We start from the raw sequence: 57022 nt of genomic DNA, 5'->3' as shown, positions 1-57022 counted from the left end.
CGCTCGACCTCGGCACGGACAGCGGGTGCGGCGGCGCCGACGGTCCGGTCGCCGACCGGCACGTTGATCAGCACCTGGGGCAGCTTGGTGACCACCGAGGCCAACTCGGCGAGCGACTGGCCGGTGGCGGCCATCCGGGCCATCAGGTGCAGGCCGGTGAGCACCCCGTCGCCGGTGGTGGCGTGCGCGGGCATGACGATGTGGCCGCTCTGCTCCCCGCCGAGCGCCAGCCCGGAGGCGCGCAGGGCCTCCAGGACGTACCGGTCGCCGACCTTGGTCTCGATCAGCCGGATGCCCTGCGCGGACATGGCCAGTCGCAGGCCGAGGTTGCTCATCACCGTCGCGACCAGGGTGTCCTGGGTCAGCGTGCCGGCATCGCGCATGGCCAGCGCGAGGATCGCCATCACCTGGTCGCCGTCGACCTCGTCGCCGTCGGCGCTGACCGCCACGATCCGGTCGGCGTCACCGTCGTGGGCGATGCCCAGGTGGGCGCCGTGCTGGACCACTGCCTCACGCAGCGCCTCGATGTGATTGGAGCCGCACTCGTCGTTGATGTTGAGCCCGTTCGGCTCGGCGTGGATCGCCACGACCTCCGCGCCGGCTTCCCGGTAGGCGACCGGGGCGACCTCGGCGGCGGCACCGTTGGCGCAGTCGACCACGACCTTGATCCCGTCCAGCCGGTGCGGCACGGCGCCGACCAGGTGTTGGACGTAGTGGTCGGCACCGTCGAGCAGGTCGTGCACCCGGCCGATGCCGGCACCTGTCGGCCGGTCCCAGGCGGTGGTGGCGTTGGCCTCCACGGCGGCCTCGATCTTCATCTCGATCTCGTCGGGCAGCTTGTGCCCGCCGGCGGCGAAGAGCTTGATGCCGTTGTCCGGCATCGGGTTGTGCGACGCGGAGAGCACCACGCCGAGGTCGGCCTTGGCCTCGGCGGTGAGGAACGCCACCGCGGGGGTGGGCAGCACGCCGACCCGCACCACGTTGGCACCGGCGCTGGTCAGGCCGGCGACCACGGCGGCCTCCAGCATCTCGCCACTGGCCCGGGTGTCGCGGCCCACGACGGCCAGCGGCGGATGGCTGCGGTCCGTCTCGGCGAGCGTGTGCGCGGCGGCCACCGCGAGCGCCAGCGCCAACTCCGGGGTGAGATCCGCGTTTGCCCGCCCGCGTACGCCGTCCGTGCCGAACAACCGACCCATACCCGCCAACCTCCGTGGTGCGCTGCCGAAGTGGAGAAAGCGAAACGGCCGGCTGCCTCCCCCGAATCGGGGGGAGGCGAACCGGCCGTCCGTCAGAAGTACAACGCGCTGGAAAAGATCAGCGCTTCGAGTACTGGGGAGCCTTACGGGCCTTCTTGAGGCCGTACTTCTTGCTCTCCTTGACCCGGGCGTCCCGGGTGAGGAAGCCGGCCTTCTTCAGGGCCGGGCGGTCATCGGGCTCGTTGACGATCAGCGCGCGGGCGATGCCCAGCCGCAACGCACCGGCCTGGCCGGTGGTGCCGCCGCCCCGCAGGTTGGCGATGATGTCGAACTGCTCGAGCTTCTCGGCGGTGACCAGCGGGTCCTTGATGAGCTGCTGGTGCACCTTGCTCGGGAAGTACGCCTCGAGGTCCTGGCCGTTGCAGGTGATCTTGCCGGTGCCCGGGACGATACGGACCCGGACGATGGCCTCCTTGCGGCGGCCCACGGTCTGGATCGGCCGGTCACCACGAGGCGCGCGGGCGACGGGCGCGGGCGCCTCGGTGGCCTCAGGGGCCTCAGGGGCTTCCTGGGCAACCTCGGGCTCGGTGGTGATGTCGGTCATGCTGCTTCCTTCGCCCGCGCTCACTGCGCGATCTGCTTGATCTCGAACGGCACCGGCTGCTGCGCGAGGTGCGGGTGCTCGGCACCGGCGTACACCTTCAGCTTCTTGATCAGCTGACGGCCGAGCTTGTTGTGCGGGAGCATCCCCTTCACAGCCAGCTCGATGGCCCGCTCGGGGCGCTTGGTCAGCAGCTCGTCGTAGCCGATCTGCTTCAGACCACCCGGGTAACCGGAGTGGCGGTAAGCAACCTTGGTCTGGCGCTTGTTGCCGGTCAACGCAACCTTGCCCGCGTTCACGATGACGACAAAGTCGCCCGTGTCGACGTGCGGCGCGAAAGTCGGCTTGTGCTTACCACGCAGCAACGTGGCGGCGTGGGTGGCCAGGCGGCCCAGCACGACATCAGAGGCGTCGATGACGTGCCACTGACGCTCGATCTCACCCGGCTTCGGGCTGTACGTACGCACAGGTCTACCTTGTCTCGTCGTCGGTCTGGGGTCGCGCGCCGAGGTGACCAGATCTTGCAGGCCGGACCAGCGCGCACGAACGACCAAGCGTACCTGATAGGGCACGCCTCTGGATGTCGTACAACAGCAGGCAACGATACCCGGCGCGGTGTCCGCAGGTCAAAACGGGGGTGCGGTGCCGCCCGGCGACTCGCCGAGGGTGGCCCAGCTCACACGCTGGCGAGCCGGTCGGCACCCGGACGACGGTAGACGACCCAGGTGACCGCGAAGCACAGCGCGTACCAGCCGATGAAGGCCACGTAGGCGGCGTCGGCGTTGCCGGAGCCGAGGAACGACTGGCGGAACGCGATGTTGACGAGCACCCCACCGGAGGCGCCGATCGCACCCGCGATGCCGATCAACGCGCCGGTCATCCGCCGCGCCCAACGAGCGGCGTCCTCCGGATCGCGCCGGCCGTCGGCCACCGACTCCGCCGCCCGGGCCCGGAAGATCGCCGGGATCATCTTGTAGGTGGAGCCGTTGCCGATGCCGGAGAAGACGAAGAGGGCGAGGAACCCGGCCAGGTAGAGCCCGAACGACTGCTCCCGGGCCGCGTACAGGACGGTGCCCGCGCCGGCGGCCATCGCCACGAAGTTCCAGAAGGTCACCCGGGAGCCGCCCAACCGGTCGGCGAGGTGCCCGCCCAGCGGCCGGATCAGCGAGCCGATCAGCGGGCCGAGAAAGGTCAGCCAGGCCGCGTCGACCGGGGTGGGGAACCGCTCGGCGAACTGGAGTTGGAGCACCTGACCGAAGGCGAACCCGAACCCGATGAACGAGCCGAAGGTGCCGATGTAGAGCAGCGACATGACCCAGGTGTGCGGGTCGCGGGCCGCCTCGCGCAGCGCGCCCGGCTCGTTGCGCGCCCCGGGCACGGTGTCCAACCAGCGGGTCGCGGCCAGCGCGGCCAGCACGATCAGCGGCAGGTAGACCGCCGGGACCAACCGGGGGTACGCGGCACCGGCGGTGGCGAGGACCGCCAGCCCGACCAACTGCACCGCGGGTACGCCGAGGTTGCCACCCCCGGCGTTGAGCCCGAGGGCCCGGCCCTTGAGTCGCTGCGGGTAGAACAGGTTGATGTTCGCCATCGAGGAGGCGAAGTTGCCGCCACCGACGCCGGTGAGGCAGGCGAGCACCATCAGGGTGGTGTAGGACACCCCGGGCTCCAGCAACACCGTCATCGGCACCGTGGGCACCAGCAGCAGCAGGGCGCTGATGGTCGTCCAACGCCGCCCGCCGAACCGGGCCACCGCCAGCGTGTAGGGCAGCCGCAACACCGCCCCCAGTGCCGCCGGGATGGCGGTGAGCAGGAACTTCCCGGCCGGGTCGATGCCGTACGCGGGGCCGAGGAAGAGCACCGTCACCGACCAGAGGCTCCACACCGAGAAGCCGACGTGCTCGGCGAAGATCGAGACCCAGAGGTTGCGCCGGGCGATCGGCGCGCCGGTCGTCTGCCAGAAGTCGGGGTCCTCGGGACGCCAGTCGTCGAGCCGCCGCCCGCGCGCGGTGGCGGCCGGCGGCGCGGCGGTGACTGCGGTGCTGGTGAGCGTGCTCACGGCGGCTCCTTCTCGTCGATGTGACGAGGAGAAACGCTAGGAACGCCTGATTACCTGGCAGTGCCCGTCCTGGGTCGGCCCGGAAACAGGGACCGCACGACGGGCCGGTGGCGATGGTGAGCGCGTGCCGCCCGGGCGCGCGGTCAGAGTTGTTGGAGGATGCGCAGCGCGCGGCCGACCCGGAGCATGGTGTCGGTGTCGGCGACGTCCACGCAGTCGGTGAACCACTTCTTCATCGGCGATGATATGCGGTCGGGCATCACCACGTACCGGCCCATCGCCACGGCGAGCGGCGAGTCGCGCAGCAGCGACTCCTCGACCACCTCGACCACGATCACGATGGGCACGTCTGTGGAGTTGTAGACGTCCGAGCTGATCACGAGGCCGAGGCGTTCCCGGGCGCCCTCGATGCGCCAGACCTCTCCCCTACGCAGCACGCGGTCGTCCGCCGGAGAGCAGGTCGTTGACCATGCCCACCTCGCGGGCGTCGGCGAGTGCGGCGGACTCCAGGTCCAGGCCGGCGCGGCCCACGGCGGCGGCGTGCGCGGTGAAGACCTCGCGCAGCGCCTTCTCGCGGGCGGCCTGGTCCATCCAGGCGGAGAGCGACAGCCCCTCGCGCTTGGCGAACCGCCGCGCCTCCTCGATCGTCTCGTCGGTAAACGACAGAGTCACCTTGGCAGTCATGCCGCTGAGACTACCCAGCGGTATGACCGTCAGTCATCCCCGTGGGGCACACACCCACCTTCGGCGTCGAAACGCCCATTCCGGCTCAGGTCACCGGGCCCGACCGCCGAACACCGCGAAGCGCCACTCCTTGAAGTAACAGTCGACGTCGACCAGGCCGGCCTCGGCGAGCCACCGGCACTGGTCGGTGACGGTCGCCGGCAGGTCGTGCCGCATCCGCCCCCGGGAGCCGGCGATCTCCTCGGGGGACGCGCCCAGCTCGGCGATCCGTTCCATCCACACCTCGTCGTAGCGCCGCTCCAGCTCCGGGGTCGGCCCGGCGACCTGCTCGGCGTTGACGAACACCCCGCCCGGTGCCAGCGCGTTGGCGGCCCGCCGGTAGAGCGCCTGCTTGCCGGCGTCGTCCAGGTGGTGGATCGCCAGCGCGCTGACCACCGCGTCGTACCGGCCCGGCGGCAGCTCGCCGGACAGGTCGGCCAGCACGGACCGGTGCGGCACGTCCCGGTCGCGCAGCTGCTCGGTGGCGCGCGCGAGCATCGCCGGCGCTCCGTCCACCAGGGTCAGCCGGACTCCGGGCACCGCCGCGGCGAGCAGCAGCGAGAGCAGGCCGGTGCCGGCGCCCAGATCCAACACCTCCGGGGTACGCCCGGCGGCGAGCGCGGCGCGCAGCGGTGGAGCGGCCACCTGGACGGCGGTGCCGTAGAAGGCGTCGAAGCAGGGAATCAGTCGCCGGCGCTCCTCGTCGTAGGTGCCGGCCACCGCGTCGAAGACGTCCACCACACCCATCGCACACTCCCATTTAATGAGACGATTTTCCCACATGGTAAGCGAGACGAGCGGGACAAGCACCGCACTGCCCGCTGCGTGGGACGTGGGCGGCTCGGGCCACGGATGGCGAACGGCAGGTCGGCCGACACCACCCATCCGCCACGCCCGCTGCCCCGGTGCGGTGTGAGCCCCACTTGACAGGACCGAAACAGAAGGGACCCGGACTGGAAACGGCCTGGCGGCACGCTTTGCCGACATGACAGACGGTGCACGGTCGGCAACTCGACCGGGGTCCACACCCCGGCAGGTGGCGACGCACTGTCCGTACTGCGCGCTTCAGTGCGGGATGGTGCTACGCGAGGACGACACCGGGGTGACGGTCCATCCCCGCCAGTTCCCCACCAACCGGGGCGGGCTCTGCCAGAAGGGCTGGACCTCCGCCGAGTTGCTCGACCACCCGGAGCGGCTGACCACCCCCCTGGTGCGCGACCCCGCCACCGGTGCGCTGCACCCGGCAAGCTGGGACGTCGCCCTCGATCGGGTCGTCGCGGGCATCCGCGCGGTGCAGGACAATGCCGGCCGGGACGCGGTCGCCGTCTTCGGCGGCGGCGGCCTGACCAACGAGAAGGCGTACGCGTTGGGGAAGTTCGCCCGGATCGGGCTCCGCACCCGGCACATCGACTACAACGGACGGTTCTGCATGTCCTCGGCGGCAGCCGCCGGGATGCGCGCCTTCGGCATCGACCGAGGGCTGCCGTTCCCGCTCTCCGACCTGGGCCGGGCCGACACCTTGCTGCTGGTCGGCGCGAACCCGGCGGAGACCATGCCGCCGCTCGTGCGCTGGCTCACCGAGCAGCGCGGCAACGGGGGTCAACTGATCGTCGTCGACCCCCGGGTCACCGCCACCGCCCGCCAGGCCGACCTGCACCTGCAACCACTGCCCGGCACCGATCTCGCGGTGGCCAACGCACTGCTGCACATCGCCCTCACCGAGGGTTGGATCGACCGGGAGTACGTGGCCGAACGCACCTCCGGGTTCGAGGCGGTCCGCCGCAGCGTCGCCGCCTGGTGGCCGGCCCGCGCCGAACAACTCTCCGGGGTGCCGGTGGCCGACCTGGAGGCGACCGCCCGGGCGCTGGGCACCGGCGGTCGAGTGATCATCCTGACCGCCCGTGGTGCCGAGCAGCACGCCAAGGGCGTGGACACCGTCAGCGCGTACGTCAATCTCGCCCTCGCCCTCGGTCTGCCCGGTCGCGACGGCTCGGGTTATGGCTGTCTCACCGGCCAGGGCAACGGCCAGGGTGGGCGGGAGCACGGGCAGAAGGCCGACCAACTCCCCGGCTACCGGAAGATCGACGACCCGGTGGCCCGCGAGCACGTGGCGGGCGTCTGGGGAGTGCCGGCCGACGAGCTGCCCGGTCCTGGTGTGCCGGCCTACCAACTGCTCGACTCACTCGGCACACCGGCCGGCCCCCGGGCGTTGCTGGTGTTCGGCTCGAACCCGGTGATCTCCGCCCCCCGGGCGGCACGGATCGAGAGCCGGCTGCGCGACCTCGACCTGCTGGTCGTCGCGGACCTGCTGCTCTCCGAGACGGCCGCGCTCGCGGACGTGGTGCTGCCCACGGCGCAGTGGGCCGAGGAGGACGGCACCATGACCAACCTGGAGGGTCGGGTGCTGCGTCGGCGCGCGCTCCGCCCGCCCCCGCCGGACGTCCGGACCGACCTGGCCATCATCTCCGACCTCGCGGCCCGGCTGGCGTCCGCCGAAGCAACGGACACCGACGTCGCGGCGACGCGGTTCCCCGCCGATCCGGCCGCCGTCTTCGCCGAGTTGCGCCGCGCCTCGGCCGGCGGGGCCGCCGACTACGCCGGCATCAGCTGGGCCCGGATCGACGCCGACGACGGCGTCTACTGGCCCTGCCCGACCGAGGACGGGCCGGACACGCCGCGGCTCTTCGCCGACCGGTTCGCCACCCCGGACGGCCGAGCCCGGTTCCACCCCGTCGACCACCGGCCCGCCGCCGAGGAGGTCAGCGCCGCGTACCCACTGCACTTCACCACCGGCCGCGTGCTGGCGCAGTACCAGTCCGGCACCCAGACCCGCCGGGTGGCCGCGCTACGCCGCGCTGCCGGTGAGGCATTCGTCGAGCTGCACCCCGACCTGGCCGCCCGGTTGGGCGTCGACGACGGAGACCCGGTGCGGGTCACCTCGCGCCGAGGCGAGTTGTGCGCCCCGGCCCGACTCAGCGCCGGGATCCGACCGGACACGGTGTTCGCCCCGTTCCACTACGCGGGGGCCGGGCGAGCCAACTCGGTGACCAACGACGCGGTCGACCCGATCTCCGGGATGCCCGAGTTCAAGATCTGCGCGGTCCGGGTGGAGAAGGCATGACCGCCCGGGTGGTGATCGTCGGCAACGGGATGGCGGGTGCCCGCCTCGCCGGAGAGCTGCACGCCCGGGAGGGCGACCGGAAGGTCACCGTGCTCGGGGCGGAGCCGCACCGGGCGTACAACCGGATCATGCTCTCCACCCTGCTGGCCGGCCGGGTCGACGAGCCGGACGTGGAGCTGACCGAGGCCGCCGGGCACGGCATCGACCTGCGCACCGGCGTACCGGTGACCGGAGTCGACAGGTCCGCCCGGGAGGTCCATACCGCCGACGGCGAACGCATCGGCTACGACCACCTGGTGCTGGCCACCGGGGCGCGGGCGGTGGTGCCGCCACTGCCCGGCCTCGACCCGGCCGACCTGCCGGAGCGGGTGGTCCCCTTCCGTACCCTGGACGACTGCCGACGGATCCTCGCCGCGGCGGACGGCGCCCGCAGCGCGCTGGTGCTCGGTGGTGGCCTGCTCGGGTTGGAGGCCGCCCGCGGCCTCGCCGCCCGCGGGCTGACCACGACCGTGGTGCACCCACGCGGGCACCTGATGGAACGGCAGCTCGACCCGGCGGCCGGTGCGGTGCTCGCCGGCACGCTCGCCGGTCTCGGCGTCACCATCCAGCTGGCGGTGCCGGCGATCGGCGTGGCCGCGGACGCCACCGGCGTCCGCCTCGACCTGGCCGACGGTCGGACGCTGCACGCCGACCTGCTGGTGCTCTCCTGCGGCGTCCGCCCGGACACCGCCCTGGCGCAGGCGGCCGGGTTGAGCGTCGGCCGGGGCGTGATCGTGGACGACCGGCTCCGCACCAGCGACCGGTCCATCTCGGCGATCGGCGACTGCGCCGAGCACGACGGCGTGCTCACCGGGCTTGTCGCACCCGCCTGGGCCCAGGCCCGGGTGCTCGCCGACGTGCTCACCGGGACCGACCCGCTGGCCCGCTACCGACCCCGGCCGGTGGTGACCCGGCTCAAGGCCGCCGGGATCGACCTGGCGTCGATGGGTGACCCGGTGGGCGGCGGGCCGGGTGAGGAGCTGACCTTCGCCGACCCGAGCCGGGGCACGTACGCCCGGTTGCGCATCCAGGACGAGCGGCTGGTCGGGGCGATCCTGCTCGGCGACAACCCGGCCGTCGGCACGGTGATCCAACTCTTCGACCGCGGCCACCCGGTGCCGACCGACCGGCGGGCACTCCTGCTGGGCCGGGCACTCGGCACGGTTGGCGCGACACCGGCCGCGACTCCGGCACTGATGCCGGACGGGGCCACGGTCTGTCAGTGCAACTCGGTGAGCAAGGGCGCTCTGGTGCGCAGTTGGCGTTCCGGGGCCCGCACGGTCGACGCGGTGACGGCCGCGACCCGGGCCGGCACCGGATGCGGCGGTTGCCGCGACGCGGTGGGCGGCATCGTCGACTGGCTCAGCCAGGCGGAATCGGTGGAGGTGACGCGATGAACGGCGGCGAACTGGTCGTCATCGGCAACGGCATGGTCGGGCAGCGGTTCGTCGACGCGCTGCGCGCCCGGGACCCGCAGGGGCACTGGCGCGTGACCGTGCTGGCCGAGGAGGGGCGTCCGGCGTACGACCGGGTGCGGCTCTCGGCGTACTTCGACGGGGTGAGCGAGGACGAGCTCAACGTGCACACCCCGCACGAGGGGGTGCGGCTGCGCCTCGGTGAGCCGGTCACCGCCCTCGACCGGGAGCGGCAGGTGGTGACCACCGCCGTGGGCGAGTACCGCTACGACGCGCTGGTGTTGGCCACCGGGTCGTACCCGTTCGTGCCGCCGGTGCCCGGGGCCGACCTGCCCGGCGTCTTCGTCTACCGGACCCTGGACGACCTGGCCGCGATCCGGGAGTACGCGCGGGGCCGGCGGGTCGGCGCGGTGATCGGCGGTGGGCTGCTCGGTCTGGAGGCGGCGAACGCCCTGCGGCTGCTCGGTCTGAGCACCGACGTGGTCGAGTTCGCGCCCCGGTTGATGCCCGTACAGGTGGACCAGGCCGGCGGTGCGATGCTCCGCCGCTACGTCGACGACCTGGGCGTGCGAACCCATCTCGGAGTGGCCACCACGGCGATCCGGCCCGGCCCGGACGGCGCGGTCGCCGCCCTGGAACTCTCCGACGGCAACGCGGTCGACGCCGAGCTGGTGGTGGTGGCCGCCGGCATCCGGCCACGCGACGAGCTGGCCCGGACGTCCGGTCTGCCGGTGGGTCCGCGCGGTGGGGTGCTCGTCGACGAGACGTGCCGCAGCGCCGACGAGCGGATCTGGGCGGTCGGTGAGTGCGCGGCAGTCGACGGCACCTGCCACGGCCTGGTCGCGCCGGGGTACGCGACGGCCGAGGTGGTGGCCGACCGGCTGGTCGGTGGCGCGGCGACCTTCCCGGGCGCGGACACCGCCACCAAGCTCAAGCTGCTCGGCGTCGACGTGGCCTCGTTCGGTGACGCCCACGGCACGACCCCGGGCTGCCTGGACGTCACGTTCACTGACCCGGCCACCCGGGTCTACGCGAAGCTGGTCCTCTCCGACGACGCGCACACCCTGCTCGGTGGGGTGTTGGTCGGCGATGCCAGCGCGTACCCGACGCTGCGAGCCAGCGTGGGCGGTCCACTGCCGGCCGCGCCACTGGCGTTGCTCGCCCCGGAGGGCGGTGGCGCGGACGCCGGCGCGTTGCCCGCCGCCGCCCAGGTCTGCTCCTGCAACGCGGTGACCCGCGGCGACGTGGACGCCGCCATCGCCGACGGTTGCGCCGACGTGCCGGCGTTGAAGGCGTGCACCAGGGCCGGCACCAGTTGCGGGTCCTGTGTGCCGATGCTCAAGCAGCTGCTGGACGCGGCCGGGGTGGTGCAGTCCAGTGCCCTCTGCGAGCATTTCGACGTCAGCCGACGGGAGCTGTTCGAGATCGTCCGCGTGCGCGGCATCCGCACCTTCTCCCAGCTCATCGCCGAGCACGGGCAGGGGCGCGGCTGCGACATCTGCAAGCCGGTGGTGGCGTCGATCCTCGCGTCGCTGGGCACCGGGCACGTGCTCGACGGTGAGCAGGCGTCGTTGCAGGACACCAACGACCACTTCCTGGCCAACCTGCAACGCGACGGCAGCTACTCGGTGGTGCCCCGAATCCCGGGCGGCGAGATCACCCCGGAGAAGCTGATCGTGATCGGCGAGGTCGCCCGGGACTTCCAGCTCTACACGAAGATCACCGGCGGGCAGCGGATCGACCTGTTCGGTGCGCGGGTGGAGCAGTTGCCGCAGATCTGGCGGCGGCTGGTGGACGCCGGTTTCGAGTCCGGCCACGCGTACGGCAAGGCGCTGCGCACGGTGAAGTCCTGCGTGGGCGAGACCTGGTGCCGGTACGGGGTGCAGGACTCGGTGGGACTGGCCGTCGCGTTGGAGCTGCGCTATCGGGGGCTGCGCGCCCCGCACAAGCTCAAGTCCGCGGTCTCCGGTTGCGCCCGCGAGTGCGCGGAGGCACGCAGCAAGGACTTCGGCATCATCGCCACCGAGACCGGCTGGAATCTCTACGTCGGTGGCAACGGCGGCTTCCGGCCCCGGCACGCAGACCTGTTCGCCACTGACTTGTCCACCGAGGCGCTGATCACGCTTATCGACAGGTTTTTGATCTACTACATCCGCACCGCCGACCGGCTGCAACGCACCGCCGGCTGGATCGAGGCGATGGACGGCGGCCTGGACCACCTGCGCGCCGTGATCGTGGACGACTCGCTGGGGCTCTGCGCCGAGCTGGACGCGGCGATGGCCCGGCACGTGGCGACGTACTCCGACGAGTGGCGCGACGTGCTCGACGACCCGGATCGGCTGCGCCGCTACACCTCCTTCGTCAACGCCCCCGACGTGCCCGACCCGTCGATCACCTTCGGCCGGGAACGCGGCCAGCCGGTGCCCGTACACGACCACCCCCCGACCGGATCCGAGCCGATCGACGGGCACCGTCGGCAACCGGTCACCCTCGGCCTACCGGAGGTACGGCGATGACCCAGACCATCACGCTGCCCTGGACCACCGTCTGTCCCCTCGACCGGTTGGACCCGGATCGGGGCGCCGCCGCCCTGGTCGACGGGGTGCAGGTCGCCCTCTTCCGAACCACCGACGGGCTGTTCGCGATCGACAACCGCGACCCGGTCTCCGGGGCGTACGTGCTGTCCCGGGGCATCGTCGGCAGCCGCGGCGGAGTACCGACGGTCGCCTCACCGCTGCACAAGCAGGTGTACGACCTGCGCAGCGGGGACTGCCTCGACCTGCCGGGGGTTACCGTGCGGCGGCACGACGTGCGCTGCCGCGACGGGCTGGTCGAGGTGCGGCTGCGACAGGAGGGTTGATGCGGGAAGAATTGGCGGGCTTCACCATCGGGGTGACCGCCGACCGGCGGCGCGACGAGTTGGCGGCGCTGCTCGAACGGCGGGGTGCGCGGGTGGTGCTCGCCCCGGCACTGCGGATCGTGCCGCTGTCCGACGACACCGAGCTGCGCGAGGCGACCCGCGCCTGCCTCGACCAACCGCCGGACATCCTGATGGCCAACACCGGCATCGGCATGCGCGGGTGGCTGGAGGCGGCCGAGGGCTGGGGGCTGGCCGAGCCGCTGCGTTCGGTGCTGGCCAACTCGTACGTGGTGGCCCGGGGCCCGAAGGCGCGCGGCGCGATTCGTGCGGCCGGTTTGCACGACCAGTGGTCACCAGCCTCGGAGAGCTGCGAGGAGGTCGTCGACCACCTGCGCCGACGCGGCGTGGCCGGGCAGGTGGTCGCCATGCAGCTGCACGGTGAGCGGCAGCCCGAGTGCACTCTCGCGTTGGAGGCGGCCGGCGCCACGGTGATCGAGGTGCCGGTCTACCGCTGGGCCCCGCCGACCGACCCGGCGCCGCTGCACCGGTTGATCGACCTGATCACCAGCCGGTTGGTGGACGCGGTGACGTTCACCTCGGCACCCGCGGTCGAGGCACTCCTGCGCGCGGCCGGGGACCGTACCGACGCGGTGGTGTCCGCGTTCCGCGGTGACGTCCTGGCCAGTTGCGTCGGCGCGGTGACCGCCGAGCCGCTGCTGCGCTACGGGGTGCCGGTGAGCGCGCCGGGCCGGGCTCGACTGGGGGCTCTGGTGCGGACCATCGTCGACGAGCTGCCCCGCCGGACCATGACGTTCAAGGCCGGCGGGCACCTGCTCACGCTGCGCGGGCACGCCGCCGTGATCGACGGCGAGTTGCGGCCGCTCGCCCCCGCCCCGATGGCGGTGCTGCGGGCGCTGGCCCAGTCCCCCGGCCGGGTGCTGTCCCGCACGGCGCTGCTACGGACGCTGCCCCGGGGCGCGGACGAGCATGCCGTGGAGATGGCGGTGGCCCGCCTCCGGGCTGGCCTGCGCGCGCCGCGCGTGGTGCAGACAATCGTGAAGCGCGGCTACCGGCTCCGCGTCGACTAGCGCGCGTCTGTCACGGCCGGCCGGTGGGTGCCGGCCGTGACGCCACGCGTCAGCCGACCGGCGTGGGGAAGCCTCGCCCGTGCTCCGCCTGGAGGCGCAGCATGGCGTGCTCGACGACAGTCACCAACACCTGCTTGACCGAGTCCCGGTGCCGGGCGTCGGTCATCACCAGCGGCACCTGCGGCGAGATGGCCAGCGCCTCGCGGACCTCCTCCAGCTCGTACTGGGGAGCACCGTCGAACCGGTTCAGCGCCACCACGTACGGCAGGTTGCGGTTCTCGAAGTAGTCCAGCGGGGCGAACGCGTCGGTGATCCGGCGGGTGTCGACCAGCACGGCGGCACCCACCGCACCTCGGATGATCTCGTCCCACATGAACCAGAACCGGGTCTGACCGGGTGTACCGAAGAGGTACAGGATCAGGTCCTGGGCCATGGTGATCCGGCCGAAGTCCATGGCGACCGTGGTGGTCTCCTTGCCCGGCACCTTGGACGGGTCGTCGATGCCGACACCCGCCGCGGTCATCAACGCCTCGGTGGTCAGCGGTGTGATCTCGGAGATCGCCCCGACCAGTGTTGTCTTGCCGACGCCGAAGCCGCCCGCGACGACGATCTTAGCGGAGACGATTCCCCGGCCTGGCCGCCCCCCAGCGGGGTCATAGCCTGCGAAGTCCACTTAGCACCCTTCCAAGCAGTTCCATCCGCTCCTCGAACCCCTCGGCGGGAGCAGCAGTGTGTAACGTCAGCAGGCTCTCGGCCACCATGTCGGCGACCAACACCCGGGCGACGCCCAGCGGCATCCGGGTGTACGCGGCGATCTCCGCCAGCGACTGTGCTCGGCCCTCACAGACCGTGGCGATGCGGTGCTTGTCATGCCCGGCGAAGCGGGACTCGGCAACCTGGGTGGGAGACGCGGTGAGGACTGCCTCGAGGGCGATGTCCTGCCGAGGCTCGGTACGACCCCGGGTGACCGCGTACGGACGCACCAGCGCGCCACGCGGGTCAGCGCGCCGTTGGTCCATCCCCGATCACCTCCTCGTCCCCTGCGGAGCCGCTGTGTGCCGCCTCCCGTTCCTGACTCGGCGCGCGGCCGAGCGCCTTCTTCTCGGTGCTACGAGCGCACCGCGTCGCGCGGCAGCGGCACCAGCGCGGCACCCACCCGCTCGACCAGCAGCGCCATCTCGTAACCCACCTGGCCCACGTCGCAGCTGCGCGCGGCCAGCACGGCCATCGACGACCCGTCGCTGATCGACATCAGGAAGAGGTATCCGCTGTCCATCTCGATGACTGTCTGCAACACCCCGCCCGCGCTGAACATCCGGGCAGCGCCCTCGGTCAGGCTCACCACGCCGGAGGTGATCGCGGCGAGCTGGTCGGCCCGGTCCCCCGGTAGATCCCGGGAGGACGCGAGCAGCAGCCCGTCGGCGGACACCGCCACCACGTGGGCGATGCCCGCCACGCTGTCGGCGAAGTTGGTGAGCAGCCAACCCATGTCCTGCATGGCAGCTGGCCTGTTCATCGGCTCTCCTTGGTCGAGGTGCTGTTCAGGTCCGTTCCGGCCGTCCGACCACGTTGTACACCGCGGTGGTAGGCCGACAACAGACCGCGTACTTCATCGGGGGTCCGCCGGCTGCGGTCCCGGCCGCTCTTCGGTTCGATGCCACCCGGCACGAGCTGCGCCTGCGGCACCCGCTTGGGCAGCCCGGAGCGGGTGGTCCCGGCGGGGGCCGGCTCGGCGGCCCGGCTGGCCCGGGACCAGCCCTCGTCCGCCGCCGTCCGCCAGGCATCCGGGTCCACGGGGGGCGCGGTAGGCGTGGCGGGAGCGGCCGGTGCCGGCCGGGCTGCCGGCGGCGGCGCGTACGACGGCGGGGTGCCGAACCCGCCGGTGGTCGCGCTGCCACGGCCCCCGGTGCCCGGCGTGGTGGTGCCGTCGGTGTTGGAGCTGCCCGGGGTGCGGGTCGGCAGGGGCGGTCGGGCCGGTGCCGTGGTCGGCGCGGACGCGGCACTCGGCTGGCCGCTGCTGCCCGTGCGCATGCCGGCGTCGGCCGGGGCGGCGGGCGCTGGCGGCTCGTCGAACGAGGGCCGGGTGAAGATCGCGGTGGCGTCGTCGCCGTGCGACCGGAACCAGACCGCCTCCATCTCCCGGAAGATCGGCGCCTCGGCCGGGAAGTCGGGCCGGTTGGTGACCGGTGCGGCGGGCACCGACGGCGCGGGCGGCGGTGCCACCGCGCCGGCGCCGGCGACCGGGCCGACCGGCAGACCCGGGGCGCCGCGCCCGTCCGCCGCCTCCGCGGTCGCGCCGCGTCGGGGCAGCGGATCGATGGTCGGGTAGGCCACGGTCGGGCCGCCCGCCGAGGCACCCGCGCCGGTGCCGAACGCGGGCCGCGCCGGCGGGAGCGGGGCGACGGGTGTCGGGGCGGCCGGTGCCGGCGAGCGGGTAGCGCCGAAGCCACCCGCCTGTACGGCCGGGGTGGTGTCCCGCGAGTCCAGCGGGGACTGCCACTGGGCCGGAGCCGGCGTGTTGGTGCGCCACTGGTCGGGCAGGGTCGCCGCCGCGGTCGCGGCACCGGCGTACTGCTCGCGGTGACCGGCCGGGGTGAGCGGCGTCTGCTCCACGGCCATCGGCTGACGCGGCCGGGTGAGCACCTGGTCGCGGCCCCGGCTGCTGGGCAGCACCACGGTGGTGGCGGGCAACGTCACCTGGGCGACGGTGCCGCCCTCGACGTTGCGACGCAGCTCCACGCGGATGCCGTAGCGGGAGGCGAGCCGACTGACCACGGCCAGACCCATCAGCCGGAACGCGGCGACGTCGACGCTCGGCGGGGCCGCCAGCCGGCGGTTGAGCGAGTCGAGCTGCTCGTCGGTGAGGCCGAGCCCACGGTCCTCGATCTGGATCAGCACGTAGTCGCGGATCCGGCGCCCGTCGGCGACCACGGTGGTGTTCGGCGGTGAGAAGCGGGTGGCGTTGTCGAGCAGTTCGGCGACGAGGCGTACCACGTCGTTGACGGCGTGCGCGGCCACCGAGATGTCGGTGTCCACCGTGCCGAACTCGATGCGGTTGTAGAGCTCCACCTCGGACTGGGCGGCGCGCAGCACGTCCACGACAAGCGCGTCGTCGCGGCGCGGCACGGCGGAGTCGGCGCCGGCCAGGACCAGCAGGTTCTCGTCGTTGCGGCGCATTCGGGTGGCCAGGTGGTCCAGCTCGAAGAGCTGCGCGAGCCGCTTCGGGTCCTCCTCGCCGCGCTCGATCGCGTCCAGCTCGCCGATCATCCGGTCGACCAGGGTCTGACTACGACGTGCCAGGTTGAGGAACATCGCCGAGACGCTGGTCCGCAACGCGGCCTGCTCGGCGGCGACCCGCACCGCCTCGCGGTGGACGACGTTGAAGGCCAACGCCACCTGACCGACCTCGTCGCGGGTGTTGAGCTGGATCGGGTCGCGCACCTGGCGGACGATCTCCTCCACTCCGCCGTCGCCCACGCTGCCCATGGTCTGCAGCCGCCGCACCGCGTCGGGCAGGTCGTGGTTGGCCACCGAGAGGGCACCCTCACGGAGCCGGCGCAGCGAGTGGTTGAGCGAGCGGGCCAGCACCACGGCCAGCGACACGGCGATGATCAGGGTCAGCAGCACCAGGATCGACTCGATCGCGGCCTGCCGGATGACGTCCGAGCGGGCCTGGTCGGCCTGCTGGAGCAGCCGGTCCTGCAGTTGGATCTCGGCCCAGCGCATCAGGTCGTTGACGGCGCCGATGGCGGCGGTGGCGTCCTGCGCGGTGACCAGCGGGCGCTGCCCGACCGACCGGGTGATGTCGTTGGCGACCCGGTCGGCCAGGCCGACCGCGTCACCGGAGACGGTGCTGTCGACCAGGGCGCGCTGCACCGGGTCGGCGGCCAGGGAGAAGGCGACCAGGGCCTCCTGCTGACTGGTCAGCGTGGCCACGAAGGAGGAGAACTGCTCCGAGTCGAGTTGGCCCGCCGTCAGCGCGGTGAAGGCGACCGCCTCCTCCTCGGCGACGGAGGCCTTGGCGCGGGCGAACGCGGAGACCGCGCGGCGGCTGTCCGACAGGCTCTCGTCGCCGGGCAGCTGGGCCAGGCCGTCACCGTAGGCGACCAGGTCGGTGAGGATGACCCCGTAGCGGAGCACCGCCTCGGCGACCGCCATCTGCCGGCGGTCCAGCACCTTCTGGCGGGTGCCGTCCAGAGTGGCGAGGTGGTCGTCGATGGTGGCCAGCCGGTCCCGCAGGGCCGCCGGCACCTCGCCGATCCGGCCCCGCTCGGCGCGGTACTCGTCCACCTTCTGTTGCGTCTGGCGGACCCGCAGGTTGTACGCGTCGGCCGGCTGCTGCGGGGTGGCCAGGTAGGCCGCCGCGGCCATCCGCTCGGCCTGGAGGTCCTGGGTGAGCGCGCTGACGTCGATGGAGAGCGCCGTCAGTGACCGGGCTCGGGTGGCGTCGAAGGCACCCTCGCCAACGGAGATCAGCCGGACCGTGGCCAGCGCGATCACCGCCGCCACCGGGACGACCAGGATCAGCGCCAGCTTGGACCGGATCCGGGCGTCGCGCAGTCGCGGCATCCGCCGGCGGGTGGGCCGTGCGCTGTCGCCGAGCGCGGGCAGGGTCGTCGGTCCGGTGCTCACGACATCGCCTCCGTCGTTTCTTCCCCACCTGACCCGCCGAGCCATGCCGTAAGCGGAGGGGACCACGCGCGGCACGGCCGCGATTTCATCAGAGAAGATCCTGTTTGGGAAGCCGCAGTGAGGTAGGAAACGGTCGGACGGAGCGCATCCCGTGATCCGGGCAACTGATACCTTCATTTCCGCAAGCCCCTGAACAGGGCATGTAACTCCTGAGTGGTCACGCGTGTATGCAAAGTGAGCTTTTGCAAACATTGCGTTACCCCAGCATGTGGGATGGCCGTCCCGAAAGTGCTGCCGGGGTCCGCGCTTGACCACAGCGCCGGCCATTGGCAAGGTTTTGCAGGCTTCGCGCACACCGTACGGCAGAGGAGATCCCGTCTTCCACTGAGGACGGATTAGCGGCGGTGACCGGGCAGCGCCCGCGCCCGCACCTGGAGGACTGAGTTGAGCCCCATCCGCTCCGCGACCATCGCGGCGCTCGCATCGGCCGTAGTGGCCACCACGCTCACCGGCTGCCAGTTCGGCGGGGCGGAGCAGGACACGAGTCCGATCGTGATCGCTGCCGACCTCGAACTCTCCGGCGCCGCCGCCCCCGTCGGGCGGGCATACCAGCGCGCGCTGGAACTCAAGAGGGACCAGTTGAACTCCTCCGGAGCACTGAACAACCGGAAGATCGAGCTGAAGGTGAAGGACAACCGTTCCGACCCGGCCGAGTCACTTCGCAACATCGTCGACTTGAGCGGCGATTCTCGGGTCAGCGCCATCATCATGGGTGGCTGTAACGAATGCGCGGTCGGTGCGGTTGGGACCATCAACGAGAAGCGGATTCCCACCATTGCGCTCGCCGCTTCCGGCGCCATCGCCAGCCCGGCGGCGGAACGGCGCTTCGTGTTCAAGCTCGGCCCCAACGCCCCGGACAGCGCTGCCGCGCTGACCACGGAACTGCGTCGCAACAACATCCGCAAGGTGGGTGCGCTCTTCAGCGACGACGACTACGGCCGGGAGGGCGCGGCCGCACTCCGGAGTGAGTTGGTCAAGGCCAACATCACGCTCCGCGAGCAGCGGGCCAAGACCACCGACACCGACGTCAGCCAGCAGATCCAACAGCTCACGGCGACCAAGCTCGACGCGCTGGTCTTCTGGACGCCGCCGGAGCAGGCGACACTGGCCGCCACAAGCGCTCAGCAGACCACCTTCCGCGGGTCCCTCTTCTTTGACGCGGGTGCGGCCGGTGACCTCTTCCTCGGTGCGGCGGCCAGGGCGACCGAGCGGGCCACGCTGATCTTCACCCAGACGATGGTGATCGACGACGTGATCGCGACGACCCCGGCCAAGGCGGCGCGGCGGCAGTGGTTCCAGGACTACACCGCACGCTACGGCGGGTACAACGGGTCCTCGTCCTTCGCGGCGGACGCCATCCAGCTGATCGCCGACGCGGAACTTCGCGCCGGCGGGGAGGCCGGGAAGGTGAACCGTACCGGCATTCGGGACGTGCTCGAAACGTCCCAGATGGACGGCCTGTCGGGCCCGATCCGAATGACGCCGGACAACCACAGCGGTCTGATGCCGCAGGCGCTCACCACGCTGGTGGCCCGCAACGGCCGCTGGCGCCTGGCGGGATAACAGGCCGCGGTAATTCAGAAACCGCGACGTCACGGAAACCGAGTCGATCGAGAAAGGGCCGGCCTCCCGATGGGGGCCGGCCCTTCGCGTTTCCTGTGCGCTCAGCGACTGCTGGTGGTCTCGCGGACCCAGGGCAGGGCGATCCGTTCGGTCAACACGAGCGCCGAGTAGAGCAGGATGCTCACCAACGCCACCAACATGATCGCCGCCCAGGCGGTGGCGGTGTCGCCGACGCCCGCGTACTGCGTGATGACGTAGCCGAGGCCACTCTCGCCGGCTTGGAACTCACCGATCACCGCGCCGATCGCGGCCAGTGGCATGGCCACCTTGAGCCCGACGAAGATCTGCGGCAACGCGGCCGGGAAGCGCACCTTGCGGAACGCCTGCCAGCGGGAGGCGTTCCAGGAACGCACCAGCTCGGCCAGGTCGGCCGGCGTGGTGGTGAGCCCGGTCGCGGTGGAGAGCACGATCGGAAAGAAGCAGAGCAGGAACACCATGGTCAGGATCGGTCTCTGACCCCAGCCCAGCGCCACCACCAACAGCGGGCCCAGCGTGATCTTCGGCACCGCGTTCACCGCGACCAACAGCGGGGTGAACATCCGCTCCACCGTTCGGGAGCTGGCCAGCGAGAGTCCGATCAGGATGCCGGCCGCCGCCGACAGCGCGAAGCCGACAAGGATCTCCAGCAGGGTGTCCCAGGTGTGTTCCAGCATCTGGGCGGGCTTGTCGACGAACGCGGTGAGCACGTCGCCAGGCGGTGGCAGGGCCGCGGGGTGGACCAGCTCCAGCCGGGCGATCAGCCACCACGCCGCCAGGGCGACCAGGAGGCCGGCCGCGGGCAGCAGCGCCGCCCCGGCCCCGGAGCGGAGACCGGCGCCTCGACCTGCCCGCCCCGCCTCGGGTCCGACACCCACGGGTGGGGATGCCGCCACCGCCGGGTCCACCGACCGGACGTCGGTCATCTTGTCCTCCTCGAAATCCCACGGCCCCCGGGGGCCGACGAGCGACGGGGGTACGCCCCACCGGAACTCGGCGAGACGTACCCCCGGGTGACGACCGGACGATCAGGCCTTCGGCGCGAGGCTGAAGTCGATGATCTGCTCGGGGGTGATGTTCTGCTTGAGCGCGCCGGCGCCCTGCAGGATCGCGATGCTCTTGGCGACCCGGCCGCTGTCCAGGGTGCCGATCGCGGTGCCGGTGTTGCCGGACCGGACGTACGCGGCCATCAGCTCCAGCTCGGCGGCGGCGGCGACCGGGTTGGCGGCGTCGACGTTCTTCTTCAGGATCTCGCCGGCCTCCTTCGAGTTGGCCAGGCTGTACTCCAAGCCCTTGAGCAGCGCCGTGGTGAACCGCTTCACCATCTCGGGCTTCTCCTTGGCGATCTTCGAGGAGGTGATCAGCACGTTGCCGTAGAGGTCCTGCATCACGTTGCTGTACGGCAGCATGACGGCCTTCTTCTTGGCCACCGCCTCGATGGTCGGCTGGCCGACGACGAACTGGCCGATGCCGTCCACCGCGCCGGAGGCGAGCGTGCCGATCAGGGCCTGCGCCTCACCGTTGACCCAGGTCACCTTGCTCGCGTCCACACCGGCGAGCCGGGCGTACGTCGGGAAGAGGTTGCGGACCACCGAGCCGGGGGTGTCGGCGAGCTTCTTGCCCTCCAGGTCCTTCGGCGAGGCGATGTTCTTGCCCTCGACCGAGGCGATGCCGGCCATGGTGCGCTGCTGGATCGCGGCCACCACGGTGAAGTCCTTCGCCTGGCCGTTGCCGACCTGGAGCAGACTGCCGGTGAGGTCGACCGGGCCGAACTGGGCCTGGCCACCGACGATGGTCTGGATCACGCCGCCGGTGCCCTGACCAGGCTTGATCTCGACGTCGAAGCCGGCGTCCTTGAAGAAGCCCTTCTCCTTCGCCACCCAGGCGTAGGAGTCACGGCCGAAGTTGCCGAAGGAGGTGAGGTAGATCACCTTCTCCAGCTCCCCACCCTTGCCGCCCTTGGCGTCGTCCGACGAGTCCGACCCGCTGCTGCAGGCGGAAACGAGAGCGAGGGCGGTGGCCAGCGCGGCCGTAGCGACCGTACGGGTCAGCCTTCTCATCAGTAGCACCATGTCCTTTCCAACCGGGGCCGACAGGCCGCCGGAGGGGGTTGTCATGACGGGCCGGCGGGAGGGGTGGAAGCCGGACGCCGCCGTCGTGGGGGGACTCTTCGCGGGCACAGCGTACGAGAAAGGCACAGTTGCGACGCCAGGCGTATCGGGTTGCGGATCGGAAACAACCTCATGACCACCCCGGACGGCTCGATAGGCAGACACGCCGCTAGCCTTTGTCGGATTCCTGACCGACCACTTAGCGGAGGTGCGCCGGAGATGATCCGACTGACCGGGGTGTCCCGTACCTTCGAGGGCCGATCCGGCCGGGTGGAGGCGCTGCGGGGCATCGACCTCGACGTCGCCGAGAGTGAGTTCGTCGCCATACTCGGTCGCTCCGGCTGCGGCAAGTCCACACTGCTGCGGTTGATCGCCGGGCTGCTCCCACTGACCGCCGGTGAGATCACCGTGGCCGGTACGCCGATCTCCCGTCCCCGCCAGGACATCGCCATGCTGTTCCAGAAGCCGGCGCTGCTGCCCTGGCGCACCGTGCTGGACAACGTCCTGCTGCCGGTGGAGATCTTCGGCTGGAGCCGCGCCAAGCACCGCGAGCGGGCCCGGCAACTGCTCGACGTGGCCGGGCTGGCCGGGTTCGAGAAGCGGCTCCCGCACGAGCTCTCCGGCGGCATGCAACAGCGGGTGTCGCTGTGTCGGTCGTTGATCGGTGAGCCCCGGGTGATGCTGATGGACGAGCCGTTCTCCGCGCTGGACGCGCTCACCCGCGAGGAACTCTCCGGCGAACTCCAGCGGGTGCACATGGAGAACAAGCCGACGATCGTCTTCGTCACCCACTCGATCGACGAGGCGGTGCTGCTCGCCGACCGGGTGGTCGTGCTGAGCCCCCGCCCCGGACGGATCCGCAAGGTGGTGGACGTCGCCATCCCCCGACCCCGCACCCTGGGCCGCAACGCCCACCTGGCCGACGTCGCCCGCGTCAGCGCCGACCTCCACGAGCTGCTGATGGAACGCGAGCAGCCGGCCGCGGCCGGCGCGGAAGGACGATGAGCATGCGGGTGTCGGTCTTCACCGAGCCGAACCGTGGTGCCAGCTACGAGACGCAACTCCGGTTCGCCCGACTGGTCGAGGCGTGCGGCTACGAGGGCTTCCTGCGCGCCGACCACTACCAGTCGATGGGTGCCGACCCGGGCCTGCCCGGCCCGACGGACGCCTGGCTGACCCTCGCCGCGCTGGCCCGGGAGACCGAGCGGATCAGGCTCGGCACCCTGGTGACGTCGGCCACCTTCCGCCTGCCCGGCCCTCTCGCGGTGATGGTCGCGCAGGTCGACCAGATGAGCGGCGGCCGGGTCGACCTGGGCATCGGCGCCGGCTGGTACGAGCGCGAGCACACCTCGTACGGCATTCCGTTCCCGCCGGTCGGCGAACGCTTCGACCGGCTGGCCGAGCAGCTTGAGGTGATCACCGGGCTGTGGCGTACCCCGGCCGGTGAGACCTACAGCTTCAGCGGCGACCACTACCGCCTGGTCGACGCGCCGGCCCTGCCCAAGCCGGTGCAGGTGCCCGGGCCGCCGATCATCGTGGGCGGGCGCGGCCCCAAGCGCACCCCCGAGCTGGCCGCCCGGTACGCCGACGAGTTCAACATGCCGTTCAAGTCCGTGGCGGACACCGCCGCGGCGTTCGACCGGGTGCGTGAGGCGTGCGAGCGCACCGGTCGGACGGAGTCCGGTCGAGCGCCGTTGGTGCTCTCCGCCGGGCTCGTCGTGGCCATCGGCCGGACCGACGCCGAGGCCCAGCGCCGGGCCGCACCTCTGCACGAGAAGAGCGCGCTGCCGCCGGAGGACCCGGTGGTCGGCTCGCCCGCGCAGCTCGCGCAGCGGATCGGCGAGTTCGCCGCGATCGGCGCCACCCGCGTACACCTGCGTCTGATCGACTTCGCGGACCTCGACCACCTCGAGCTGATCGCCGCCGAGGTGCTCCCACAACTGGACGGAGAACGATGACCGACGTGATCGACGGAACCGAACTCGGGCCGGTGGGCCAGGAGATCGTGTACGAGAACGACCGGGTCCGGGTCTGGCACATCCGGCTCGAGCCGGGTGAGCGGCAGCCGCTGCACCGGCATGATCACCCGTACCTGGTGGTGGCGATCGAGGGCGCGAAGAACGTCGTGCAGACCATCGACGGCACCCGGATCGACGCCGACGAGCCCACCGGCGGAGTGGTCTACCGGGACCCGGGAGCCGTGCACATGCTCACCAATGTCGGAGACACGACTTACCTGGCTCGACTGGTCGAACTCAAGTAGACCCGCCGAACGGCGAGCCGGCGCGCCGCGCGGCGCGCCGGTGGCGGTCCGGTGTACAGGGTGCGTAACGTGCCGGACATGGCCTTTCGGACCTGGGGCAGACTGCTGCTCACGGCGCTCGGGGTGAGCGTGCTGGCCGGGGCCGGCCAGCTCGGCGTCGCGTACGGTTTCGGCATCGTCCGGCTGACCGGCGCCTTCACCGGTACGACCGTCAACCAGTGGCCCGCCCAACTCGTCTGGGTCGGCTGGTTCGCCGCGAACGCCGCAGTCGTCGGCGCTGTCCTGACCGGACGCCTCGCCCGCAGCGACGCTCCGGCAGCCAGCACCCGCCGGCAGTTGGCGATCGGCGGCGCGGCGGCACTCGGCGCCGTCGTCATCGCCCCGCTCTGCATGCAGCCCGCCCGCGCAGCGGAGTTGATCTCCGTTGACCCGGTCTGGGCGGTGGGCATCTGCGCCGTACTCGGCGCGGTGATCGGGGCGGGCGCGGCGATCGCCGTCCAGCTCCGGCCCGAGCTGGGCTGGAACATGGCGGCGGTGGCCGGCGCGGTCTGGCTGCTGGCGCTGATCTCCGTCCTGCCGTCGCTCGGCACGGCCGGGCCGCTGCCGACCGTCCGGCTCGGCGTGCTGGAGCCGAGCTGGCTGGACGACGCCGCCGCGCAACGGCTGGCACTGCTCCTGCTGCCCATCGTGGCGCTGCTGGCCGGTGCCGCGACCGCCGGGTTGGCTCGCTGGCGGGGGCAGGAACCCCTGATCAGCGGGGCAACCGGGGTGGCCGGTCCGGTGCTTGTGGCGTTCGCCTACCTGACCGCCGGTCCGGGTGACTCCGTGGACCGCTACCAGGTGAATCCGTACTACGGCGCGCTGATCGCGATCCTCGCCGGCGCGCTCGGCGCGGCCGCCGCCGCGTTGCTGCGCTGGCCGTCGCGCGCCCGCACCGCGGGATCCGCGGCGATCGAGCCCACCGACATCCTGGGCGCGCTGCCGACCGGCCCGGTCCTACCCAACGCCGCGTCGGCGAGCCCGGCGAACGACGAGGCCACCGCCAACCGGACCGACGCGCCGGAACCCGCCGGGTCGCCGACCGTCGCGCCGCCAGCGGTCGGGTCGCCGGCGGTCGGGTCGCCGGCGGTCGGGTCGCCGGCGGTCGGGTCGCCAGCCGGAGAGCTGGCCGGCTCCGCGCCAGGTCCGCGTGCGGCCGGCGGCTCCGATGGTGTACGCACCGTCCCGGCGCACTGGGACTGGCCGGCGACCACCGCGAGCGGCCAGCACGGTTCGACTCCCGCCGTGCCGGCGAAGCCCGCGAGCTGGCTGACCGATCCGACCGGTGAGTTCACCGCCAGACGGCAAATGCCCTCGTTGAGCCGGGATGATGTCATCTCCCCGGCCGAGACCACGCGCCCGGCCAAACCCGCCGACACCAGCCCGACCGGCACCACGGCCGGACGCGCCGACGCCGCCGTTCCGACAGCTGGTCCGGCGGCCGACGAGCCGACCGGCAGCATCGCGGCGAGCACCAGCGCAACGCCGACCGGCGGACGCACCACCGCCCCGACGGGGGCCGCTTCGACCGGCTCGGAGACACCCGGCGCCGGCACCGTCAGCACGGGCACGAGCAGCACGGCAGCAGCCGGCGCAGGCGCAATCAGCTCGGAACCCGTCGGCGCGACCGCCGCCAGCACGGGAACTACCGGTGCGGACGAGGTCAGCACTGGCACGACCGGCACGACCGCCACCAGCACGGAAACCTCCGGCACCACCGCCGCCAGCACGGAAACCTCAGGCGCGACCGCCGCCAGCAGCGGAACATCCGGTGCGGCCAAGGTCAGCACGGATCCCACCGGCGCGGTTGCCTTCACCACGGGGACAGCCGGTACGGACGAGGTCAGCACGGGAACTGCCGGTGCTGTTGCCGCCAGCACGGGGGCAGCCAGTGCGGACGAGGTCAGCGCGGGCCAAGCCAACATGGACGGGGGCAGCGCGCACGGGACCAGCACAGACGGGGTGGATGCGCCGCTGACGGTCAAGCCACGCCGAGTCCGTAAGCCGAAGGCCAGCCCGCTGGCCACCACCAATCCGGCCGACGGTGCGCCGGCATCGGGGTCGACGGGCACCGACCAGACGGCCGCCGGCACCGACGTGCCCGACGAAGAGGGCCAGAACTCCGAATCCGGCCCGGTCACCGAGGCCACCGCCAGCGCAGCAGCCCCGACCACCAGAACCGGTCGGACAAGAACCCCCGTCACCCCGACCCCCACGACCGGCCCGACGAGGACACCCACCCCGACCGGCACCGCCGGCCCGACGAGGACACCCACCCCGACCGGCACCGCCGGCCCGACCAGAACACCCACCCCGACCAGCACCGCCGGCCCGACCAGAACACCCACCCCGACCAGCACCGCCGGCCCGACGAGGACACCCACCCCGACCGGCACCGCCGGCCCGACCAGAACACCCACCCCCACCGGTCCGGCAGGTGCAGCGGCCACCCCGGCCGGCACCAAGGCGGCGGCGGACGATCCGTCGCGTACCCCGGACGGCGCCGGCGCCGGCGCTGGTGCCACGGCGCGGCCGGCCGAGCCGGCCGTCGAATCGGCGACGGCGAGGGCTGGCGAGACGAGCAGTGCGCGGCGCACCACCGAGGACGATCAGACCGGTGGGTTCTTCGGGGTCACGGCCGCCAGCGACCCGGACGCGGTCCGGTGGACGCCTGCGCCGTCGGCTTGGCCGGTCACCCCGGCTTGGACGGTGCCACCGCAGGCATCCGAGCCGGGGGCGACGGCAGCGGAGCCACCGACCGGACCGGACGAGTCGACCGGGCAGACGCCGAAGGCCAGGCACCGGGTGCCGCTGCCGGATTTGAGCCGGGCTGCCACCTGGAACGCGTTCGACACCTCTCGTCGCGCCGAGCCGACGGGGTCGCCGGACGATTCGGCGAGGTGGACGGCGCCGACCGGCCCGGCCACGGCAAGTGAGTTGGCCGCTGCGGCCAGACACCCGGGCTCGACGGAGCCTCCGGCCGTGCCGGACCGGGCTGGCGCGCCCACCGGCGCGGGCACGGGCACCGGCAACGGCACGGGCAGCGGCAACGGCACGGGCAGCGGCAGCGCTACCAGCACCGGCAGCACCACCGCCACTGACAGCGCCACCGGCGACAAGGCAGACACCGACGACAAGGCAGGCACCGACGACCCGGCGAGCACCGACGCCACACGTGCCGCGGCGACGTCCGCGACGGTCGCCGAGCAGCCCTCCCGGCGGGGGCGGCTCGGCGGTCTGTTCCGCCGCAACCGGTCCCGGGCCGAGGAGAAGAGCCCCGACGGGTCGGACGCGACGGAGGCCCTGCCGACGCAGGACGAGGAATTCGTCGACTGGGTCGCCGGTCTGGGCAAGCCGGTGTCGGACAACGAGCCGCAGCAGGAGAGCGGCCGACGTTCGCTGCGCTCCACCGGCCGACACCACCGCGACTGACCCGCCGGCCGGTGGGTCAGTCGCTGCTCGGGTACGCCTGATCCACTCGGGTTCATTGAAGTCGGGCTGTCCCGCCCGCCCGGATACCGCGATATCAGTGAACCCGAGTGGATCATCCCGGGGCGCGCGCGAGTGGACGGTCCGGCCACCCGGCGCGCGCGCTCGCGAGACTGGTCAGGCCAGCGGCAGGTAGACCCGGCTGCCGCCGGAGACGAACTCCTCCGACTTGTCCTTCATGCCGCGCGCCGCGTACTCCTTGAGCTCCTGGGTGATCTTCATGGAGCAGAACTTCGGGCCGCACATCGAGCAGAAGTGGGCCGTCTTCGCCGGCTCGGCCGGCAGCGTCGCGTCGTGGTACGAGCGCGCGGTCTCCGGGTCCAACGAGAGGTTGAACTGGTCCTCCCAGCGGAACTCGAACCGCGCCTTCGACAGCGCGTCGTCCCACTCCTGCGCGCCGGGGTGCCCCTTGGCCAGGTCCGCCGCGTGGGCCGCGATCTTGTACGCGATCACGCCCGCCTTCACGTCGTCCCGGTCCGGCAGGCCAAGGTGCTCCTTCGGGGTGACGTAGCAGAGCATCGCGGTGCCGAACATGCCGATCATCGCGGCGCCGATCGCCGAGGTGATGTGGTCGTACGCGGGCGCGATGTCGGTGGTCAGCGGCCCGAGCGTGTAGAAGGGCGCCTCGTGGCACCACTCCTGCTGGAGGTCCACGTTCTCCTTGATCTTGTGCATCGGCACGTGACCGGGGCCCTCGATCATCACCTGCACGTCGTACGCCCAGGCGACCTTCGTCAGCTCACCGAGCGTGCGCAGCTCGGCGAACTGCGCCTCGTCGTTGGCGTCCGCGATCGAGCCGGGCCGCAGCCCGTCGCCGAGGGAGAACGTCACGTCGTACCGCGCGAGCAGCGCACACAACTCCTCGAAGTTGGTGTAGAGGAAGTTCTCCTCGTGATGCGCCAGGCACCACGCTGCCATGATCGAACCGCCCCGGGACACGATCCCGGTCACCCGGTCCACGGCCAACGGCACGTACGGCAGCAGCACCCCCGCGTGCACCGTCATGTAGTCCACGCCCTGCTCGGCCTGCTCGATCACGGTCTCCCGGAACACCTCCCAGCTCAGCTTCACCGGGTCGCCGCCGACCTTCTCCAGCGCCTGGTAGATCGGCACCGTCCCGATCGGCACCGGCGAGTTCCGCACGATCGACTCGCGGGTCTCGTGGATCCGCTTCCCGGTGGACAGGTCCATCACGGTATCCGCGCCCCAGCGGGTGGCCCAGGTCAGCTTCTCCACCTCCTCGGCGACCGACGAGCTGACCGCCGAGGTGCCGATGTTGGCGTTCACCTTGACCAGGAACGCCTTTCCGATGATCGCCGGCTCGCACTCCGGGTGGTTGACGTTGAGCGGCAGCACCGCCCGACCGGCGGCGATCTCGGCCCGGACCAGCTCCGGGTCGACGTTCTCCCGGATCGCCACGAACTCCATCTCCGGCGTCACCACACCCGCCCGCGCGTACGCGAGCTGGGTGGGACGACGTCCGTCCACACCGGCGAGCGGCGTACCCGCGCCGCGCACCGGTGCCACGTCACCCCGCTCGGCGATCCACGGGCCCCGCAACGCGGGCAACCCCACCGACGGGTCCGATCCCGGGCCGGACGTGTCGTAGAGCCGCACCGGCGGAAGATCCCCGGTCAGCCCCACCTCCGCGAACGGCACCCGGACATCGGGCCGCGAACCCTCGACGTACACCTTGCCTCGTGCCTGCATGACAACTCCCTTGGTGATCAGGCGGACCAGCCGAAGTGATCCAGCGGTCCACGTCCCGCGCCCAGCTCCCAACTCCGTGCGCCGGTCAGCGCACGGAGCACGTACTCCTTCGCGGCCCCCACCGCGGCCGGCACCGGATCGCCGAGGGCGAGCCGCACGGCGATCGCCGCCGAGAACGAACACCCGGTCCCGTGGGTGTGCCGGGTGTCCACCCGGGGGGCGCGCAGCAGGGTGGTGACGCCGCCGCCGTGCAGCACGTCGACCGCCTCGCCGCCGCCCAGGTCACCGCCGGTGACCACGACGTACTCCGGGCCGCCGGATGCCAGGGCCTCGGCGGCCACGACCATCCCGGCCACGTCGTCCACCGGACGTCCGGTGATCGCCGCGGCCTCCGCGCAGTTCGGCGTCGCCACCCTGGCGTACGGCAGCAGCCGCTCCACCGCACTGACCACACCGAGGCGGTGTCCACTCGTGGCGACAAGCACCGGATCGACGACGAGCTGCGGCAGCCGGCCGTCCCGGGCCGCCTCGGCGACCACGTCCGCGACGGCCGGGGTGCCGAGCATCCCCGTCTTGACCGCGCGCACGGTGAAATCCATGAGTACGCTGTCCAGCTGCTCGGTCACCGTGCGCGGCGGCATCGGCAGCACGGCGTCGACACCCCGGGTGTTCTGGGCGGTGACCGCGGTGAGGACGCTCGTGCCGTACGCGCCGAGCGCCGCGAAGACCTTGAGGTCGGCCTGGATGCCCGCGCCGCCGCCGGAGTCGGAGCCGGCGATGGTGAGGATGGTGCTCGGCGTCATCTTCCCTCGTCTTTGGTTGCGGTTGGGGGCTGTGGCCGACAGTGCCCACTCCGGGCGGTCAGGCTTGATCCCTGCGTGGGCACTGTCGGCCGCAGCCCCGCTCGTGGGGACCTGGTGCCTCCGTGCCGGGTTTTGGTCAGCATCGGGGTGACCGCCTCGGCATAAGCGCTGGTCAGGATCGCCGCTGTTTCGGCGGGGTCTGTTGCTCGCATGATCGTGCCCAGCACTGCCACCCCTGCGGCTCCTGCCTCTACGCAGGCGGCTACCTGTTCCGGGGTTTCGATACCGCCCAGGGCCAGTACCGGTACGTGGCTGATCCTGATCAGCTTGCGCAGCCCTTCGGTGGCCAGGGGTGGGCCGTACCCCGGTTTTGTTCTGGTGGGGTAGACCGGGGAGAGGGTGGCGTAGTGCTCGGTGGTCAGGCGGTTCAGCTCGGTTTCGTCGTGGCAGGAGCGGCCGACCAGGCGGTGGGTCGGCGGCGGGTACGGGCCGGCGGCGGGCAGGTGCACGGCGTCGCCGCCGAGCGGGTCGGGCCCGGCCACGACGAGGGTTCCGCCGACGTCGGCGAGGATCGCGCGCAGGTCGGTGGCGAGGGCGGCGCGCTCGGCGCGGGGCAGGTCCTTCTCCCGCAGCACCACCCAGCGCACTCCCCCGGCCACCGCTCCCGCGACAACCCGCTCAAGCCCACCCCGAGCGGCAATCCGATCGGTAAGAACGACCACCCCCGACGGCACCCTCCCCAACGAGATCTTGGAAGGAACGTGCCCCTCCAGGGGCGGTTTGCTTCCAAGATCTCCCGCCGGCGGCGACGCCGTCGGCGGCGGTGACGCTTGGGGCGGTGGTGAGGCGGTCACAGGTTTGGTCTTCCCTCGTCGGGGGTGGACGCCAGCGCGTGGAAGCGGCGGGCGATCCGGCCGGCGCCGGCCGCCAGATGTCCGGCCTCGACCGCGTAGCGCATCGCGGTGGCCATCGCCACCGGGTCCGCGGCCCGGGTCACCGCGCTGGCCAGCAGCACGCCGTCGCAGCCCAACTCCATCGCCAGGGCCGCGTCGGAGGCGGTGCCGATGCCGGCGTCGAGGATCACCGGCACGTCGACACCCTGGCGGATGAGCCGGATGTGGTGCGGGTTGCCGATGCCCAGCCCCGAGCCGATCGGCGAGCCGGCCGGCATCACCGCGGCACAGCCCACGTCGGCGAGCCGGCGGGCGAGCACCGGGTCGTCACTTGTGTACGGCAGGACGGTGAAACCGTCGGCGACCAACTCCTCGGCGGCGCGGAGCAACTCCACCCCGTCGGGCAGCAGCGTCCGCTCGTCGCCGATCACCTCCAGCTTGACCCAGTCGGTGTCGAACGCGTCCCGGGCCAGTCGGGCCACCTTCACCGCCTCGGTCGCGGTGTGGCAGCCGGCGGTGTTCGGCAGCAGGCGTACCCCGCACCGGTCCAGCAGGTCGAGCAGCCCACCGGCCGTGCCCGGGGCGGTGTCCACCCGGCGCAGGGCCAGGGTGACCAGCTCGGTGCCGGACGCCCGGATCGCCTGCTCCAGCACGTGCAGATTCGCGGCACCACCGGTGCCGAGGATCAGCCGCGAGGTGAACGTCTCCCCACCCAGCTCGAACGACACCCCGCTCACCCGCCCTGCGCCGCGGTGAGCACCTCGACCCGGTCACCGTCGCGCAGCGCCGTGGTCGCCCAACCCGCCCGGGGCACCACTTCGCCGTTGACCGCGACCGCCACCCCGCGCGGTTGCGGGGCGACGTCACGGACCAGATCGGCCACCGACACCTCACCCGGGACGCTTCGCCCGGCCCCGTTCACCGTCAACTCCACAGGTCCCCCTTCATCGTCGTTTCGGGCTCACCGTCCGCCGCCACACCGACGAACCGGTCCGGCCGGAAAGGCGCGAGCAGCGGATCGGGTACGCCGGCGCACACCAGGTCGGTGATCAGGTCGGCGGTGACCGGGGTGAGCACGATGCCGTGCCGGTGGTGACCGGTGGCGATCAGGACGTCCGGTCGGCCCGGCAGCGGCCCGAGGATCGGTGCGTTGTCCGGGGTGCCCGGCCGCAGCCCGGCGACCGCCTCGACCAGGTCGTACTCGGCCAGCTCGGGCAGCAGGTCGACGCCGGCGCGGAGCAGGCGCTGCACGGCACCGGCGGTGACGGTGGTGTCCGACCGTTCCTCGACCGTCGCGCCGAGCACGACCTCGCCGTTGGGGCGGGGCACCAGGTAGACGGGTTCGCCGTCGGCGTACCCCCGGATCACGTGCCGGAAGCCCGGCGCGACGCCGTCGGGCGCGCGCAGCCGGAGGATCTGGCCCTTCACCGGCCGCACGGGCAGGCCGGTGAGTGCGGCGGCCCCGCAGCCGGCGGCGACCACGGTGACCGCGGCGTCCACATCGGACAGCCGGGTGACCACCTGCGGCACCAGCACCGCGCCGGCCCGCTGCGCGGCCGTGCGCAGCGCCGGCACCAGCAGCCGGGGGTCGACCTGGTGGTCGGTGGGCGCGAGCGCGCCGCCGCCCACCCGGGGGGCGAGGGCCGGTTCGAGGTCGCGCAGCTCGCTGGGGCGCAGGGGGGTCACCGGCAGACCCAACCCCTGTTGGTACGCCCACAGCCGGCGCGCCTCGGCCAGGTCGTCGCGGGTCAACCCGACCAGCAGGGTGCCCTCGGTCCGGTAGCCGATGTCGACGCCCGTCGCGTCGGCAAGCTCGGCGGCGAACGTGGGCCAGCGGGCGGCGGACGCCAGCAGCAGCTCGGTCAGCTGCCGCTCACCGAAGTACGCCTCGGCGACCGGGGCGAGCATGCCGGCGGCCACCGCCGACGCCCCCGAGCCGGGTGCCGGATCGTGCACCACCACCCGCAGCCCCCGCGCGGCGCAGCGCCAGGCGATCGCCAACCCGATCGGCCCGGCCCCGATCACCGCCACGTCCGGCCGGCCCCGGTCGTCGGAGGACGCCGACTCGGACCGGCCGGTCAGCACGTCAGGGCCTCGATCAGCGTGGCGGTCGCCTGCGCCGGGTCGGCGGCGGCGGAGAGCGCGCCGACCACCGCCACCCCGTACGCCCCGGCGGCCCGCAGCTCCCGTACGTGGGCGGCGGTCACGCCCCCGATCGCGATGACCGGCACGTCGACGGCGTCGGCGACGGCGCGTACCCCGGTGGGCCCGATGGGGTCCGGCAGGCCGGACTTGGTGCTGGTGGGGTGGCACGGGCCGACGCCCAGGTAGCTGGCTCCCGCCGCGACCGCCGCGGTCGCCGTTTCCGGCGCGCGGGCGGTGGCTCCCAGCACGCCGGTGGGGCCGAGCACCCGACGGGCGGCGGTGACCGGCAGGTCGTCCGCTCCGACGTGGCCGCCGGCGGCACCCACCGCCAACGCCACGTGCAGTCGGTCGTTGACCAGGCAGGTCGCCTCGTACGGCTGGCAGAGCACCAGCACCCGCCGGGCCAGGTCGTACGCCTCGCGGTCGGTCGCGGAGTCCTCGACCCGGACCTGCACGACCAGGTCGGCGCGGGCCACCGTGAGGGCGGCCCGGACCACGGTGAGCGGGTCCCGACCGGGTCGGGTGTCGGTGATCAGATGCAGTCGCCCCAGGGACGGCACGGCAACTCTCCTCCCTGCGCCGGCATTATCCGGATCAGGTTCGACGGTCGGGGGCTGTCAGCCCCCCTCTCAGCCCGGTACACCGGGCTCCCGTGGGTTACTTGCGTGTCACCGTACGACAGATCCGCCGGTCTGCCAAGGCGGGGCTCGGCGGCGGCCGGTGGGCCGGAACGCACCGAATCGAGCTAGATCTGTGGGGCGGTTCATGCGGTCCTGTTCGGAATGTCGCCTGCCGTTGCAGAACCGTTACCCGCCGGCATCTTGCCGGACATTGAACCAGTCGAATTAATTTGTTCAGCGATTCGACAAAATGTCGGTGGGGGTGCCCTCGCAGGGTGTGACCACCGGCTCCATCAGGGACGGCCTTCGGCGAGCCGACTCCCGCGATCTCCGTCACTACGACACAGGAGGCGGCGTGTCCCGTTCTCGTCGTGCCCGCGTACCCATCACCGCAACCCTCATCTCCCTGGCCCTCGCTTCGACGACCCTGTTCGGCACGCCCGCGCAGGCCGCGCCGGCCGCCGCACAGGTCCCCCCACGGGAGGCAGCGGCCGGAACCCCGGTCACCCAGGTGGCGCCGAAGGCGCCCCAGAAGGCCGCCGACGATCCCTTCTCGGTCCTGGTCTTCTCCAAGACTGCCGGCTTCCGGCACGACTCCATCCCCACCGGTGTCGCCGCCATCCAACAGCTCGGCGCCGCCAACGGATTCACTGTGGACGCTTCCGAGGACGGCGCCGCGTTCAGCGACGCCAACCTGGCGAAGTACAAGGCCGTGATCTGGCTCTCCACCACCGGTGACGTCCTCAACGCCGAGCAGCAGGCGGCGTTCGAGCGCTACGTGAAGGCCGGCGGCGGCTACGTCGGCATCCACGCCGCGTCGGACACCGAGTACAGCTGGGCCTGGTACGGCGACCTGGTCGGCGCGTACTTCGCCAACCACCCGCAGAACCAGCAGGCCACGGTCAAGGTGGAAGACCACGCCCACCCGTCCACGGCCGAACTGCCGGACCGCTGGTCCCGGTTCGACGAGTGGTACAACTTCCAGACCAACCCGCGGCCGGACGTGCACGTGCTGGCCAGCCTGGACGAGAAGAGCTACACCCCGGGGGCGGGCGCGATGGGCGCCGACCACCCGACCTCCTGGTGTCAGGACTTCGACGGCGGTCGTTCCTGGTACACCGGTGGTGGGCACACCCGGGAGTCGTTCGCCGAGCCCGAGTTCCTGTCCCACCTGCTCGGCGGCATCCGGACCGCGGCCGGTGTCGCGGACGCCGACTGCGGTGCCACGAAGACCTCGAACTTCGAGAAGATCGCCCTGGACAGCAACACCAGCAACCCGATGGAGCTGGACATCGCCCCCGACGGGCGGGTCTTCTACATCGAGCGCGACGGCCGGGTGCAGATCATCAAGCCGGACACCGGCAGCACCGTCACCGCCGTCGACCTGGACGTCTTCACCGGCAACGAGGACGGTCTGATCGGCATCCGGCTCGACCCGGACTTCGCCACCAACAAGTGGGTGTATCTCTACTACGCCCCGAACGACAACGTCACGCGCAACCTGCTGTCCCGGTTCACCGTGACCGGCGACACCATCGACCCGGCGAGCGAGAAGCAGGTGCTGCGGGTCGACACCCAGCGCAACACCTGCTGCCACGCGGGCGGCAGCATGACGTTCGACAGCGCCGGCAACCTCTACCTGGCCACCGGTGACAACACCAACCCGTTCGAGTCCAACGCGTACTCGCCGCTCGACGAGCGCCCGGGCCGCCAGGACTACGACTCGCAGCGCACCTCGGCGAACACCAACGACCTGCGTGGCAAGGTGATCCGGATCCACCCGGAGGACGACGGGACGTACACCGTTCCGACGGGCAACCTCTTCGCGCCGGGCACCGAGAAGACCCGTCCCGAGATCTACGCGATGGGCTTCCGCAACCCGTTCCGGATCGGCACCGACCCGAAGACCGACACGCTGTACGTCGGGGACTACGGGCCGGACGCCAACGCGAACAACGCGACCCGGGGCCCCCGCGGTCTGGTCGAGTGGAACATCGTGACCCCCGGCAACTACGGCTGGCCGTACTGCACGGGCACGAACGAGGCGTACAACGACTACACGTTCCCGTCCGGCCCGAGCGGCGCGAAGTTCGACTGCGCCGCGCCGGTGAACAACTCGCCGAACAACACCGGCCTGACCAACCTCCCCCCGGTCGTCCCGGCCACCGTCGACTACGGCTACGCCGGTGACGCGCGGTACCCGGAGATCGGTGGCGGTGGCGCGCCGATGGGCGGCCCGGCCTACCGGTACGACCCCAACCTCAACTCCACCCGCAAGTGGCCGGCCTACTACGACGGCAAGGCGCTGCTCGGCGAGTGGAACCAGAACAAGATGTACACGATGCAGGTGACCGCCGACGGCAAGTCGCTTGTGGACATCAACCAGCTGCTCACCGGGATGAGCATGATCCGGCCGATGGACTTCGAGTTCGGCCCGGATGGTGCCCTGTACCTGATCGAGTGGGGCAGCGGCTTCGGCGGCAACAACGACAACTCCGGCATCTACCGGATCGACTACACCGCCGGTGACCGCGCGCCGATCGCGGCGGCGTCCGCCAACCCCAGCTGGGGTCCGGCGCCGTTGACCGTCACCTTCTCCAGCGACGGCTCCCGGGACCCGGACGGTGGCGCGCTCACCTACGCCTGGTCCTTCGGCGACGGGCAGACCTCCACCGAGGCGAACCCGACGCACACCTACGTGACGCCGGGCAACTACACCGCCCAGCTCACCGTGACCAACGCGAAGGGCCGTACCGCGGTGGGCAACGTGCCGATCACCGTGGGCAACACCGCACCGACGGTCACCATCGAGTTCCCGCCGGACGGTGGTTTCTTCAACTGGGGTGACCAGGTCAAGTACACGATCAAGGTGACCGACCCCGAGGACGGGCAGATCGACTGCGCCAAGGTGAACCTCCAGGTGCTGCTCGGTCACGACGAGCACGCCCACCCGCTGGAGCAGCACACCGGCTGCACCGGCACCGTCCAGACGTCGCTCGCCTCCGGGCACGGCGCCGAGGCGAACGTCTTCGCGGTCTTCGAGGCCACCTACACCGACCAGGGTGGTGCCGGCGGCGCCGGTGCGCTCACCGGTCGGCAGATCGAGATCCTGCAGCCCAAGCAGAAGCAGGCCGAGTACTTCACGGCCACCGGACGGACTCCGGTGAGCACCGGCGGCGGAGACGCCGGTGTGCAGCGGGAGGCCGGGGCCGACACCGCCGGTGGCGGCCAGAGCATCGCGTTCATCGAGGACGGTGACTGGTGGTCTGTCGCTCCGGCGAACCTGACCAACATCACCGAGATCCGGTTCCGGGCCGCCTCGGCCGCCGCTGGCGGTCGGATCGAGGTCCACGCGGGTGCGGTCGACGGACCGGTGGTCGCCACGGCCGTCGTGCCGACGACCGGCGCGTGGCAGACGTACACGGACGTGAGCGCACCGGTCACCGGTGCCGCGAGCGGTTCGCTGTTCTTCGTGGCCCGCGACCCGAACGGCGGAACGGGTTCGCTGTTCAACGTCAACTGGATGGACTTCGTCGGCCGCGGTGTCACCGAGAACGCGCCGCCGGCGGTCAGTGCCACGGCCACCCCGGCCACCGGCACCGTGCCGGTCACCGTCGCCTTCGACGGCACGGCGACCGATGCCGAGGGCAACACCCCGCTGACGTACGCCTGGGACTTCGGTGACGGAGGCACGGCGACCACCCTGGACGCCAGCCACACGTACACCAGCGCGGGCGCGTTCACGGCCACCCTCACGGTGACCGACAGCAAGGGCGCCAAGGCCTACGCCACGGTGCCGGTGCGGGTGGACGCTCCGGACACGTCCTGCCTCGGGGCGCGTTCGGACGACTTCAACGGCAACACCCTGGACAAGGGCCGGTGGACCAGTGTGGTCCGGGAGAACCAGCTCTACTCGCTCAGTGGCGGCGCGCTGCGGCTGCCCACCGGGGTGGGTGACCTCTACGGGGCTCGCAACGACGCCACCAACCTGGTGCTCCAGGCGGCTCCGACCGGCGCCTGGGAGATGACCACCAAGATCACCCTCCCGGTGACGGCCAACTACCAGCAGGCCGGCCTGCTGGTGTACGGCGACGACGACAACTACGCCAAGGTGGACCTGCTCTACAACGGCAGCCGTCGGGTGGAGTTCATCCGGGAGACCGCGGCCACGCCTCGCAACGAGGCCGCCGACGCCACCAACGCACCGGCGGGTGACACCGTGTACCTGCGGATCACCAGCGACGGGACGAACCTGACCGCGTCCGCCTCGGGCGACGGGCAGACCTTCACCCCGGTCGGCCGTTCGGCCGCGCTCGCCGGCATCACCAACCCGCGGATCGGGGTCTTCGCCCTCAACGGTGGCACCGAGGCACCTGTTGTCGACGCGGCCTTCGACTCGTTCGTGGTCACGCCGGACGCCCCGGCCGGCCCGGTCGAGCCGTCGGACGAGTTCACCGGCAGCTCGCTGGACAAGTGCCGGTGGGACGCCATCACGCGGGAGGACACGGCCGGTTACCGGGTCACCGATGGCGCGTTGCGGATCGACGTGCCCAACGGTGACATCTACGGCACCGACAACACCGGGCCGAAGAACTTCATCCTCCAGACCGCGCCGTCCGGCGACTGGACCCTGGAGACGAAGGTCGACGGCAGCCTGCTGAACGAGCAGTACCAGCAGGCCGGTCTGCTCGTGCAGGCGGATGACGACAACTACGTCAAGTTCGACTTCATCGCGGACAACCAGGCCGGCCAGGCGGTGACGCGGCGGATCGAGTTCCGCAGCGAGATCGCCGGGGTGGTGCAGAGCCCGCAGCCGGAGGCGACCAGCCTCACCTCGGCGGTGTGGCACCTGCGGCTGGCCCGCACGGGCAACACGTTCACCGCGTCGTACTCGGCGGACGGCACGACCTGGACCGCCTTGGAGGCACTGACCAACAGCGCGGTCGGGGCCACCCCGAAGGTCGGGCTGTTCACCCTCGGCGCCAACCAGACGGCGTCGAAGACCGCCTCGTTCGACTACTTCCGGCTCAGCACGAAGGTGGCCGACGAGACCGCGCCGGTCACCACCGCGGCGGTCTCCGGCACCCCGACCGAGGGGTGGTACACCGGGCCGGTGACGGTCACGCTCACCGCCGCCGACGAGGCCGGCGGTAGCGGCCTCGCCGGTACGGAGTACCAGCTGGACGGGGCCACCACCTGGACGGCGTACACCGCACCGGTGGCCGTCACCGGCGACGGCGAGCACGAGCTGCGGTACCGCTCGACCGACAAGGCCGGCAACGTGGAGGAGACGAAGACCGTCTCCGCCAAGATCGACGCCACCGCGCCGGTGACCTCGGCGACGTTCGCTCCGGCGAACAACGCCGGCTGGCACAACGGGACGATCCCCGTCGTGCTGACCTCGACCGACGCCGGTTCCGGGGTCAAGACGGTGGAGTGGTCGCTGGACGGTGGCGCGTGGACGCCGTACACGACGCCGGTCGAGGTGACCGGCGACGGGCAGCACGAGCTGCTGTTCCGCTCGACCGACAAGGCCGGCAACGTCGAGACGCTCAAGTCGGCGGTGCTGCGCATCGACGGCACCAAGCCGACGCTGCTGGTGTCCGGGATCGCCGACGGCCAGCTCTACGGAGACAGCCAGGACGTCCGGGTGTCCTGGCAGGCCGTCGACCCGACCTCGGGCATCGCGACGGTGGTCGGCAAGCTGGACGGCCAGGCGTACGCCAGCGGCACTCTGCAGGCCATGTACGAGCTGCCGCTCGGCCTGCACGAGCTGACCGTGACCGCGACCGACAAGGCGGGCAACGAGACCACCTCGACGGTCCGGTTCTTCGTCACCACCTCGTTCCGGGACATGCAGAACCTGCTGGACCGGTTCAAGGCGACGGGTCGGCTCTCGGCCAAGGCGCACAAGCAGTTGACGGCGAAGCTCGACGCGGCCCGTCAGGCCGAGGCGGCCGGCAACGACAACAAGGCGATCAAGCAGTTGACCGCGTTCCGCACGCTCGCCGCCGACGCCACCCTGGTGGCTGAGGCGGAGATCCGGGATGTCCTGGTGCGGGACACCGACGCGATGATCGTTCGACTCGGCGGCGCGGCCAGCAAGGCCGGGGTCAAGGCGAACGACGGCGAACCGGTCAAGGGCACCGGGCGGCTCGGTGGCGATGCCACCCGGCTCGCACCCGGTCGCCAGCTCTGATCCGACGAGGCCCCTCCCCGACGCCGCGGCGTCGGGGAGGGGCCTCCCTCATTCGTAGCGAGGAGATGTCTGTGACGGGTATCCGCAAGGTGTTGGCCGCCGTGTTCGCCGGACTGGCCCTGACCCTGCTCTCCGCTGCCCCGGCGGCCGCCCGGGCCGACAAACTCAAGCTGACGGTGGCCGGCGACGGGGCTCAGGGGGTCACCATCCAGGCCACCTACGCCGATGGCCGACGACTGGACCGGGTGGTGCGCCTGGTGCTCACCGCCACCGGCCCGGACGGGCAGAAGGTCGGGCCGGTGCAGTTGGAGCCGCAGCCCGAGGGGCAGGGCTTCTACAGCAGCGGGCCGGTGCTCTCCGCCGGCACGTGGCAGGTGACTGTGGACTCCCCCGCTCCCCTGCCGGCCAAGGCCAGCGCCACGGTGCAGGCCCGCCCGGCGCAGTCACCCCCGCCACCCAAGCCGGTGGCGGTCAACAAGCCGGCTGACGGCGGAGGCGGCGCGGGTGCCGGCTGGTGGCCGTTCGCGGCGGCCGGCCTCGTGCTGGTCGCCGCGGCGATGGGGGTGGCCATGCTGTTCGGCCGCCGCCGCACCACCTGAGGCGACAGGTTTCACCACACGGGCCGGGCCGCCACAAGCGACCCGGCCCGTGATCGACTCGGTGTCTCTGAAAATCGGGGCTTCCCGGGCCGGGGGTCACCGCGGTTTCACGAAACGCGAGTGGATCACCAGGGGGACGCACGGATCAGCCATGCCTCGCTCAGAGGATGGCGCGCAGTGCCGCCAGGTCCTCGTCGGTGGGCTCCCAGGTGCCGGCGGCGGCGTTGGCGCGTACCTGCTCGGGCGTGGTGGCACCGGCGATCACCGAGGTCACCGCCGGCTGGGCGGCCAGCCCACCGATCGCCACCTGGAGCATGGTCAGACCCCGCTCGGCCGCGTACGCCTCGATCGCCTCGATGGTGTCCCAGTCGGCCGCGGCGAGCCGCTCGGCGTACCGGCCACCGCCGGAGAGCCGGCTGCCGGCCGGCGGCTGCGCCTCGCGCTTGTACTTGCCGGTGAGCAGCCCGTTGGCGAGTGGGAAGAACGGCAACATGCCGAGGCCGAACCGCTCGCAGGCCGGGATGATCTCGGTCTCCACCGAGCGCTCCAGCAGGCTGTAGTGGTTCTGCGCGCTGATGAAGCGGGACCGGCCGTTGGACGAGGCCACCCAGTCCGCGTCGGCGATCTGCCAGCCGGCGAAGTTGGAGTTGCCCAGGTAGCGCACCTTGCCGTCGCGGACCAGGTCGTCCAGGGCGGCGAGGGTCTCGTCGATCGGGGTGCCCGGGTCGGGCTCGTGCATCTGGTAGAGGTCGATGTGGTCGGTGCCGAGCCGGCGCAGCGACGCCTCCACCGCACGGGCGATGTAGCGCCGCGCACCCCGGGCGCCGAAGTCCGGCCCGTTGAGGCCGTTCATGTCCATGCCGAACTTGGTGGCCACCACCACGTCGTCCCGGCGGCCCTTGAGCGCCTGCCCGAGCAGTTCCTCGGAGCCGCCCTGCGGCTCGCCGTAGATGTCGGCGGTGTCGAAGAGGGTGATCCCGGCGTCCAGGGCGGCGTCCACCACCGCGCGGGTGCCGTCGAGGTCGAGCTTACGGCCGAAGTTGTTGCAGCCGATGCCGACGACGGACACCACGAGCCCGGAGTCGCCCAGCCGGCGATAGGTCATGTCAGTCACGAGATCCACCCTATGCCGGCCGGACGCACCGCTGCCCGGTGACCGCTCAGCCCACGTCCCAGACCGGTTCCGGGGTCTCCACCACCTCGCTGTCGCCGCGGAACAGCACGAACCGGTCGAAGGAACGGGTGAACCAGCGGTCGTGGGTGACCGCGATGACTGTCCCCGCGAACGCGTTCAGGCCCGCTTCGAGGGCCTCCGCGCTGGCCAGGTCGAGGTTGTCGGTGGGCTCGTCGAGCAGCAGCAGCGTCGCGCCGGACAACTCCAGCAGCAGCACCAGGAACCGGGCCTGCTGCCCGCCGGAGAGCGTGCCGAAGCGCTGGTCGCCCTGTGCCGCCAGCTCGTAGCGGCTGAGCACCCCCATCGCCGCGTGCCGGTCCATTCCGGTGCGGTGCTCGTCACCCCGCCAGAGGATCTCGACGAGCGTCTTCGACATCAGCTCCGGCCGGTCGTGGGTCTGGGAGAAGTGCCCGGGGCGGACCCGGGCACCGAGGCGCGCCGTGCCGTCGTGCGCCACCGGCGCGAGCGCGAGCGCCCCGTCGACCGGCCCGTTGGCCGGGTCCGGGTCGGTGCCGCCCCGGGCCAGCAGCCGCAGGAAGTGCGACTTGCCGGTGCCGTTGGCACCGAGCACCGCCACCCGGTCGCCGTACCAGATCTCCAGGTCGAAGGGGAAGGTCAGGCCGTCGAGCTCCAGCTGCTCGCAGACGACCGCGCGCTTGCCGGTCCGCCCGCCGCTCAGCCGCATCCGGATGTCCTGGTCCTTCGGGGGTACGGGCGGCGGCCCGGCCTCCTCGAACTTACGCAGCCGGGTCTGCGCGGCCTGGTAACGCGAGGCCAATCCGTCGTTGTACGCGGCCTTCTGCTTGTACATCAGCATCAGCTCGCGCAGCTTCTGGTGCTCCTCGTCCCAGCGCCGACGCAGCTCGTCCAGGCGGGCGTGCCGAGCCACCCGAGCCTCGTGCCAGCTGGCGAAGCCGCCCGGGTGCACCCAGGCGCTGCCACCCTCGACGGCCACCACCCGGTCGGCGCTCTGGGCCAGCAGCTCGCGGTCGTGCGAGACGTAGAGCACCGACTTGGTCGACTCGCGCAGTCGCGCCTCCAGCCACCGTTTGCCGGGCACGTCGAGGAAGTTGTCCGGTTCGTCGAGCAGCAGCACCTCGTCCGGGCCGCGCAGCAGCAACTCCAACGCGAAGCGTTTCTGCTGACCGCCGGAGAGGGTGCGCACCGGGCGGTCCCGCACCGTGTCCCAGGTCCGGTCCAGCACGATTGTCGCCACGGTGTCGAAGAGCACCTCGGCGTCGTACCCGCCGGCCTCGCCCCAGGCCCCCAGCGCGTCGGCGTACGCCAACTGGGCCTTGCCGGCGGCGTTGCTGAACTTGCCGTGGGCCTCGGCGGCCCGCATGGCCGCCTCGGTCTCGGCGAGTCGGCGGCCGGCGTCGCGCAGCGAGGGCGGGGCCAGCGACAACGCCAGGTCGGCGAGCGTCGACTCGTCGCCGATCATGCCGATGAACTGCCGCATCACGCCCAGGCCGCCGGCCCGCGCGATGGCGCCGCTGCGCACCGGCAGGTCGCCGGCGACCATCCTCAGCAGCGTCGTCTTACCCGCGCCGTTGGGCCCGACCAGGGCGACCTTGCTGCCCTCACCCACCCGGAACGACACGTCGGCGAAGAGTTCCCGACCGTCGGGCAGGATGTGCCCGACCGCTGCCACATCCACGTATCCCACGCCGGGATCCTGCCCCAGTGCGGGCCGGAGGGACATCCAATTACCGGGTGACCCGCAGCACCCGGAAGCCCTTCTGGCTGGCGTACCGCTCGACCTGCCAGCCCTGCTCGGTGAGCCAGCGTTGCAGCGAGTCGCCACCGAGGTGCCGGGCGACGACCAGCCAGCCGACGCCGTCCGGTGCGAGTCGGGGCAGCCAGCGCAGCAGCAGCTCGTGCAGCTCGTCCTTGCCGATCCGAATGGGCGGGTTGGACCAGATCTGGGCGAACCGGACGCCCGCCGGAACGTCGTCCGGCGCGTGGACCCGGACCCGGTCGGCCGCGTCGACCCTGGCCGCGTTGGCGGCGGTCAGCTCGCGGGCACGAGCGTTGACGTCGACCGCCCAGACGGTGCTCGCCGGTGCCAGGTCGGCCAGCACGCACGCGATCGGGCCGAACCCGCAGCCGAGGTCGAGCAGGTCACCGGCGGTGTCGGCGGCGGGCAGGTCGGCCTTGCGCAGGAGCACGGCGGTGCCCGGGTCGAGGCGACTGGCGGAGAACACGCCGCCGGCGGAGACGAGCCGGTAGTCGCGGTCGGCGACGGAGAACTCGACCTCGCGCGGCGGAGCGTCGCTGGCGGGTTGAGCGGTGAAGTAGTGGTCGCCGGTCACGCCGGCAATTCTCGCACCGACCCGGGGCGGCCAGGACACCACCCACGCGCACATTTCCCCGATATTACCCCCTAAAGGGACAATCGCTCCTACTCTGGGCGACATGGTGTATCGGTACGAGTCCGATGAGGACGCTTTCGAGGAGTACCCGGAGCCCGGGTCCGACCTGTCGGTGTTCGGCGCCGGTCCGCCCCCGCCGGCCGGGCCCTCTCCGTCGCGCTTCCCCGCGCCGTCGCTGCCCCGACCGAACCAGCTCTCCCTGCCGTCGACGCAGCCGCCGCCGACCCGTGCCGAGGTTGCGCCGCCGACCCGTGTCGACGTTCCGTCTGCCGCCTCCCGCAGCCAGGTCTACACCTCGGCCACCGCGATGGAGCCCAGCTCCCGACGCGGCGGTGGCCGCCTGTGGCAGGTGCTGGTCGGCGGCGCGGCCGTCCTGGTGCTGCTCGCACTCTGCGGCCTCGGCGCCGCCGCGCTGATCGACCGCAACGAGCAACCCGCGGCCGGCCCCACATCCCCGCCGACCGCCGCGCCGACGTCCGCCGCGCCGGAACGGCTGGCCCTCGACTCCCGAGAATCCGACCGGGCCCCGCTCAGCGCCAAGGAACTCTTCCCCGGCAAGGAGCTGACGCTCACCGCCGGCCAGCCGAGCTACCAGGTGCTCAAGACCCAGTCCAGCGGCAGTTGCGCCGTCGCCGCCACCGGCGAGGTCGCCGACCTGCTGGCCCTCCTCGGCTGCAACCAGGTCGTCCGGGCCACGCTGCGCACGCCGAAGGGCGATCACCTGGTCACCGCCGGGTTGTTCAACCTGACCGACAAGGTCAGCGCGGAACGGGCCCGGGACCGGATCCGCCCACTCCTCGACGAGCGGAAGGGCCGCTTCCGTGGCCTCGCCGCCGGTGACGGCACCGACGTGCTGAGCAGCGCCCCCGCGCGGGTCGGCTGGCAGGTGCGCGGTCACTACGTGGCGTACGCGCTGGTGGTCCGCGAGGACGGGGCGACGATCAAGGCGGGCGACGCCACGGTCCGCGAGATCCTGTTCGACATGATCGAGCTGCACCTCAGCCGGGGCGTTCTGCAACAGCGGGCCGAGGGTGGCACCGCCGCCCAGCCGACGCCGGAAACCTCCGCCAGCGGCGACGACGGCGACCTGCCCGGCGAGTGAGCCTGCGGCACCCCGCCGGCGGTCAACCCTCGATCGGAACCCGCAGTCGACGGGTGAGGTCGGCGCGGCGCGCGTACTCGGTCGGATCGGCGGGGTAGCCGACGGCGACCAGGGTCAACCCCCGCGCGGGAGCCACTGTCACCTCGCTGGAGCGGTCCTGCCGGGTGAGCAGGCTGCCCGGCCACTCGACCGGGCGGCGGCCGTCCCCGGCCACCAGCATCGCCCCTACCAGGCTGCGCACCATCGCCTGGCAGAACGCGTCGGCCTGCACGGTGGCGACCAGGATGCCGTCCGGGTCGCGACGCCAGTCCAGCCGGGTCACCTCGCGCAACGTGGTCGCGTTCTCCTTGCGCCGGCAGTACGCGGCGAAGTCGTGCTCGCCGACCAGGCCGCTCGCGGCGGCGTTCAGTGCGGCCAGGTCGAGCGGCTTCGGCCAGGCCAGCACCTCGTGCCGGCGCAGTGGCTCCGCGCCGAAGGGCGCATCGGTGACCCGGTACTCGTAGCGGCGGAAGGTGGCCGAGAACCGGGCGTCGAAGTCGGTCGGCACCTCGGTCATCGCGCGTACGCGGACGTCGGTGGGGAGCAGCCGGGCCAGGCGGCGCAGCAGCCGCCCCTCGTGCTCCCGCCACACGTCGACGGGTAGCTCCAGGTGGCAGACCTGCCCGGTGGCGTGCACTCCCGCGTCGGTGCGACCGGCAACCGTCAGCCCGGTGACCGCGCCGGCACCGAGGATCAGGTCCAGGGTCTCGACGAGCACCCCCGCGACGGTGCGCCGGGTCGGCTGGGGTGCCCAGCCGGAGAAGCCCGTGCCGTCGTACGAGACGTCCAGCCGCAGCCGGATCCGCTCGTCCACCTCGTACCTCCTGTCATGGGTCGGGCCCGACACCCCGATGGGGGTGCCGGGCCCGACGTTGCCCTTGATCAGGCCTTGTTCTCGGTGGCCTCGTCGCTGTCCTCGCGGGCGGCGTCGGTGTCACCGGACGCCGACACCGGCGCCTCGGAGTCCTGGTCGGTCTGCGCCGACTGCGGAGCCTCGTCGGCCGGGGCGAGCGCCTCGACCTTGTCCTGCTGCGCGGCCTTGCGGGCGGCGGTCTTCTTGTTCACCTTCGGCTCGGCGACCTGAAGCTCCTCCACCAGCTCGATGATGGCCATCGGCGCGTTGTCACCCTTGCGCGGACCGGTCTTCACGATCCGGGTGTAACCGCCGGGGCGGTTGGAGTACCGAGGTGCGATCTGGTCGAACAGGGCGTAGACCACGTCCTTGTCCTTGACGACACCCAGCACCCGCCGCCGCGAGGCGAGGTCACCGCGCTTGGCCTTGGTGATGAGCTGCTCGGCCAACGGACGCAGCCGCCGGGCCTTCGTCTCGGTGGTCTGGATCTTGCCGTGCTGGAACAGCGCGGTCGCCAGGTTGGCGAGCATCAGCCGCTCGTGCGAGGGGCTGCCGCCGAGGCGGGGGCCCTTGGTGGGCGTGGGCATTTTGGTGCTCCTCAGTTGTGGCGGCAGCGCGGACTAGAGCTGCTCGGTCTCGCGGTAGTCGTCGGTGTCGTAGTCGGCCTCGCCGAAGGTGTCCACGACGTGCGCCGGGTCGAAGTTCGGAGCCGAGTCCTTCAGCCCGAGACCCATCCCGGCGAGCTTCATCTTGACCTCGTCGATCGACTTCTGACCGAAGTTGCGGATGTCGAGGAGGTCGGCCTCGGTACGCCCGATGAGCTCACCAACGGAGTTGATGCCCTCGCGCTTGAGGCAGTTGTAGGAGCGGACGGTGAGGTCCAGCTCCTCGATCGGCAGGGCCAGGTCCGCCGCCAGCTGGGCGTCCTGCGGGGACGGCCCGATGTCGATGCCCTCGGCGGTCTCGTCCAGCTCCCGGGCCAGCCCGAACAGCTCCACGAGCGTCGAACCGGCGGAGGCCAGCGCGGTGCGCGGACCCATCGACGGCTTGGTCTCGACGTCGATGATCAGCCGGTCGAAGTCGGTGCGCTGCTCGACACGGGTCGCCTCGACGCGGTACGTCACCTTCAGCACCGGCGAGTAGATCGAGTCGACCGGGATCCGGCCGATCTCGGCGCCGGACTGCTTGTTCTGTGCCGCCGTCACGTAGCCCCGGCCCCGCTCGACGGTCAGCTCCATGTCGAGCCGGCCCTTGCCGTTGAGGGTGGCGAGCTTGAGATCCGGGTTGTGCACCGAGACGCCGGCCGGCGGCTGGATGTCGCCCGCGGTCACGTCGCCCGGGCCCTGCTTGCGCAGGTACATGCTGACCGGCTCGTCGTGCTCGGAGCTGACGCACAGCTCCTTGATGTTCATGACGAGCTCGACCACGTCCTCCTTGACACCGGGGATCGTGGTGAACTCGTGCAGGACACCGTCGATCTTGATCGAGGTGACGGCCGCGCCCGGGATCGACGACAGCAGCGTGCGCCGCAGCGAGTTACCCAGGGTGTAGCCGAAGCCCGGCTCCAGCGGCTCGATGGCGAACCGCGACCGGGTCTCGTTGATCGACTCCTCGGAGAGGGAGGGTCGCTGGCTGATGAGCATCTTTTCTCTTCTCTTCCGGGGCGCCCGCTATTTGACGCCCACGACACAAACTGTTCCGGTGGCCCGCCCCGAGGGGCGGACCACCGAACGAGCTCGGACTACTTGGAGTAGAGCTCGACGATCAGCTGTTCCTGGACCTGCGTGTCGATGACCTGCCGGGCCGGGAGGGAGTGCACGAGCACCTTCATCTGGCTCGGGATGGCCTCAAGCCACGCCGGAACCGTCTTCGAGCCGGCCTGAGCCTGCGCGACGATGAACGGGGTGAGCTCCTTGCTCTTGCCCCGAACCTCGATGATGTCGTGCTCCTTGACGCGGTACGACGGGATGTCGACCTTCTTGCCGTTCACCGTGAAGTGACCGTGCTTGACCAGCTGGCGGGCCATGTCCCGCGAGTGGGCGTAGCCGGCCCGGTAAACGACGTTGTCCAGCCGCGACTCGAGGATCTGCAGGAGGACCTCACCGGTCTTGGCCTGCTTGCCAACGGCTTCCTCGTAGTAACCGCGGAACTGCTTCTCCAGCACGCCGTAAACCCGACGGGCCTTCTGCTTCTCACGGAGCTGGAGCAGGTACTCCGTCTCCTTGGTGCGGCCGCGGCCGTGCTGCCCGGGCGGGAACGGCCGGGACTCGAACGGGCACTTCGGACCATCGCACTTGCTGCCCTTGAGGAACAGCTTCATCTTCTCCCGCCGGCAACGGCGGCAGTCTGCACCGGTGTAACGAGCCATCTCTCTCTACCTCTCAGACCCGGCGACGCTTCGGCGGACGACATCCGTTGTGCGGCTGCGGGGTGACGTCGGCGATCTGGCCGACCTCGAGGCCCACGGCCTGCAGCGAACGGATGGCGGTCTCCCGGCCGGAGCCGGGGCCCTTGACGAACACGTCGACCTTGCGCATGCCGTGCTCCATGGCGCGACGCGCGGCAGCCTCGGCGGCCAGCTGCGCGGCGAACGGAGTCGACTTGCGGGAGCCCTTGAAGCCCACCTGGCCAGCGGAGGCCCAGGAGATGACCGCACCGGTCGGGTCCGTGATGGACACGATGGTGTTATTGAACGTGCTCTTGATGTGCGCCTGCCCGTGGGCGACGTTCTTGCGTTCCTTGCGCCGGACCTTCTTTACAGCGGCTCCGGCACGAGCCTTCGGTGGCATAAGTCTGTGCGCTCCTAGTTGACTTTCCGGATCGGGTTGCGGCCTGACCCGCCTCGGCGGCGGCCGACCCCGTCATCCGGTCAAGAACTACTTCTTGCCGGGCTTCTTCTTGCCGGCGACGGTCCGCTTCGGGCCCTTGCGGGTCCGTGCGTTGGTCTTGGTCCGCTGGCCACGCACGGGCAGGCCCCGGCGGTGCCGGATGCCGGCGTAGCAGCCGATCTCAACCTTGCGGCGGATGTCAGCGGCGACCTCGCGGCGCAGGTCGCCTTCAACCTTGTAGTTGCCCTCGATGTGGTCGCGGAGCTGCACGAGCTCCTCGTCCGTGAGGTCCCGAGCGCGCTTGTCCGGCGAGATGCCGGTGGCGGCGAGTGTCTCCAGGGCGCGGGTGCGACCGACCCCGAAGATGTAGGTGAGCGCGATCTCCAACCGCTTCTCGCGGGGGAGATCCACGCCGACTAGACGTGCCATGTGCGGGCGTACTCCTCGTGATGTGTGGCGGAGGTGTGGACCCGTCCCACCCCGCTACCGGCCGTCCCGTCTTTCCGACGCGGTGAGCGCCGGCGACCGGGATCGGTCGCTGCCCGAGCGGGCCCCGGCCTCCGACCGGGGGTCAGCCACGCAGGAGTACGACTCGCGTACCACTCGCGGCTGGGACGAGCATGTGTGATGTGTGTGTCGCTGGGGATCTGCCCGGACCAACGCCACCCGGCCGGTTAGGGCCGGACGGGCTGAGTCAGCCCTGGCGCTGCTTGTGGCGCGGGTCGCTGCAGATGACCATGACCCGGCCGTGCCGGCGGATAACCCGGCACTTGTTGCAGATCCTCTTGACGCTCGGCTTGACCTTCACGGTTGCCTTACTTCCCATCTGGCCCGGGGACGCGCTCTGCGCGACACCGGACGTCGAAGACGGACACGGGACTTCCCGGCCGTCGTCAGGACTACTTGTAGCGGTAGACGATGCGCCCGCGGGTCAGGTCGTACGGCGAGAGTTCGACGACGACCCGGTCCTCCGGAAGAATGCGGATGTAGTGCTGCCGCATCTTGCCGCTGATGTGAGCCAACACCTTGTGGCCGTTCGCGAGCTCCACCCGGAACATGGCGTTCGGCAGGGGCTCGATGACCCGACCCTCGATCTCAATGGCTCCGTCTTTTTTCGGCATGTCCTCCGCTGTCCTGACGTCGATTGCTCCGGGCGGCCCACAACGTCTTACACGGAAATCTGATCAGAATCAGAAGACCGCGCCAGCCGCGGCTCCAGGTCCCACCGAAGCGCAGGGTGGGCATGCCGGAGTGGACGCTGTGCGCCGATCTGAAAGTGTACGCCGACCTGCGCTCCCCCGCCAAACCGGCCACCCACCCACCTCCCCAGGCCCCACCCTCACCCCACCCTCACCCCGTTGATCATGGAGTTATTGCCACGACACGCCGGGATCGGTGGCAATAACTTCATGATCAACGGGGTGAGGGTGGGGGCGGAGGCCGGTGGGGTGGGGGGTGGGGGGGGTGGGGGGTGAGGTTAGGGGGTTGGGGGGGTTTCGTTTGGGTTGGTGGCGCGCTTTGCCTTCTTCCGCTCTCGGCGGCGTTGGCGCTTGATGGCCTGGCGCTGGGGCTCCTTCGCGGCCAGCCCGGAGACCGTACGGACCACAAGCACCGCGCCCCAGGGCCCCGCCACCCAGCCCGGCCAGAAGTAGAGCAGATCCTGGCTCAGCAGCGACGTCACCGCCCAGATGGTCACCACGATGGCGATCACCCGCAGGTACGGGAACCACACCTCAGCCAACCAGCGGGCCGTGACGCCACGCGCCACCGGCGCAGGCTGGTCGCCGACACTCGGCGGGGCGGCCGGGGTGAGCGGCGACAGCGCCGAACGCTCCACGGGCGCCACCGGCGGCAGGTCGGTGAGCAGCCCGTCCAACTCGGCGTACGTGCGCGCCGCGTAGGCCCGCTGCACCCGCTCGTCGTACTCGTGCAGGTCCAACCGGCCCTCGCCGAGGGCAACCCGTAGCCGGTCGGCAACCACCTCACGGTCCGCGTCCGCGGCCCGCATCCCGTCACGCCCGTCCATGCCGGCAAGCATGCCACCGTCACGCCAGTCCCGCCCCACCCGGAAACCCGGTCGATCATGGCGTTATCGCCACGCTTCACGGCGTGTCATGACAATAACTTCATGATCAACGCGCGGGGTGGGGTGGAGGTGGGGTGGGGTGGGGTGGGGTGGGGTGGGGTTAGGGGGTGGTTGAGGCTGCTGGTTGGCGGGCGGTTACCAGGTCGCCCAGGCGGGCGCGGCCGCCGTCGAAGGCCGTGAGCACCCAGACGCCGTCGGGCAGCAGGGCCATCGAGTGCTCGACGTGCGCCGCCACCGAGCCGTCCCGGGTGACGACCGTCCAACCGTCGGCCAACTCGACGGTACGCGGAGACGCCATCGTGATCATCGGCTCGATGGCCAACGCCATGCCGGGGACCAGTCGCGGGCCCTTGCCGGGCCGGCCGTGGTTGAGCACGTGCGGGTCCTGGTGCATCTCGGTGCCGATGCCGTGCCCGCCGTAGCCGTCGACGATGCCGTACCGGCCGCCCTTGCGGACAGCCGTCTCCACCGCGTGCGAGATGTCGGTGAGTCGGCCCTTGCCGCTGGCCGCACCGCGGGCGGCGGCGGCGATGCCGGCCCACATCGCGTCCTCGGCGACCTCGGCCATCTTCAGCAGTGCCGGGTCGACGTCGCCGACCCCGACGGTGATGGCGGAGTCGCCGTGCCACCCGTCCAGCACCGCACCGCAGTCGATGGAGATCAGATCACCGGCCTGGAGCACCTGCCCCGGCGACGGGATGGCGTGCACGATCTGCTCGTTGACCGAGGAACAGATCGACGCCGGGAAACCGTGGTAGCCCTTGAACGACGGGACACCACCCGCCTCGCGGATGGTCGACTCGGCGATGGCGTCCAGATCGGCGGTGCTCACACCGGGGGCGACGGCCTCCCGCATGCGGCGAAGCGCCTCGGCCACCACCAGCCCGGCGGCCCGCATCTTCTCGATCTGGTCCGGGGTCTTCAGCTGGATGTCCAGCTGGGGACGACGCATGGAGCGATTACCTTTCGTTGCCGAACAGCGGGGCACGTCACGCGTACCCCGCTGTTCGCACTCTATCCGCCGTGGTCCGGCGGGACCTCAGCCGCCGTACGACCGCAGTGCGTCGATGGCCCGGGTGGTGACGTCCTCCACCGGGCCGGTGGCGTCGATCCCGACCAGCTTGCCCTGGGCGCCGTAGTAGTCGACCAGGGGCGCGGTCTTCTCGCTGTACTCACGAAGCCGGGTGGCGATCGTCTCCGGCTTGTCGTCGTCGCGCTGGAACAACTCGGCGCCACACCTGTCGCAGATGCCCGGCCGGGTGGTGGCGTCGAACTCCACGTGCCAGATCTTGCCGCAGCCCCGACAGGTGCGCCGACCGGAGAGCCGGCGGATCACCTCGTCGTCGTCGACCACCAACTCCAGAACCAGATCCAGTGCGGTGCCCAGGTCGGCGAGGAGCTTGTCCAGGGCGGCCGCCTGCGGAGTGGTCCGCGGGAAGCCGTCGAGCAGGAAGCCCTCGCTGGCGTCGGGCTCGGCCAGCCGGTCCCGGACCATGTTGATGGTGACCTCGTCCGGAACCAGCTCGCCTGCGTCCATGTACCGCTTCGCCTCGACGCCGAGCGGCGTGCCCTGGGTGACGTTCGAGCGGAAGATGTCTCCGGTCGAGATCTTGGGTACCGACAGGTGCGCGGCGACGAACTCTGCCTGCGTGCCCTTACCCGCACCCGGCGGGCCAACCAGAACGAGTCTCATCTACCGCAGGAACCCTTCGTAGTTCCGCTGCATGAGTTGGCTCTCGATCTGCTTCACGGTCTCCAGACCGACGCCAACCATGATGAGCACAGCGGTGCCACCGAACGGGAAGTTCTGGTATTGCTGGTCGTCCAGCCAGATGAAGAAGAAGTTCGGCAGGATCGAGATGATGCCGAGGTAGAGCGCGCCCGGCAGGGTGATCCGGCTGAGGATGAAGTCCAGGTAGTCGGCGGTCGGCTTGCCCGGGCGGATGCCCGGGACGAACCCGCCGTACTTCTTCATGTTGTCCGCGACCTCGGTCGGGTTGAACGTGATCGAGACGTAGAAGTACGTGAAGAAGATGATCAGCAGGAAGTAGACCACGATGTAGATCGGGCTACTCGGGTTGACCAGGTTGTTCTGGATCCACGCCTGGGTCTTGCCCGGGTCGTTCTGGTCGAAGAACTGCAGGGCCAACTGCGGCAGGTAGAGCAGCGACGAGCCGAAGATGACCGGGATGACACCCGCCTGGTTGACCTTCAGCGGGATGTACGTCGAGGTGCCGCCGTACATCCGTCGGCCGATCATCCGCTTGGCGTACTGCACCGGGATCCGGCGCTGTGCCTGCTCGATGAAGGTGACCGCGGTGATGACCACCAGGACCAGCGCGATGACCAGGGCGAACTTGCCCCAGCCCTGGCTCTGCTTGATGTTCCAGCCCTCGCCGGGCAGCCGAGCGGCGATCGAGGTGAAGATCAGCACGGACATGCCGTTGCCGACGCCCCGGTCGGTGATCAGCTCACCGAGCCACATGACCATGCCGGTGCCGGCGGTCATCGTGATCACCAGGATGCTCAGGGTCAGCCAGTCCGGGATGCCGGTGCCGGTCGGGATGATCGGGAACTGGTCGCAGCGGTTCTGGAAGAGCTGCCCCGAGCGGGCCAGCGCCACGAACGCCGAGGCCTGCAGCACACCGAGACCGAGGGTCAGGTAGCGGGTGTACTGCGTGATCTTCGCCTGACCAGCCTGGCCCTCCTTGCGGAGCTGCTCCAGGCGCGGGATCACGACGGTCAGCAGCTGCAGGATGATCGACGCGGTGATGTAGGGCATGATGCCCAGCGCGAAGACCGAGAGCTGGAGCAGCGCCCCGCCGGAGAAGAGGTTGAGCAGATTCAGCGGGCCCGTCGTGTCACCCGAGATGGAGTCGAGGCACTTCTGCACGTTGCCGTACGAGACGCCCGGGCTGGGGAGCGTTGCACCCAGTCGGTAGACCGCGATGATGCCTACTGTGAACAGCAGCTTCTTGCGCAGGTCAGGCGTACGGAACGCACTGAGAAAGGCGGACAGCAACTTCTTCCTCCTGCGCGAGGCGGGCCGCCGGTGAACCCTGGCGGGTGGGGGTGGATCACGAGCGAGTGCCCGCAATCCATGGCTGGGATGGGACTCTAACAGCCCCACCCCGGTCCGGGCAGATGTGCCCGACTACATAAATCGATTCCGATATTACCCGGCGCACGAAGCCCAGGCAGACCATGGCGCCCGCCAGTTGCTCACAACTGGACGGGCGCCATGGGTAGAACGCCTTACAGCTCGGTGGCGGAGCCGCCGGCAGCAGCGATCTTCTCCTTGGCCGACGCACTGAACGCGTGCGCGGACACCTGGAGCGACACACCGCCGAGGTCCCCGGTGCCGAGGACCTTGACCGGGTGACCCTTGCGGACCGCGCCGGACTCGACGAGCTCCAGCGGGCCGACCTGACCACCATTCGGGAACAGCTCAGCCAGTCGGTCCAGGTTGACCACCTGGAAGACCACCTTGAACCTGTTCTTGAAGCCCTTCATCTTCGGCAGGCGCATGTGGATGGGCATCTGCCCACCCTCGAACGCCGCCGAGATGTTCTTACGAGCCTTGGAGCCCTTGGTACCGCGACCAGCGGTCTTGCCCTTGGAACCCTCACCGCGACCCACACGGGTCTTCGCGGTCTTGGAACCGGGCGCCGGGCGCAGGTGATGCACCTTGATCGTCATTACTCGACCTCCTCGACCTTCACGAGGTGGCTCACAGTGAAGATCATGCCGCGGATCTCGGGCCGGTCCTCCTTGACCACCACGTCGTTGATCCGCTTGAGACCGAGCGAACGCAGCGACTCACGCTGGTTGTGCTTGGTCCCGATACCGGACCGGAGCTGGGTGACCTTCAGGCGTGCCATCAGCGCGCCACCCCCGCACGCGACGCCAGCATGGCGGCCGGCGCGACGTCCTCCACCGGCAGGCCACGACGCGCCGCGACCTGCTCGGGGGACTCAAGCCCCTTCAGGGCCGCCACGGTGGCGTGCACGATGTTGATCGGGTTCGAGGAGCCGAGGCTCTTCGAGAGCACGTCGTGGATCCCGGCGCACTCCAGCACGGCGCGCACCGGACCACCGGCGATGACACCCGTACCGGCCGAGGCCGGCTTGAGCAGCACGACACCAGCGGCGTCCTCACCCGTCACCGGGTGTGGGATCGACTGACCGATCCGCGGAACCTTGAAGAAGTGCTTCTTGGCCTCCTCGACACCCTTGGCGATGGCCGCGGGCACCTCCTTGGCCTTTCCGTAGCCCACGCCGACCGTGCCGTCGCCGTCGCCCACGATCACCAGGGCGGTGAAGCTGAAGCGACGACCACCCTTCACGACCTTGGCGACGCGGTTGATCGCGACGACCCGCTCAAGGTGCGGGGTCTTCTCGACGGGCGCGTTTCCGCGGCCGCCCTCACGGCGGTTGTCGCGGCGACCACCCTCGTTGCCACCGGACCCGCCGCCACGGCGCTGTTGACCTGGCATCAGCAGCCTTCCTTATCTCTCGTGACGGGGTTGTTAGAACTCGAGCCCGGCTTCGCGGGCGGCGTCGGCAAGCGCGGCGACTCGCCCCGCGTACCGGTTGCCGCCGCGGTCGAAGACGACCTTGGAGACGCCGGCGGCCTTGGCCCGCTCGGCGAGCAGCGCGCCCACCTTGCCGGCGAGGGCACTCTTGTCGCCCTCCGTACCGCGCAGCGAGGCGTCCAGGGTCGACGCCGACGCCAGGGTGTGGCCCTTGGTGTCGTCGACGATCTGGGCGACCATGTGCCGCAGCGAACGGGTGACGACCAGGCGCGGACGCTCGGACGTACCGCTGACGTTCTTGCGGACGCGGAAGTGCCGACGCGCACGCCCAACGGCGCGCTTGGCGGCGACGCCGCGGCGGCGCTTGAGCAGCGTGGCGCTCACTTCTTACCTGCCTTTCCAGCCTTGCGGCGGATGACCTCGCCCTGGTACTTCACGCCCTTGCCCTTGTAGGGCTCCGGCGGGCGGATCTTCCGGATGTTGGCGGCGACCTCACCGACCTGCTGCTTGTCGATGCCAGCCACGTGGAACAGGGTCGGCCGCTCCACCGTGAAGGTGATGCCCGCCGGGGCGGGGACGACCACCGGGTGCGAGAACCCGAGCGCGAACTCGAGGTCCGAACCCTTGGCGGTGACCCGGTAACCGGTGCCGGCGATCTCCAGGCTCTTGCGGTAGCCCTCGGTGACCCCGACGATCATGTTGGCAACCAGCGTACGGCTCAGGCCGTGGAGTTCCTTGGCCTTGCGCTCGTCGTTCGGCCGGTTGACGTTGAGCTGCCCATCCTCGGCCCGCTCGACCGTGATCGGCTCGGCGAGGGTGTGCTCAAGCTGGCCCTTGGGGCCCTTGACCTTGACGGTCTGCCCGTCGATCGTGATGTCGACGCCGGCTGGTACCGGGATCGACTTACGTCCAATTCGCGACATTTCTACCAGTCTCCCGTTACCAGACGAAGGCGAGGACTTCCCCGCCAACACTCCGCTTGCGGGCCTGCCGGTCGGTCAGCAGCCCCTGGGACGTCGAAATGATCGCCACGCCCAGCCCACCGAGCACCCGCGGGAGCCCGTCCGACTTGGCGTACACCCGGAGACCGGGCTTGGACACGCGCTTGATGCCGGCCAGGCTCCGCTCGCGGTTCTGGCCGTACTTCAGCTCGACGACCAGTCGCTTGCCGACGGCACCCTCCTCGGGCTCCTCGACCGACCAGGTGGCGATGTAACCCTCGGCCTTCAGGACCTCGGCGATGTTCGCCTTGATCTTGGAGTAGGGCATCTTCACCTGATCGTGGTACGCCTGGTTGGCGTTACGCAGACGCGTGAGCATGTCTGCGATCGGGTCGGTCATCGTCATGGATTTCGTCAGCCTTTCTCGCCGGGGTTCCCGGGGCATCAGCCCCGGGCCTACGGCGAAGAGCAATACCTAATCGGTGCAGGAGTTCCCGGCCGACGGCCGGGACGCGGTCGCCCTTACCAGGAAGCCTTGGACACGCCCGGCAGCTCACCGCGGTGAGCCATCTCCCGGATGCAGACCCGGCAGAGCCCGAACTTGCGGTAGACCGCCTTCGGACGCCCGCACCGCTGGCAGCGGGTGTACGCGCGAACCGAGAACTTCGGCTTCGCGGCCGCCTTGATGATCAGCGCCTTCTTGGCCATCTCAGTTCTCCTTGAACGGGAAGCCCAGGAGCTTGAGCAGCGCCCGGCCCTCGTCGTCGGTCGTGGCGGTCGTGACCACCGTGATGTCCATGCCCCGCTGGCGATCGATCCGGTCCTGGTC

56 protein-coding genes and 1 riboswitch (2 of these 57 cut by a window edge) are annotated in these 57022 nt (G+C 71.2%); of the genes, 13 read left to right on the top strand and 43 right to left on the bottom strand.

Translation table 11 applies throughout. From position 1 onward, the window contains the following. From glmM to AB0B14_RS07110, 7 genes are all read right to left on the bottom strand, one after another. Window positions 1–1196, bottom strand: the 5' portion of a protein-coding gene (gene glmM / locus AB0B14_RS07140; protein ID WP_357078786.1) for a phosphoglucosamine mutase. It extends 157 nt beyond the left edge of the window; the window shows 1196 of its 1353 coding nt (coding positions 1–1196); it begins with the start codon at window positions 1194–1196; its stop codon lies beyond the left edge, outside the window. Window positions 1197–1314: 118 nt separating this feature from the next. Then, window positions 1315–1800: a 30S ribosomal protein S9 gene (rpsI, locus tag AB0B14_RS07135; RefSeq protein WP_357078783.1), complete on the bottom strand. Its 486-nt coding sequence runs from the start codon at window positions 1798–1800 to the stop codon at window positions 1315–1317. Between the two features lie 20 nt (window positions 1801–1820). Further along, entirely contained in the window at window positions 1821–2264 is a 444-nt protein-coding gene (gene rplM / locus AB0B14_RS07130; RefSeq protein WP_053653864.1) for a 50S ribosomal protein L13, read from the bottom strand. Between the two features lie 209 nt (window positions 2265–2473). Beyond that, window positions 2474–3856, bottom strand: a complete 1383-nt coding sequence (locus AB0B14_RS07125; protein ID WP_357078779.1) for a nitrate/nitrite transporter — start codon at window positions 3854–3856, stop codon at window positions 2474–2476. Between the two features lie 143 nt (window positions 3857–3999). Then, window positions 4000–4293: a hypothetical protein gene (locus AB0B14_RS07120; protein ID WP_354823974.1), complete on the bottom strand. Its 294-nt coding sequence runs from the start codon at window positions 4291–4293 to the stop codon at window positions 4000–4002. Further along, the gene (locus AB0B14_RS07115) at window positions 4283–4540 is read right to left on the bottom strand and encodes a DUF6364 family protein (protein ID WP_088950199.1); all 258 of its coding nucleotides are present in this window, start codon (window positions 4538–4540) and stop codon (window positions 4283–4285) included. Before AB0B14_RS07115 ends, AB0B14_RS07120 begins: the two co-directional genes overlap by 11 nt. A 90-nt stretch (window positions 4541–4630) precedes the next feature. After that, a complete protein-coding gene (locus tag AB0B14_RS07110) occupies window positions 4631–5326 on the bottom strand; it encodes a class I SAM-dependent methyltransferase (protein ID WP_357521772.1) in 696 nt (231 codons plus the stop codon). A 238-nt stretch (window positions 5327–5564) separates the two neighbouring features. Here AB0B14_RS07110 and AB0B14_RS07105 point away from each other — a divergent pair, with 238 nt between their 5' ends. The 5 genes from AB0B14_RS07105 to AB0B14_RS07085 are packed head-to-tail and all read left to right on the top strand — an operon-like array spanning window position 5565 to window position 13102. Continuing rightward, window positions 5565–7700 carry a molybdopterin oxidoreductase family protein gene (locus tag AB0B14_RS07105; RefSeq protein ID WP_357078771.1) on the top strand — a complete coding sequence of 712 codons (2136 nt, stop codon included), beginning with the start codon at window positions 5565–5567 and terminating at the stop codon, window positions 7698–7700. Next, on the top strand, window positions 7697–9136 hold the full coding sequence (locus AB0B14_RS07100) for an FAD-dependent oxidoreductase (RefSeq protein WP_357078768.1): 1440 nt from the start codon (window positions 7697–7699) through the stop codon (window positions 9134–9136). The genes AB0B14_RS07105 and AB0B14_RS07100 overlap by 4 nt, the downstream gene beginning before the upstream one ends. Continuing rightward, complete coding sequence (gene nirB / locus AB0B14_RS07095) at window positions 9133–11670, top strand: nitrite reductase large subunit NirB (protein ID WP_357078765.1); 2538 nt, start codon at window positions 9133–9135, stop codon at window positions 11668–11670. Before AB0B14_RS07100 ends, nirB begins: the two co-directional genes overlap by 4 nt. Next, window positions 11667–12014: a nitrite reductase small subunit NirD gene (gene nirD / locus AB0B14_RS07090; RefSeq protein WP_357521770.1), complete on the top strand. Its 348-nt coding sequence runs from the start codon at window positions 11667–11669 to the stop codon at window positions 12012–12014. The genes nirB and nirD overlap by 4 nt, the downstream gene beginning before the upstream one ends. Then, entirely contained in the window at window positions 12014–13102 is a 1089-nt protein-coding gene (locus AB0B14_RS07085) for a uroporphyrinogen-III synthase (RefSeq protein ID WP_357078759.1), read from the top strand. The genes nirD and AB0B14_RS07085 overlap by 1 nt, the downstream gene beginning before the upstream one ends. A 49-nt stretch (window positions 13103–13151) precedes the next feature. On the opposite strand, the gene AB0B14_RS07080 is transcribed toward AB0B14_RS07085, so the two are convergent. From AB0B14_RS07080 to AB0B14_RS07065, 4 genes are all read right to left on the bottom strand, one after another. After that, entirely contained in the window at window positions 13152–13775 is a 624-nt protein-coding gene (locus AB0B14_RS07080; protein ID WP_184178649.1) for an ATP/GTP-binding protein, read from the bottom strand. Beyond that, window positions 13756–14121, bottom strand: a complete 366-nt coding sequence (locus tag AB0B14_RS07075) for a DUF742 domain-containing protein (RefSeq protein ID WP_007465174.1) — start codon at window positions 14119–14121, stop codon at window positions 13756–13758. Before AB0B14_RS07075 ends, AB0B14_RS07080 begins: the two co-directional genes overlap by 20 nt. An 89-nt stretch (window positions 14122–14210) precedes the next feature. Beyond that, window positions 14211–14618 (bottom strand): roadblock/LC7 domain-containing protein, encoded by a 408-nt coding sequence (locus AB0B14_RS07070; RefSeq protein ID WP_007465177.1) that lies wholly within the window; start codon window positions 14616–14618, stop codon window positions 14211–14213. Further along, entirely contained in the window at window positions 14615–17734 is a 3120-nt protein-coding gene (locus AB0B14_RS07065) for a sensor histidine kinase (RefSeq protein ID WP_357078756.1), read from the bottom strand. The genes AB0B14_RS07070 and AB0B14_RS07065 overlap by 4 nt, the downstream gene beginning before the upstream one ends. Window positions 17735–18178: 444 nt before the next feature. Here AB0B14_RS07065 and AB0B14_RS07060 point away from each other — a divergent pair, with 444 nt between their 5' ends. Then, on the top strand, window positions 18179–19357 hold the full coding sequence (locus AB0B14_RS07060; RefSeq protein WP_357078753.1) for an ABC transporter substrate-binding protein: 1179 nt from the start codon (window positions 18179–18181) through the stop codon (window positions 19355–19357). A gap of 101 nt (window positions 19358–19458) precedes the next feature. Here AB0B14_RS07060 and AB0B14_RS07055 read toward each other — a convergent pair whose 3' ends face one another. Next, window positions 19459–20319, bottom strand: a complete 861-nt coding sequence (locus AB0B14_RS07055) for an ABC transporter permease (protein WP_357078750.1) — start codon at window positions 20317–20319, stop codon at window positions 19459–19461. Between the two features lie 102 nt (window positions 20320–20421). Continuing rightward, window positions 20422–21453 carry an ABC transporter substrate-binding protein gene (locus AB0B14_RS07050; RefSeq protein ID WP_357078747.1) on the bottom strand — a complete coding sequence of 344 codons (1032 nt, stop codon included), beginning with the start codon at window positions 21451–21453 and terminating at the stop codon, window positions 20422–20424. Between the two features lie 270 nt (window positions 21454–21723). On the opposite strand from AB0B14_RS07050, the gene AB0B14_RS07045 reads away from it, so the two are divergent. From AB0B14_RS07045 to AB0B14_RS07030, 4 genes are all read left to right on the top strand, one after another. Next, window positions 21724–22509, top strand: a complete 786-nt coding sequence (locus tag AB0B14_RS07045; protein ID WP_357078744.1) for an ABC transporter ATP-binding protein — start codon at window positions 21724–21726, stop codon at window positions 22507–22509. 2 nt (window positions 22510–22511) lie between these two features. Next, window positions 22512–23462: an LLM class F420-dependent oxidoreductase gene (locus AB0B14_RS07040; protein ID WP_357078876.1), complete on the top strand. Its 951-nt coding sequence runs from the start codon at window positions 22512–22514 to the stop codon at window positions 23460–23462. Then, window positions 23459–23767: a cupin gene (locus AB0B14_RS07035; RefSeq protein WP_007465195.1), complete on the top strand. Its 309-nt coding sequence runs from the start codon at window positions 23459–23461 to the stop codon at window positions 23765–23767. Before AB0B14_RS07040 ends, AB0B14_RS07035 begins: the two co-directional genes overlap by 4 nt. A 78-nt stretch (window positions 23768–23845) precedes the next feature. After that, entirely contained in the window at window positions 23846–27238 is a 3393-nt protein-coding gene (locus AB0B14_RS07030) for a hypothetical protein (RefSeq protein ID WP_357521768.1), read from the top strand. Window positions 27239–27412: 174 nt separating this feature from the next. Here AB0B14_RS07030 and thiC read toward each other — a convergent pair whose 3' ends face one another. The 7 genes from thiC to thiE all read right to left on the bottom strand — a co-directional run bounded on the left by thiC (window position 27413) and on the right by thiE (window position 33406). Next, window positions 27413–29005 carry a phosphomethylpyrimidine synthase ThiC gene (gene thiC, locus AB0B14_RS07025; protein WP_357078737.1) on the bottom strand — a complete coding sequence of 531 codons (1593 nt, stop codon included), beginning with the start codon at window positions 29003–29005 and terminating at the stop codon, window positions 27413–27415. 17 nt (window positions 29006–29022) lie between these two features. Next, entirely contained in the window at window positions 29023–29808 is a 786-nt protein-coding gene (gene thiD / locus AB0B14_RS07020) for a bifunctional hydroxymethylpyrimidine kinase/phosphomethylpyrimidine kinase (RefSeq protein ID WP_357078734.1), read from the bottom strand. Next, window positions 29805–30551, bottom strand: coding sequence for a thiamine phosphate synthase (locus tag AB0B14_RS07015; RefSeq protein WP_357521766.1), 747 nt, complete (start codon window positions 30549–30551; stop codon window positions 29805–29807). The genes thiD and AB0B14_RS07015 overlap by 4 nt, the downstream gene beginning before the upstream one ends. 107 nt (window positions 30552–30658) lie before the next feature. Next, entirely contained in the window at window positions 30659–31438 is a 780-nt protein-coding gene (locus tag AB0B14_RS07010; RefSeq protein ID WP_357078728.1) for a thiazole synthase, read from the bottom strand. Continuing rightward, the gene (thiS, locus tag AB0B14_RS07005; RefSeq protein ID WP_357521764.1) at window positions 31435–31635 is read right to left on the bottom strand and encodes a sulfur carrier protein ThiS; all 201 of its coding nucleotides are present in this window, start codon (window positions 31633–31635) and stop codon (window positions 31435–31437) included. The genes AB0B14_RS07010 and thiS overlap by 4 nt, the downstream gene beginning before the upstream one ends. Continuing rightward, entirely contained in the window at window positions 31626–32783 is a 1158-nt protein-coding gene (gene thiO, locus AB0B14_RS07000) for a glycine oxidase ThiO (RefSeq protein ID WP_357521915.1), read from the bottom strand. The genes thiS and thiO overlap by 10 nt, the downstream gene beginning before the upstream one ends. Continuing rightward, window positions 32780–33406, bottom strand: a complete 627-nt coding sequence (gene thiE / locus AB0B14_RS06995; RefSeq protein ID WP_357521762.1) for a thiamine phosphate synthase — start codon at window positions 33404–33406, stop codon at window positions 32780–32782. The genes thiO and thiE overlap by 4 nt, the downstream gene beginning before the upstream one ends. Beyond that, a riboswitch (TPP riboswitch) is annotated at window positions 33401–33510 on the bottom strand. (Overlaps the previous gene by 6 nt.) A 311-nt stretch (window positions 33511–33821) precedes the next feature. On the opposite strand from thiE, the gene AB0B14_RS06990 reads away from it, so the two are divergent. Next, on the top strand, window positions 33822–39665 hold the full coding sequence (locus tag AB0B14_RS06990) for a ThuA domain-containing protein (RefSeq protein WP_357521760.1): 5844 nt from the start codon (window positions 33822–33824) through the stop codon (window positions 39663–39665). Between the two features lie 71 nt (window positions 39666–39736). Further along, complete coding sequence (locus AB0B14_RS06985) at window positions 39737–40264, top strand: hypothetical protein (protein WP_357521758.1); 528 nt, start codon at window positions 39737–39739, stop codon at window positions 40262–40264. 160 nt (window positions 40265–40424) lie between these two features. On the opposite strand, the gene AB0B14_RS06980 is transcribed toward AB0B14_RS06985, so the two are convergent. From AB0B14_RS06980 to AB0B14_RS06970, 3 genes are read right to left on the bottom strand one after another with little or no spacing between them, the layout of a single operon-like run. After that, complete coding sequence (locus tag AB0B14_RS06980; RefSeq protein ID WP_357521756.1) at window positions 40425–41387, bottom strand: aldo/keto reductase; 963 nt, start codon at window positions 41385–41387, stop codon at window positions 40425–40427. Between the two features lie 37 nt (window positions 41388–41424). Continuing rightward, the gene (locus AB0B14_RS06975) at window positions 41425–43104 is read right to left on the bottom strand and encodes an ATP-binding cassette domain-containing protein (RefSeq protein WP_357078708.1); all 1680 of its coding nucleotides are present in this window, start codon (window positions 43102–43104) and stop codon (window positions 41425–41427) included. A gap of 40 nt (window positions 43105–43144) precedes the next feature. Continuing rightward, entirely contained in the window at window positions 43145–43750 is a 606-nt protein-coding gene (locus AB0B14_RS06970) for a methyltransferase (RefSeq protein ID WP_357521913.1), read from the bottom strand. A gap of 103 nt (window positions 43751–43853) precedes the next feature. Here AB0B14_RS06970 and AB0B14_RS06965 point away from each other — a divergent pair, with 103 nt between their 5' ends. Continuing rightward, window positions 43854–44912: a hypothetical protein gene (locus tag AB0B14_RS06965; RefSeq protein ID WP_357521754.1), complete on the top strand. Its 1059-nt coding sequence runs from the start codon at window positions 43854–43856 to the stop codon at window positions 44910–44912. Window positions 44913–44934: 22 nt separating this feature from the next. Here AB0B14_RS06965 and truA read toward each other — a convergent pair whose 3' ends face one another. The 20 genes from truA to rplE all read right to left on the bottom strand — a co-directional run. Continuing rightward, window positions 44935–45765, bottom strand: a complete 831-nt coding sequence (gene truA, locus AB0B14_RS06960; protein WP_357078699.1) for a tRNA pseudouridine(38-40) synthase TruA — start codon at window positions 45763–45765, stop codon at window positions 44935–44937. A 68-nt stretch (window positions 45766–45833) separates the two neighbouring features. Continuing rightward, window positions 45834–46391 (bottom strand): 50S ribosomal protein L17, encoded by a 558-nt coding sequence (gene rplQ, locus AB0B14_RS06955; RefSeq protein ID WP_357078696.1) that lies wholly within the window; start codon window positions 46389–46391, stop codon window positions 45834–45836. Window positions 46392–46424: 33 nt separating this feature from the next. Beyond that, window positions 46425–47447: a DNA-directed RNA polymerase subunit alpha gene (locus tag AB0B14_RS06950; RefSeq protein WP_007465227.1), complete on the bottom strand. Its 1023-nt coding sequence runs from the start codon at window positions 47445–47447 to the stop codon at window positions 46425–46427. Window positions 47448–47545: 98 nt separating this feature from the next. Next, a complete protein-coding gene (gene rpsD / locus AB0B14_RS06945; protein WP_030489600.1) occupies window positions 47546–48172 on the bottom strand; it encodes a 30S ribosomal protein S4 in 627 nt (208 codons plus the stop codon). Window positions 48173–48185: 13 nt separating this feature from the next. Continuing rightward, entirely contained in the window at window positions 48186–48593 is a 408-nt protein-coding gene (rpsK, locus tag AB0B14_RS06940) for a 30S ribosomal protein S11 (RefSeq protein ID WP_030329919.1), read from the bottom strand. Between the two features lie 87 nt (window positions 48594–48680). Then, window positions 48681–49061 carry a 30S ribosomal protein S13 gene (gene rpsM / locus AB0B14_RS06935; RefSeq protein ID WP_030329917.1) on the bottom strand — a complete coding sequence of 127 codons (381 nt, stop codon included), beginning with the start codon at window positions 49059–49061 and terminating at the stop codon, window positions 48681–48683. A 265-nt stretch (window positions 49062–49326) separates the two neighbouring features. Then, a complete protein-coding gene (rpmJ, locus tag AB0B14_RS06930; protein WP_043965539.1) occupies window positions 49327–49440 on the bottom strand; it encodes a 50S ribosomal protein L36 in 114 nt (37 codons plus the stop codon). A gap of 91 nt (window positions 49441–49531) precedes the next feature. After that, on the bottom strand, window positions 49532–49753 hold the full coding sequence (infA, locus tag AB0B14_RS06925) for a translation initiation factor IF-1 (RefSeq protein WP_007073013.1): 222 nt from the start codon (window positions 49751–49753) through the stop codon (window positions 49532–49534). A 356-nt stretch (window positions 49754–50109) separates the two neighbouring features. Beyond that, window positions 50110–50658, bottom strand: coding sequence for a DUF1707 domain-containing protein (locus AB0B14_RS06920; protein ID WP_357521752.1), 549 nt, complete (start codon window positions 50656–50658; stop codon window positions 50110–50112). Window positions 50659–50818: 160 nt separating this feature from the next. Next, a complete protein-coding gene (gene map, locus AB0B14_RS06915) occupies window positions 50819–51670 on the bottom strand; it encodes a type I methionyl aminopeptidase (protein ID WP_357080799.1) in 852 nt (283 codons plus the stop codon). Window positions 51671–51757: 87 nt separating this feature from the next. After that, complete coding sequence (locus tag AB0B14_RS06910) at window positions 51758–52411, bottom strand: adenylate kinase (protein WP_007465256.1); 654 nt, start codon at window positions 52409–52411, stop codon at window positions 51758–51760. Next, a complete protein-coding gene (gene secY, locus AB0B14_RS06905) occupies window positions 52412–53740 on the bottom strand; it encodes a preprotein translocase subunit SecY (protein WP_357521751.1) in 1329 nt (442 codons plus the stop codon). A gap of 233 nt (window positions 53741–53973) precedes the next feature. Next, a complete protein-coding gene (gene rplO, locus AB0B14_RS06900; RefSeq protein ID WP_357080805.1) occupies window positions 53974–54417 on the bottom strand; it encodes a 50S ribosomal protein L15 in 444 nt (147 codons plus the stop codon). Further along, the gene (gene rpmD, locus AB0B14_RS06895) at window positions 54417–54599 is read right to left on the bottom strand and encodes a 50S ribosomal protein L30 (protein WP_007465262.1); all 183 of its coding nucleotides are present in this window, start codon (window positions 54597–54599) and stop codon (window positions 54417–54419) included. The genes rplO and rpmD overlap by 1 nt, the downstream gene beginning before the upstream one ends. After that, entirely contained in the window at window positions 54599–55213 is a 615-nt protein-coding gene (rpsE, locus tag AB0B14_RS06890) for a 30S ribosomal protein S5 (protein ID WP_007465263.1), read from the bottom strand. Before rpsE ends, rpmD begins: the two co-directional genes overlap by 1 nt. Before the next feature lie 33 nt (window positions 55214–55246). Next, entirely contained in the window at window positions 55247–55636 is a 390-nt protein-coding gene (rplR, locus tag AB0B14_RS06885) for a 50S ribosomal protein L18 (RefSeq protein ID WP_357080808.1), read from the bottom strand. Further along, window positions 55633–56175, bottom strand: a complete 543-nt coding sequence (gene rplF / locus AB0B14_RS06880; protein WP_266246314.1) for a 50S ribosomal protein L6 — start codon at window positions 56173–56175, stop codon at window positions 55633–55635. Before rplF ends, rplR begins: the two co-directional genes overlap by 4 nt. A 16-nt stretch (window positions 56176–56191) precedes the next feature. Further along, window positions 56192–56599: a 30S ribosomal protein S8 gene (gene rpsH / locus AB0B14_RS06875; RefSeq protein WP_007465270.1), complete on the bottom strand. Its 408-nt coding sequence runs from the start codon at window positions 56597–56599 to the stop codon at window positions 56192–56194. 116 nt (window positions 56600–56715) lie between these two features. Then, window positions 56716–56901 (bottom strand): type Z 30S ribosomal protein S14, encoded by a 186-nt coding sequence (locus AB0B14_RS06870; RefSeq protein ID WP_007465272.1) that lies wholly within the window; start codon window positions 56899–56901, stop codon window positions 56716–56718. Between the two features lies 1 nt (window position 56902). Beyond that, on the bottom strand, window positions 56903–57022 hold the 3' end of the coding sequence (rplE, locus tag AB0B14_RS06865; protein WP_357080811.1) for a 50S ribosomal protein L5. It continues 447 nt past the right edge of the window; only the last 120 of its 567 coding nucleotides appear in the window; its start codon lies beyond the right edge, outside the window; the stop codon is at window positions 56903–56905.

This window comes from Micromonospora sp. NPDC049171 (assembly GCF_040648275.1).
Lineage (GTDB): Bacteria > Actinomycetota > Actinomycetes > Mycobacteriales > Micromonosporaceae > Micromonospora.
Note: the sequence above shows the minus strand (reverse complement) of the source record. Positions and strands in the feature narration are given on the sequence as shown.

Excerpts from the sequence above, each read along its gene's own strand:
- AB0B14_RS07085 (WP_357078759.1), top strand. The coding sequence starts at position 12,014 with ATGCGGGAAGAATTGGCGGGCTTCACCATCGGGGTGACCGCCGACCGG.
- AB0B14_RS07035 (WP_007465195.1), top strand. The coding sequence starts at position 23,459 with ATGACCGACGTGATCGACGGAACCGAACTCGGGCCGGTGGGCCAGGAG.
- AB0B14_RS07045 (WP_357078744.1), top strand. The coding sequence starts at position 21,724 with ATGATCCGACTGACCGGGGTGTCCCGTACCTTCGAGGGCCGATCCGGC.
- AB0B14_RS06870 (WP_007465272.1), bottom strand. The coding sequence starts at position 56,901 with ATGGCCAAGAAGGCGCTGATCATCAAGGCGGCCGCGAAGCCGAAGTTC.
- rpsM (WP_030329917.1), bottom strand. The coding sequence starts at position 49,061 with ATGGCACGTCTAGTCGGCGTGGATCTCCCCCGCGAGAAGCGGTTGGAG.
- rpsK (WP_030329919.1), bottom strand. The coding sequence starts at position 48,593 with ATGCCACCGAAGGCTCGTGCCGGAGCCGCTGTAAAGAAGGTCCGGCGC.
- rpsD (WP_030489600.1), bottom strand. The coding sequence starts at position 48,172 with ATGGCTCGTTACACCGGTGCAGACTGCCGCCGTTGCCGGCGGGAGAAG.
- AB0B14_RS06950 (WP_007465227.1), bottom strand. The coding sequence starts at position 47,447 with ATGCTCATCAGCCAGCGACCCTCCCTCTCCGAGGAGTCGATCAACGAG.
- AB0B14_RS07100 (WP_357078768.1), top strand. The coding sequence starts at position 7,697 with ATGACCGCCCGGGTGGTGATCGTCGGCAACGGGATGGCGGGTGCCCGC.
- rpsH (WP_007465270.1), bottom strand. The coding sequence starts at position 56,599 with ATGACGATGACCGACCCGATCGCAGACATGCTCACGCGTCTGCGTAAC.
- AB0B14_RS07070 (WP_007465177.1), bottom strand. The coding sequence starts at position 14,618 with ATGAACAGGCCAGCTGCCATGCAGGACATGGGTTGGCTGCTCACCAAC.
- rpsE (WP_007465263.1), bottom strand. The coding sequence starts at position 55,213 with ATGCCAGGTCAACAGCGCCGTGGCGGCGGGTCCGGTGGCAACGAGGGT.
- rpmD (WP_007465262.1), bottom strand. The coding sequence starts at position 54,599 with ATGGCACGCCTGAAGGTCACCCAGCTCCGGTCCGGTATCGGGACCAAG.
- AB0B14_RS06920 (WP_357521752.1), bottom strand. The coding sequence starts at position 50,658 with ATGGACGGGCGTGACGGGATGCGGGCCGCGGACGCGGACCGTGAGGTG.
- rplQ (WP_357078696.1), bottom strand. The coding sequence starts at position 46,391 with ATGCCCACGCCCACCAAGGGCCCCCGCCTCGGCGGCAGCCCCTCGCAC.
- map (WP_357080799.1), bottom strand. The coding sequence starts at position 51,670 with ATGCGTCGTCCCCAGCTGGACATCCAGCTGAAGACCCCGGACCAGATC.
- thiC (WP_357078737.1), bottom strand. The coding sequence starts at position 29,005 with ATGCAGGCACGAGGCAAGGTGTACGTCGAGGGTTCGCGGCCCGATGTC.
- thiD (WP_357078734.1), bottom strand. The coding sequence starts at position 29,808 with ATGACGCCGAGCACCATCCTCACCATCGCCGGCTCCGACTCCGGCGGC.
- AB0B14_RS06965 (WP_357521754.1), top strand. The coding sequence starts at position 43,854 with ATGGTGTATCGGTACGAGTCCGATGAGGACGCTTTCGAGGAGTACCCG.
- AB0B14_RS07075 (WP_007465174.1), bottom strand. The coding sequence starts at position 14,121 with ATGGACCAACGGCGCGCTGACCCGCGTGGCGCGCTGGTGCGTCCGTAC.
- AB0B14_RS07050 (WP_357078747.1), bottom strand. The coding sequence starts at position 21,453 with ATGAGAAGGCTGACCCGTACGGTCGCTACGGCCGCGCTGGCCACCGCC.
- rpsI (WP_357078783.1), bottom strand. The coding sequence starts at position 1,800 with ATGACCGACATCACCACCGAGCCCGAGGTTGCCCAGGAAGCCCCTGAG.
- AB0B14_RS07105 (WP_357078771.1), top strand. The coding sequence starts at position 5,565 with ATGACAGACGGTGCACGGTCGGCAACTCGACCGGGGTCCACACCCCGG.
- rplF (WP_266246314.1), bottom strand. The coding sequence starts at position 56,175 with ATGTCGCGAATTGGACGTAAGTCGATCCCGGTACCAGCCGGCGTCGAC.
- AB0B14_RS07110 (WP_357521772.1), bottom strand. The coding sequence starts at position 5,326 with ATGGGTGTGGTGGACGTCTTCGACGCGGTGGCCGGCACCTACGACGAG.
- AB0B14_RS07115 (WP_088950199.1), bottom strand. The coding sequence starts at position 4,540 with ATGACTGCCAAGGTGACTCTGTCGTTTACCGACGAGACGATCGAGGAG.
- AB0B14_RS06910 (WP_007465256.1), bottom strand. The coding sequence starts at position 52,411 with ATGAGACTCGTTCTGGTTGGCCCGCCGGGTGCGGGTAAGGGCACGCAG.
- AB0B14_RS07055 (WP_357078750.1), bottom strand. The coding sequence starts at position 20,319 with ATGACCGACGTCCGGTCGGTGGACCCGGCGGTGGCGGCATCCCCACCC.
- AB0B14_RS07030 (WP_357521768.1), top strand. The coding sequence starts at position 23,846 with ATGGCCTTTCGGACCTGGGGCAGACTGCTGCTCACGGCGCTCGGGGTG.
- AB0B14_RS07040 (WP_357078876.1), top strand. The coding sequence starts at position 22,512 with ATGCGGGTGTCGGTCTTCACCGAGCCGAACCGTGGTGCCAGCTACGAG.
- nirB (WP_357078765.1), top strand. The coding sequence starts at position 9,133 with ATGAACGGCGGCGAACTGGTCGTCATCGGCAACGGCATGGTCGGGCAG.
- infA (WP_007073013.1), bottom strand. The coding sequence starts at position 49,753 with ATGCCGAAAAAAGACGGAGCCATTGAGATCGAGGGTCGGGTCATCGAG.
- rplO (WP_357080805.1), bottom strand. The coding sequence starts at position 54,417 with ATGACGATCAAGGTGCATCACCTGCGCCCGGCGCCCGGTTCCAAGACC.
- nirD (WP_357521770.1), top strand. The coding sequence starts at position 11,667 with ATGACCCAGACCATCACGCTGCCCTGGACCACCGTCTGTCCCCTCGAC.